The 57,671-nt window shown below is 44.0% G+C and carries 52 protein-coding genes and 1 other RNA gene (2 of these 53 running past the window's edge); 20 read left to right on the plus strand and 33 right to left on the minus strand.

Annotation, left to right across the window (positions count from 1 at the left end; genetic code table 11):
• Positions 1-505, plus strand: partial view of an NAD(P)H-dependent oxidoreductase gene (locus ACXAGV_RS08325; protein WP_474872844.1) — the 3' portion only. 467 nt of this gene lie to the left of the window's left edge; the window shows 505 of its 972 coding nt (coding positions 468-972); the start codon falls outside the window, past its left edge; the stop codon is at positions 503-505.
• 77 nt (positions 506-582) lie between these two features.
• Positions 583-1,743, plus strand: coding sequence for an ankyrin repeat domain-containing protein (locus tag ACXAGV_RS08330; protein ID WP_474872845.1), 1,161 nt, complete (start codon positions 583-585; stop codon positions 1,741-1,743).
• On the opposite strand, the gene ACXAGV_RS08335 is transcribed toward ACXAGV_RS08330, so the two are convergent.
• Positions 1,733-2,563: a DUF4437 domain-containing protein gene (locus ACXAGV_RS08335; protein WP_474872846.1), complete on the minus strand. Its 831-nt coding sequence runs from the start codon at positions 2,561-2,563 to the stop codon at positions 1,733-1,735. The genes ACXAGV_RS08330 and ACXAGV_RS08335 overlap by 11 nt on opposite strands.
• Positions 2,564-2,751: 188 nt before the next feature.
• Between ACXAGV_RS08335 and ACXAGV_RS08340 the strand changes: the two genes are divergently transcribed.
• The 3 genes from ACXAGV_RS08340 (at position 2,752) to ACXAGV_RS08350 (ending at position 5,039) form a co-directional block, all read left to right on the plus strand.
• Positions 2,752-3,711 carry a LysR family transcriptional regulator gene (locus ACXAGV_RS08340; protein WP_474872847.1) on the plus strand — a complete coding sequence of 320 codons (960 nt, stop codon included), beginning with the start codon at positions 2,752-2,754 and terminating at the stop codon, positions 3,709-3,711.
• A 246-nt stretch (positions 3,712-3,957) separates the two neighbouring features.
• The gene (locus ACXAGV_RS08345) at positions 3,958-4,248 is read left to right on the plus strand and encodes a hypothetical protein (protein WP_474872848.1); all 291 of its coding nucleotides are present in this window, start codon (positions 3,958-3,960) and stop codon (positions 4,246-4,248) included.
• 11 nt (positions 4,249-4,259) lie between these two features.
• Positions 4,260-5,039 carry a hypothetical protein gene (locus tag ACXAGV_RS08350; protein ID WP_474872849.1) on the plus strand — a complete coding sequence of 260 codons (780 nt, stop codon included), beginning with the start codon at positions 4,260-4,262 and terminating at the stop codon, positions 5,037-5,039.
• A gap of 82 nt (positions 5,040-5,121) precedes the next feature.
• Here ACXAGV_RS08350 and ACXAGV_RS08355 read toward each other — a convergent pair whose 3' ends face one another.
• From ACXAGV_RS08355 to ssrA, 5 genes are all read right to left on the minus strand, one after another.
• Positions 5,122-7,317, minus strand: a complete 2,196-nt coding sequence (locus tag ACXAGV_RS08355) for a TonB-dependent siderophore receptor (protein WP_474872850.1) — start codon at positions 7,315-7,317, stop codon at positions 5,122-5,124.
• Complete coding sequence (locus tag ACXAGV_RS08360) at positions 7,307-8,617, minus strand: DUF3526 domain-containing protein (RefSeq protein WP_474872851.1); 1,311 nt, start codon at positions 8,615-8,617, stop codon at positions 7,307-7,309. Before ACXAGV_RS08360 ends, ACXAGV_RS08355 begins: the two co-directional genes overlap by 11 nt.
• Positions 8,614-10,056 (minus strand): ABC transporter permease, encoded by a 1,443-nt coding sequence (locus ACXAGV_RS08365; protein WP_474872852.1) that lies wholly within the window; start codon positions 10,054-10,056, stop codon positions 8,614-8,616. Before ACXAGV_RS08365 ends, ACXAGV_RS08360 begins: the two co-directional genes overlap by 4 nt.
• The gene (locus tag ACXAGV_RS08370; RefSeq protein WP_474872853.1) at positions 10,053-10,775 is read right to left on the minus strand and encodes an ABC transporter ATP-binding protein; all 723 of its coding nucleotides are present in this window, start codon (positions 10,773-10,775) and stop codon (positions 10,053-10,055) included. The genes ACXAGV_RS08365 and ACXAGV_RS08370 overlap by 4 nt, the downstream gene beginning before the upstream one ends.
• A 167-nt stretch (positions 10,776-10,942) precedes the next feature.
• Positions 10,943-11,302, minus strand: a transfer-messenger RNA (tmRNA) gene (ssrA, locus tag ACXAGV_RS08375).
• A gap of 394 nt (positions 11,303-11,696) precedes the next feature.
• On the opposite strand from ssrA, the gene ACXAGV_RS08380 reads away from it, so the two are divergent.
• Complete coding sequence (locus ACXAGV_RS08380; RefSeq protein WP_474872854.1) at positions 11,697-12,920, plus strand: NADH:flavin oxidoreductase/NADH oxidase family protein; 1,224 nt, start codon at positions 11,697-11,699, stop codon at positions 12,918-12,920.
• Between the two features lie 97 nt (positions 12,921-13,017).
• Here the strand turns inward: ACXAGV_RS08380 and smpB are convergent, their stop codons facing one another.
• Positions 13,018-13,497, minus strand: a complete 480-nt coding sequence (gene smpB / locus ACXAGV_RS08385) for an SsrA-binding protein SmpB (RefSeq protein ID WP_014949307.1) — start codon at positions 13,495-13,497, stop codon at positions 13,018-13,020.
• Between the two features lie 145 nt (positions 13,498-13,642).
• Here smpB and ACXAGV_RS08390 point away from each other — a divergent pair, with 145 nt between their 5' ends.
• Positions 13,643-14,074, plus strand: coding sequence for a type II toxin-antitoxin system RatA family toxin (locus ACXAGV_RS08390; RefSeq protein WP_014949308.1), 432 nt, complete (start codon positions 13,643-13,645; stop codon positions 14,072-14,074).
• Positions 14,071-14,418, plus strand: coding sequence for an RnfH family protein (locus ACXAGV_RS08395; protein WP_474872855.1), 348 nt, complete (start codon positions 14,071-14,073; stop codon positions 14,416-14,418). The genes ACXAGV_RS08390 and ACXAGV_RS08395 overlap by 4 nt, the downstream gene beginning before the upstream one ends.
• Before the next feature lie 84 nt (positions 14,419-14,502).
• Here the strand turns inward: ACXAGV_RS08395 and ACXAGV_RS08400 are convergent, their stop codons facing one another.
• Together ACXAGV_RS08400 and ACXAGV_RS08405 are read right to left on the minus strand one after the other, a co-directional pair.
• Positions 14,503-14,979 (minus strand): MarR family winged helix-turn-helix transcriptional regulator, encoded by a 477-nt coding sequence (locus ACXAGV_RS08400; RefSeq protein WP_014998206.1) that lies wholly within the window; start codon positions 14,977-14,979, stop codon positions 14,503-14,505.
• 30 nt (positions 14,980-15,009) lie between these two features.
• Positions 15,010-16,980 (minus strand): BCCT family transporter, encoded by a 1,971-nt coding sequence (locus ACXAGV_RS08405; protein ID WP_474872856.1) that lies wholly within the window; start codon positions 16,978-16,980, stop codon positions 15,010-15,012.
• Between the two features lie 320 nt (positions 16,981-17,300).
• Between ACXAGV_RS08405 and ACXAGV_RS08410 the strand changes: the two genes are divergently transcribed.
• Together ACXAGV_RS08410 and ACXAGV_RS08415 are read left to right on the plus strand one after the other, a co-directional pair.
• Positions 17,301-20,003 (plus strand): TonB-dependent receptor, encoded by a 2,703-nt coding sequence (locus tag ACXAGV_RS08410; protein WP_474872857.1) that lies wholly within the window; start codon positions 17,301-17,303, stop codon positions 20,001-20,003.
• A 175-nt stretch (positions 20,004-20,178) separates the two neighbouring features.
• Positions 20,179-22,167, plus strand: coding sequence for a tetratricopeptide repeat-containing sulfotransferase family protein (locus tag ACXAGV_RS08415; protein WP_474872858.1), 1,989 nt, complete (start codon positions 20,179-20,181; stop codon positions 22,165-22,167).
• A gap of 80 nt (positions 22,168-22,247) precedes the next feature.
• Here the strand turns inward: ACXAGV_RS08415 and ACXAGV_RS08420 are convergent, their stop codons facing one another.
• Positions 22,248-22,712, minus strand: a complete 465-nt coding sequence (locus tag ACXAGV_RS08420; protein WP_474831852.1) for a hypothetical protein — start codon at positions 22,710-22,712, stop codon at positions 22,248-22,250.
• A gap of 279 nt (positions 22,713-22,991) precedes the next feature.
• Here ACXAGV_RS08420 and ACXAGV_RS08425 point away from each other — a divergent pair, with 279 nt between their 5' ends.
• On the plus strand, positions 22,992-23,903 hold the full coding sequence (locus tag ACXAGV_RS08425; RefSeq protein WP_474872859.1) for a hypothetical protein: 912 nt from the start codon (positions 22,992-22,994) through the stop codon (positions 23,901-23,903).
• A gap of 100 nt (positions 23,904-24,003) precedes the next feature.
• On the opposite strand, the gene ppsR is transcribed toward ACXAGV_RS08425, so the two are convergent.
• Positions 24,004-24,816, minus strand: coding sequence for a posphoenolpyruvate synthetase regulatory kinase/phosphorylase PpsR (gene ppsR, locus ACXAGV_RS08430; RefSeq protein ID WP_049586695.1), 813 nt, complete (start codon positions 24,814-24,816; stop codon positions 24,004-24,006).
• A gap of 271 nt (positions 24,817-25,087) precedes the next feature.
• On the opposite strand from ppsR, the gene ppsA reads away from it, so the two are divergent.
• Both ppsA and ACXAGV_RS08440 read left to right on the plus strand, forming a co-directional pair.
• Positions 25,088-27,460, plus strand: coding sequence for a phosphoenolpyruvate synthase (gene ppsA, locus ACXAGV_RS08435; RefSeq protein ID WP_474872860.1), 2,373 nt, complete (start codon positions 25,088-25,090; stop codon positions 27,458-27,460).
• A gap of 304 nt (positions 27,461-27,764) precedes the next feature.
• Positions 27,765-27,914 (plus strand): hypothetical protein, encoded by a 150-nt coding sequence (locus ACXAGV_RS08440; protein ID WP_156964778.1) that lies wholly within the window; start codon positions 27,765-27,767, stop codon positions 27,912-27,914.
• Between the two features lie 706 nt (positions 27,915-28,620).
• Here the strand turns inward: ACXAGV_RS08440 and ACXAGV_RS08445 are convergent.
• The 3 genes from ACXAGV_RS08445 to ACXAGV_RS08455 form a co-directional block, all read right to left on the minus strand.
• Positions 28,621-30,882, minus strand: coding sequence for a molybdopterin cofactor-binding domain-containing protein (locus ACXAGV_RS08445; protein ID WP_474872861.1), 2,262 nt, complete (start codon positions 30,880-30,882; stop codon positions 28,621-28,623).
• Positions 30,879-31,385, minus strand: coding sequence for a (2Fe-2S)-binding protein (locus ACXAGV_RS08450; protein WP_474872862.1), 507 nt, complete (start codon positions 31,383-31,385; stop codon positions 30,879-30,881). The genes ACXAGV_RS08445 and ACXAGV_RS08450 overlap by 4 nt, the downstream gene beginning before the upstream one ends.
• A 355-nt stretch (positions 31,386-31,740) precedes the next feature.
• Entirely contained in the window at positions 31,741-31,956 is a 216-nt protein-coding gene (locus ACXAGV_RS08455; RefSeq protein WP_179983293.1) for a PGPGW domain-containing protein, read from the minus strand.
• A 414-nt stretch (positions 31,957-32,370) separates the two neighbouring features.
• On the opposite strand from ACXAGV_RS08455, the gene ACXAGV_RS08460 reads away from it, so the two are divergent.
• Positions 32,371-32,790 (plus strand): DUF4826 family protein, encoded by a 420-nt coding sequence (locus ACXAGV_RS08460; RefSeq protein WP_474872863.1) that lies wholly within the window; start codon positions 32,371-32,373, stop codon positions 32,788-32,790.
• A gap of 44 nt (positions 32,791-32,834) precedes the next feature.
• On the opposite strand, the gene ACXAGV_RS08465 is transcribed toward ACXAGV_RS08460, so the two are convergent.
• The 7 genes from ACXAGV_RS08465 to ACXAGV_RS08495 all read right to left on the minus strand — a co-directional run bounded on the left by ACXAGV_RS08465 (position 32,835) and on the right by ACXAGV_RS08495 (position 39,732).
• Positions 32,835-33,293 carry a GNAT family N-acetyltransferase gene (locus tag ACXAGV_RS08465; protein WP_474807069.1) on the minus strand — a complete coding sequence of 153 codons (459 nt, stop codon included), beginning with the start codon at positions 33,291-33,293 and terminating at the stop codon, positions 32,835-32,837.
• Between the two features lie 9 nt (positions 33,294-33,302).
• Positions 33,303-34,469 carry a cupin domain-containing protein gene (locus ACXAGV_RS08470; RefSeq protein WP_474872864.1) on the minus strand — a complete coding sequence of 389 codons (1,167 nt, stop codon included), beginning with the start codon at positions 34,467-34,469 and terminating at the stop codon, positions 33,303-33,305.
• Positions 34,470-34,798: 329 nt separating this feature from the next.
• Positions 34,799-35,596 carry an adenylate/guanylate cyclase domain-containing protein gene (locus ACXAGV_RS08475; RefSeq protein WP_474872865.1) on the minus strand — a complete coding sequence of 266 codons (798 nt, stop codon included), beginning with the start codon at positions 35,594-35,596 and terminating at the stop codon, positions 34,799-34,801.
• A gap of 106 nt (positions 35,597-35,702) precedes the next feature.
• Positions 35,703-37,070, minus strand: a complete 1,368-nt coding sequence (gene purB / locus ACXAGV_RS08480; protein ID WP_474872866.1) for an adenylosuccinate lyase — start codon at positions 37,068-37,070, stop codon at positions 35,703-35,705.
• A gap of 13 nt (positions 37,071-37,083) precedes the next feature.
• Positions 37,084-37,710 carry a high frequency lysogenization protein HflD gene (hflD, locus tag ACXAGV_RS08485; RefSeq protein WP_014949326.1) on the minus strand — a complete coding sequence of 209 codons (627 nt, stop codon included), beginning with the start codon at positions 37,708-37,710 and terminating at the stop codon, positions 37,084-37,086.
• Positions 37,710-38,837 carry a tRNA 2-thiouridine(34) synthase MnmA gene (gene mnmA / locus ACXAGV_RS08490; protein ID WP_474872867.1) on the minus strand — a complete coding sequence of 376 codons (1,128 nt, stop codon included), beginning with the start codon at positions 38,835-38,837 and terminating at the stop codon, positions 37,710-37,712. The genes hflD and mnmA overlap by 1 nt, the downstream gene beginning before the upstream one ends.
• 352 nt (positions 38,838-39,189) lie before the next feature.
• Positions 39,190-39,732 (minus strand): rRNA large subunit pseudouridine synthase E, encoded by a 543-nt coding sequence (locus ACXAGV_RS08495; protein ID WP_474872868.1) that lies wholly within the window; start codon positions 39,730-39,732, stop codon positions 39,190-39,192.
• 511 nt (positions 39,733-40,243) lie between these two features.
• Between ACXAGV_RS08495 and ACXAGV_RS08500 the strand changes: the two genes are divergently transcribed.
• Positions 40,244-42,463, plus strand: a complete 2,220-nt coding sequence (locus tag ACXAGV_RS08500; RefSeq protein WP_474872869.1) for an NADP-dependent isocitrate dehydrogenase — start codon at positions 40,244-40,246, stop codon at positions 42,461-42,463.
• 431 nt (positions 42,464-42,894) lie between these two features.
• On the opposite strand, the gene cspD is transcribed toward ACXAGV_RS08500, so the two are convergent.
• The gene (gene cspD / locus ACXAGV_RS08505; RefSeq protein WP_014949330.1) at positions 42,895-43,113 is read right to left on the minus strand and encodes a cold shock domain-containing protein CspD; all 219 of its coding nucleotides are present in this window, start codon (positions 43,111-43,113) and stop codon (positions 42,895-42,897) included.
• A 243-nt stretch (positions 43,114-43,356) separates the two neighbouring features.
• Between cspD and clpS the strand changes: the two genes are divergently transcribed.
• Both clpS and clpA read left to right on the plus strand, forming a co-directional pair.
• Positions 43,357-43,677: an ATP-dependent Clp protease adapter ClpS gene (gene clpS, locus ACXAGV_RS08510; RefSeq protein WP_014949331.1), complete on the plus strand. Its 321-nt coding sequence runs from the start codon at positions 43,357-43,359 to the stop codon at positions 43,675-43,677.
• Positions 43,678-43,701: 24 nt separating this feature from the next.
• Positions 43,702-45,978: an ATP-dependent Clp protease ATP-binding subunit ClpA gene (clpA, locus tag ACXAGV_RS08515; RefSeq protein ID WP_474872870.1), complete on the plus strand. Its 2,277-nt coding sequence runs from the start codon at positions 43,702-43,704 to the stop codon at positions 45,976-45,978.
• Positions 45,979-46,146: 168 nt separating this feature from the next.
• Here the strand turns inward: clpA and infA are convergent, their stop codons facing one another.
• The 4 genes from infA to trxB form a co-directional block, all read right to left on the minus strand.
• The gene (gene infA / locus ACXAGV_RS08520) at positions 46,147-46,365 is read right to left on the minus strand and encodes a translation initiation factor IF-1 (RefSeq protein ID WP_014949333.1); all 219 of its coding nucleotides are present in this window, start codon (positions 46,363-46,365) and stop codon (positions 46,147-46,149) included.
• 75 nt (positions 46,366-46,440) lie between these two features.
• On the minus strand, positions 46,441-47,163 hold the full coding sequence (locus tag ACXAGV_RS08525) for an arginyltransferase (RefSeq protein ID WP_474872871.1): 723 nt from the start codon (positions 47,161-47,163) through the stop codon (positions 46,441-46,443).
• Positions 47,160-47,906, minus strand: coding sequence for a leucyl/phenylalanyl-tRNA--protein transferase (gene aat, locus ACXAGV_RS08530; RefSeq protein ID WP_474872872.1), 747 nt, complete (start codon positions 47,904-47,906; stop codon positions 47,160-47,162). The genes ACXAGV_RS08525 and aat overlap by 4 nt, the downstream gene beginning before the upstream one ends.
• A gap of 51 nt (positions 47,907-47,957) precedes the next feature.
• Positions 47,958-48,923, minus strand: coding sequence for a thioredoxin-disulfide reductase (gene trxB / locus ACXAGV_RS08535; RefSeq protein WP_239257594.1), 966 nt, complete (start codon positions 48,921-48,923; stop codon positions 47,958-47,960).
• Positions 48,924-49,497: 574 nt separating this feature from the next.
• On the opposite strand from trxB, the gene yfbV reads away from it, so the two are divergent.
• Entirely contained in the window at positions 49,498-49,947 is a 450-nt protein-coding gene (gene yfbV, locus ACXAGV_RS08540) for a terminus macrodomain insulation protein YfbV (RefSeq protein ID WP_474872873.1), read from the plus strand.
• A gap of 71 nt (positions 49,948-50,018) precedes the next feature.
• On the opposite strand, the gene ACXAGV_RS08545 is transcribed toward yfbV, so the two are convergent.
• From ACXAGV_RS08545 to ACXAGV_RS08555, 3 genes are all read right to left on the minus strand, one after another.
• Complete coding sequence (locus ACXAGV_RS08545; RefSeq protein WP_474872927.1) at positions 50,019-50,510, minus strand: SprT family zinc-dependent metalloprotease; 492 nt, start codon at positions 50,508-50,510, stop codon at positions 50,019-50,021.
• Positions 50,511-50,558: 48 nt separating this feature from the next.
• Positions 50,559-52,424, minus strand: coding sequence for a signal peptide peptidase SppA (gene sppA / locus ACXAGV_RS08550; RefSeq protein ID WP_474872874.1), 1,866 nt, complete (start codon positions 52,422-52,424; stop codon positions 50,559-50,561).
• 173 nt (positions 52,425-52,597) lie between these two features.
• Entirely contained in the window at positions 52,598-52,789 is a 192-nt protein-coding gene (locus ACXAGV_RS08555; protein WP_474872875.1) for a hypothetical protein, read from the minus strand.
• Between the two features lie 44 nt (positions 52,790-52,833).
• On the opposite strand from ACXAGV_RS08555, the gene ACXAGV_RS08560 reads away from it, so the two are divergent.
• Positions 52,834-53,445 carry an HvfX family Cu-binding RiPP maturation protein gene (locus tag ACXAGV_RS08560; RefSeq protein WP_474872876.1) on the plus strand — a complete coding sequence of 204 codons (612 nt, stop codon included), beginning with the start codon at positions 52,834-52,836 and terminating at the stop codon, positions 53,443-53,445.
• Between the two features lie 168 nt (positions 53,446-53,613).
• Positions 53,614-54,165 carry an NAD(P)H nitroreductase gene (locus ACXAGV_RS08565; RefSeq protein WP_014949342.1) on the plus strand — a complete coding sequence of 184 codons (552 nt, stop codon included), beginning with the start codon at positions 53,614-53,616 and terminating at the stop codon, positions 54,163-54,165.
• Positions 54,166-54,265: 100 nt separating this feature from the next.
• Here the strand turns inward: ACXAGV_RS08565 and ACXAGV_RS08570 are convergent, their stop codons facing one another.
• The 4 genes from ACXAGV_RS08570 to lipB form a co-directional block, all read right to left on the minus strand.
• On the minus strand, positions 54,266-55,105 hold the full coding sequence (locus ACXAGV_RS08570; protein ID WP_474872877.1) for a DUF2797 domain-containing protein: 840 nt from the start codon (positions 55,103-55,105) through the stop codon (positions 54,266-54,268).
• Between the two features lie 42 nt (positions 55,106-55,147).
• Entirely contained in the window at positions 55,148-56,155 is a 1,008-nt protein-coding gene (ansA, locus tag ACXAGV_RS08575) for an asparaginase (protein WP_474872878.1), read from the minus strand.
• Positions 56,156-56,344: 189 nt separating this feature from the next.
• Positions 56,345-57,307: a lipoyl synthase gene (gene lipA, locus ACXAGV_RS08580; protein ID WP_118495094.1), complete on the minus strand. Its 963-nt coding sequence runs from the start codon at positions 57,305-57,307 to the stop codon at positions 56,345-56,347.
• On the minus strand, positions 57,300-57,671 hold the 3' portion of the coding sequence (lipB, locus tag ACXAGV_RS08585; protein ID WP_474872928.1) for a lipoyl(octanoyl) transferase LipB. 282 nt of this gene lie beyond the right edge of the window; only the last 372 of its 654 coding nucleotides appear in the window; its start codon lies off the right edge, out of view; it ends in the stop codon at positions 57,300-57,302. The genes lipA and lipB overlap by 8 nt, the downstream gene beginning before the upstream one ends.

Here is a 57,671-nt window from a genome sequence, read left to right on the forward strand (position 1 = left end):
TGAAGGTGTTTACAACACGCTTTCTGACGTTCAGGCCCGTGGTGACCAACATGGAAAGCGGGTAGCCGATGCTATTGATGTTTTGATGAACTCACCAGAAGTGCGCATCAAACAGTTTGTAACGACGTGGTTTGGGCAGTTCGATCAATTACCGGCGTCAAGTGAAGCTTTTCTACTGAATCTCAGCGAGGAGGTTGTCTGGCAAGCGCCAGAGGGACGATTTCAAGGCCATGCTGGATTCAACGACTGGTACGCGTGGGCACGCAAGACGTTTAAACCTAACTGTGAGCACCGTGCAGAACAAATTGATATCAAACCCGATGCTGATTCAGCGAAGCCCAATGGATTTATAGTAGACCTTCGAATTAACCTTCGCGCTGACACATTTGAGTCGTCTGACTTTAAAGGGGAATCGGTTGAGCTACAGGTAAAAGAGCGCTGGCATGTGCATATTGATACCGAAGGTAGAGTAATCATCGACAGTTACGTTGTTAGTCCTTTGTAGGGATTAACAACGTGCTAAAAACTCAAAACCAGAATTTAAAACCAATACAAAAAGCATTTAAAAAGTTAGGCGAGACAATGAATAAACCTATCCCAAATACAAGAAAAGCGTGTCAGTCTTTGGCGTTAATTGTGCTCTCTGGCATGGGCATTACCGCTTCGTTTAGCGAAGCCGTGGCAAACGAGGCAATCGGGGCGCTCTATTCAAGTAAGTTTGAAAGCAACATAAATCAGAACCTAACACCGCTGCACAAAGCAGTGTGGGATAACGATATACAGCGTGTTAAGGCTCTTATAGACAGCGGCGCAGATGTTAACGGACTCGATAGATTAATGGGGGTAGCGCCGCTTCATCTGGCTGTTCAAGGAAGAAACTTAGACCTTGTTAAACTGCTTGTTAAAGAGGGAGCATTCGTAAACTTGCAGTCAGTACGCCTGGGGGGAACGCCACTGCTATTGGCCGTGTGGCACAGAAATATTCCCGCGGTGGAATATTTATTAAGTTTGCCCGACATCGATACCACCGTTATTTCAGCGGCAGGCGCTACAGCCCTTGGGTTTAATCGAAGCGGTGCAAAAGCAAACGATAAAGCGTTGAATGAAGACGTTACCACCATTAACGCGCTATTCGCGGCCCATGAAGCAAAAACGCTGCAGCAAGCGCAAGAAAAAGCAGCCATTTATATGATCGTTGCTAACCAAGCGCTGTCTGAAGAAGAAATGGCAGCTGACATAAAAGTGCTGCTAGAAAAGGGGTATGACGTTAATGCGGTTGCGCCCGTGTTGAAACAAGGCAGTGATTTTCATAGCGCGCTGCTGCTTGCAGCGATGAAAGGCTACCTGAAAGTAGCAAAGCTGTTGCTAGATAACGGCGCAGATCAAACGCTTACCGGCGCCTACATGGCCGCAATTGCTTTACACAAAGCCGCATATTTTGGGCGTGCAGACATGCTGACGTTACTTAGTCAATATCCTGGCTTTCAGGAAGTGCTTAACGCGCAAGGTCCTAACAACGGGTATACACCGCTTCATGACGCAGTGTGGCATGGGCATTTTGAGGCAGCGAAAGTATTGGTGGAAGCAGGAGCTAGGTTAGATTTGAAAGGTTATGATGGCAATACACCGGAGCAGCTTGCAAGGCAAAACGGTTATTCTATGATTGCTGAATACCTAGAAAATACGCGAAGCATGGGGGATATGCCCCGCGTACGTGAGCGGAAAAAACGTACTAATCTGTAACGCTAAATTTTGACGACGTTCTTACGTACACAATGGTTGCGCTCTGGTTTGCGCTTTCAACAGAATGGTATGCAGCAGTTGATGACTCGATATAACTTCCTGCGTTTAACTCGATCTGTCTGGAGGCGTTGTTTTGGCTGTAAATGAGGCTTCCTTTGATAACCACTGCCTTGAATTCATCACCATTAGATTTTATTGAACCTTTAAATCCTTTTGGAAGCTTGACAAGGGTGCCGTATACACTACTTGTCTCGCCCCACAAATAGGCAACGGAAACACCGTCGGCCGCTATATTTACAAGGTCGCTTTTTTGTAGCCACACCATATTATCTGCATGAATATTGATTGGTCGTTCACCGTTGTCGAAATGTTCTTTTGACGGTTTAACTAAATACGGACCTTCATCAATTTCCAAGTAAATCAGGTTGGTTTTGTCGTTTGCTGCAGTCGTGTGATCTTCGCCTGCAGGTTGTGTCCAAAACGAACCTGTTGGCATCCACATTTTAGCGGCATTTGGGTCGTCATTGTGCATTTCACCTTCAATCACAATACCTCTATAGGTTATGTTGTGAATGTGTGGTGGCGATTCAAAGCCTTTGTTAAATCGCACTAGCATACCGGTAGCTGTGTCTTTTGTTCTGTCTCCCCACAAGTCTGCTGCTCCTGGGCTTTTGTCGCCACGGGCTGGATTCAAGTAACCCCATTCGACATCCTTAGCCGCAATAACTTTGTCTTGTGCGTGTGCGCCAGGTACAAGAAGAAAACAGGTGCTCAATAATAGCGATGCTATTGTCAGTTTGTTTCGGTTCGTTGGTTTCATTCAAACCTCCTAATTGTTGGTCGTAGGCTTTATTTAACAGACAGGCACAGTCTATTATTTCGAATAAGTCTCATAAACGACCAAAATCAATAAAGACTTTCCTGAAAATATGGATAATAGAGGTGATCTATTTTGCTTTGTCTTTTTTGCCTTGAAATCAAAAGAGTGAAATAACCGTTGAGGGAAGTATGAAAACCGAAGACCTGTCTGTGTTCGTAAAGGTGGCTGAAGTGGGCTCGATAACCACTGCTGCGATAAAACTTGATATTAGCTCATCTGCTGCAAGTATGGCGGTTAAACGTTTAGAAGAGCAGCTTGGCGTAGCGCTATTTGTGCGAAGTACACGCAAAATTCGATTGTCACCTGAAGGAGAGCAGTATTTGCCTATGGCAAAGCAGGCACTCGACACCTTACAGCAGGGCCTTGCATTAGTAACAGAGCAGAAGCAGAGCATTCACGGTGAGCTTCGCATGGCGATGTCTTCGGAAATGGGTCGCAACCTAATGCGTGAACTGCTAAATAAAGTGCAGCGCGAAAATCCAGAACTTTCATTGCGATTACATGTGAGCGACAGTCGGGTGGACTTCTACCGCGATGGTGTAGATGTAGCACTTAGAGCCATGACAAAAGAAGCGGTTAAAAAATCGCAGATGTATGGTTTTAAAGTGTGCAATATTCCGCATGTGATTTGCGCGTCTCCCGATTATTTAGAAAGAAACGGTGAGCCTACAACTCTGACTGATTTAGCGCAGCACAACGCACTTCTTTATAAGCTCTACGACCAAACCCACAATATGTGGGAACTTATAAAGGGGGGCGAAAGAGTCAAAGTGAAAGTGAATAGTAATCGCGCTGTGAATGACGGTGATATTGTTCGGCGCTGGTGCGTAGATGGAGAGGGGATCGCTAAAAAGTCTTGTATAGACGTTGCGGGGGATTTACTAAGCGGAAAGCTGCAGCGTATTTTGAATGGTTACCACGTACCGCTAACTGAAATGTGGCTCATGCTGCCTAGCCGGCATCTTATTACGCCAGCGGTAAGATTAATTAGAGATGAATTAAAACAGGTTATTGAAAATAAGCGTCAACGTCTTATCAATACATATATTTTGACGGAGCGAGAGTGGCCTGTCTCCGATGAAATTTGAGCTCGTTTATGGATACTCATTTGTTTCTATACTAAGTGACTAAAAAACAAACTAAAAACAGAATCTTATAATTGAAAAATAGATTGGAATATCCTTTAATAGTGCTCGCAAGGGATTGCGACATTTCAATAGTACACTCGACTATGCAGGACTGCATGGTGAAGTCTCGTCATGTGCAATCCTTTGTTTTCATAAAAAAGCTTCAGTTCTAAATATTTTAGCTAAAGCGAAAAACAGAGAAAACACATGAATGCAAAACTATTAGTTCCATCTTTATTAGCAGTTTCACTTCTTACTGCGTGTGGTAGTACACCATCCTCGCCAGAAGAGCAAGCAATGGCGAACCAAATGAAGCAGACGTTTCTTGCTAAAATTCAAGGCATGTCCTTACCTGTTGCTGCCCAACAGCAACAGCAAGCTGCACCCCAGCCGGAAATCGTTATCAGTGCGACTGAACTTACAGCACAAAAACAGAAAATTTCGATGGCTCATTTACACTCAAATATCACAAAGCCAAATCAACTGAAGCACCTATAAAAATTGCAACGGTGTGGAAGCGTGGTGACCGGTATGAAGTAAAAACAGTTACCGGAAAAACTGCAACAAGTAGTAGTGTAATTCCTACTTCAGACGGTTTTATTATTGGCCGTCCGGGGTCTGCTTTTCGCTATTTTATAGACAATGATAGCGTAAAAAATATAACACTCTTAGATAACTACCACATCGCTAAACATCAGAAGGGCGATGCTGCATCTACAGGTTTTATTTTGTTAGAAAAAGATCCTCGAGACAAAGGCGACAGCGTGGGCGGATTGCTAGACTCCTTTAAAGAAATAGGTAATACATTTGGACTTAACAAGTTCGATGACTATGTATTAGTTAGCCTAGACGGAAAGACCATCGTTCCAATGGATGTTGGATTAGGAGGTAAGGATGTTGCAGAATACTCAAACTGCGAACGTCAAAATGCTGTGATGAATAAGTGCGAAAACGTGGACTTCAAAGAGTCGCTTTACACAAAACTTGGCTTACCTAATTACAGTCACTATTTCTGGTCAATCAATTGGGTACAAACGCAGTCAGGTCCACTGGCTATATACAGAACATCGACGAAAATTAAAATTGTCGATATCAACAATAATCAGGTTCACACTGCATTTTTGCGCACCTTAGGTGTAAACGAGTTTGATATCATTGAAAACGCTGACGGAACTACTGGTATAGAAGCAAGACTCGGATTTTCTAAAGAGAAAATTAACGATATAGAGTTATTTATCAAGAATAATACGTCTGACATCGAGCCAATCCAGACTTTACAAAACTCTTAATTTACACAAAAATTAAACATTCAAAAGTCGTAGTAAGGAAGCGGTAATAAGTCCCGCTTCCTTTTTCGTTAAATTCTAGACCTTAAAAGCGATAGGCGACGGTAAGCCTAAAGCGTTGAGGCGCGCCTGGTTCAACCCACACATCTGCGAAAGAGTTAGTATAAAACTCTTCATCAAACAGGTTATCTACTGCAACTTTAACTGACAAGTTTTCTACAGGCTCTATCTCAGCAAACGCACGAACCGTAGTGTAGCTTGGTAAGTAGAAGTCGGTAGCGGTTTGACCTAAACGCTCATCAACATACAACAGTCCTGAACCGATACGTACTGGCATATCAGCAAATGTAAGTCCCTTGCTCAACTGAATGCTCAATTGGTTTTCTGGAACGTTAATTAAAGGATCGCCAGATTCAATGGCTGCAACAAAGTTAGCATCCGCCGCATCGTTTGTACTTTCAGCATCTACGAAGGTGTACGACACCCAAAGCGAAATATCATTTTCAAATTCAGCGTTAATGTCTAACTCAACACCACGGCTACGCGCTTCGCCAGCAGGGGTTAAGAAGAAGCCGTCAGACGCCTCAGGGCTATCATCATAAACAAGGATGTTACTTTGTTCGATATTAAATACGGCGAAGGTGATATCACCCCGTATATTATCAAACATTGATGTGAGGTCGGCTTTAACGCCAATTTCCGCAGATTTAGATTCGTTAGGTTCAAACGGGTTTCCAGCGAAATCCGACCCCGTCAGCTGACGGAAACCTTCACCGTAGGTTGCGTACACACTTGTGGTGTCATCAAACAGATAAACAGCACCCACTTGTGGAGAAAAGCGTGTGTCGTCTTGTGATGTGGTACTTACAGGTGACGCCAGGCGATTATCAATTTCCTGCTCGAACTTATCGAAGCGGCCACCCAGCCTAACTTGGAAATTATCAGTGATGTTGATTTGGTCTTGGAAATAGATACCCCAAGCTTCCTGAACTTCAAAACGGTCCAAGTTATCAGACAATTCCACATCTGGAAGTGGTGAGTAATCCGGATTAAAAATATCGACCACTAAGTACTGTTCTAAGTCCAAGTCGTTAATGTCAGTATCGCTTGAAAAGAATGGCGGGCGATAGCGCAGAATAATCTGGTCATTTTCAAACTTATCGTAGTCAGCACCAATAATCACGCGATGTGATAGCGACCCAGTATCGAATTGTCCCGCTATTTCGCCGCGTAAAACGAAGTAATCGGTTTGGAAATTACGGTAGCGCTTGAAACGAGACAACAAGGCTTGATTAGGATCGATAAACAACGTTTGGCGACCACCAAAGTTATTTTCTAATGCGTTACCCTCGAAAGTGGTATCGCGCAAGCCAGCACCCAAAAGCAGGTTCCATTCGTCAGCAAGTTTATGAGAAATCTCAATTTGATGACCAACCACTTCAGTATCGATGGTGTTGCCATTAGAATCGCCGGTAAAGGTTTCAATTGGTTGGTGGCCCAATTCACCATCGATGGCCACTACGCCACGGTCGAAAGGAATTTTTTGCTCGGTGTATTCAAGTTCGTACGTAACCGTGGTGTCTGCTGATGCTTCCCACGTAACCGATGGATAAAAGCCAAAACGCTCAGTTTCTACTGTATCGCGGAAACTTTCAGCATCTTCATAAAAGCCTACTAAGCGTACACCTACATTTTCAGCACTGCCTGCAACCGATTGTACATCAGCCTCAATGCGCTTCTGTGACCAACTACCGTAAGTTGCTTTAATTTCACCACCTTGACGAAACTGGGGGCGCTTTGTAACAAGGTTTACCGCTCCACCTGGTTCACCGCGACCAAACAGAGCAGCTTTAGGACCTTTTAATACTTCAACATGATCAATGCCAGAAAGATCACGAGGTCCGCCAAATCCGCGTCCTGCGTTAAAACCGTTTACCAGAAACCCGCTAGGTAAGTTTTCGTCACCTGAAAAACCACGAATAGCAAAGCTGTTCCAAAGGCCACCAAAGTTATTTTGTCTGGCTACCGAAGCGGACAAGTCTAAAGCGTCGTTAAGGTTTATAGCGCCTGCATCATTGATGAGACCAAGGTCGATATCCTGCGCTGCTGCCGGCACTTCTTTATATTCAAATGCCCCTTGATACGCACGGTGCATGCCATGCACCGTAATTTTCTCTACATCCGCTTCCGGTTGAATATCAGTGTTTTGCGCATCTGCAGGCGCATTCAAAAGGGTTGCGATAGAAAGGGCGAGGCTAGATTTTACCCAACTAGTCTTCATTAGTGTTTTCCTGTGTCTTTCTTATTTTTGGTGAAAATTGAGGTAGCTGTTTAAAACTGGCCGATGAAAACTCCGGGGCTTCAAACAAGTGATGATAGTAGAATTTGCGCAACGCCGCATGAAACTCGCGAACATTATTTTCGTAGTTAACCATGGCTTTAACATCGGTATCAGCCGCACTCGTTAATAAGCGTTGCGTTAATAAAGACGGGGATAGCAGAGCAACATAGCTTGCAATTTTATCTTTGCGTAAGGTGGCGGCTTGATAAGCCTCTGAAAGTTCCTTTGCCGTTTGGTCGCCAACTTGTTGAAATGCGTAATACCACTTCCAATTAAATGAACTGTCTCGTTGTGGATCAAAGTCGGTTTTATCCGCCCACTGTGGGTGAGTTTCAATAAACGCTTCCCATGTTTGTTCAACAGGTTTGTCCCATGCACTGTTAACGGCTTCTCGCTGCGTGAGCACAATGTCGCCGCCCTCAGGTGTATCAACCGACGCATTAATTATGGTGTGCCCGGTAACTGGCACAATAACCGTTGTGACAAGCCATACGCCTAACATGATTGAAGCTAGGTGCGTGGCGCTGAAATTAGCAAAACGCTTAGCAGCACCTATAGCAAGCACAATAGCGCTCCAAACAATTATGCTGCCAATGACGATGGTACAAACCGTTACTGTTTGAAACACAGACGCACCATTCACTACACTAAAGGCAATAAACGGAATAAGTGTAACTAGTGCCAAGGGAACCAGGGTTACCAATACGCGTGATGACCAAATAGCATGTGAATTGCGTGCGGTTACATTGAGCAAGTCAAAACGGCGGGCTTCGCGTTCCTTCGCTTTTAAATCGTAAAGGAGCAAAATGATAAACAGAGGCAACAGCACACTGGTAACGAAAGCAAAGTCAAAACGCCCTAAGAAAGCAAGCTCCGGATTGTCTGTATCGCTTTCATAAATCTGACCTTCTAGCGCTAGCATTCTAATACGGTGCTTCCATGGAAACACATCGCGCTCTCCTACGGCAGCAAACGCCAACGGCGAGGGCGGGGCATAGGTCAAATGAAAGGCGTAATAGGCTACCATGCCATAATTAGATTGGTGAGTAAGGACAGCGTTGCGTTCTGTTTCATCTTTCTCTAACAAGCGCTCTATAGTGGCTTGCTGCTCTTGCATTTCCGAATAGCCAGACCACAACGACAGCGAGCTTAAAAGAAACACGACCAAAAGCGTTAGTTTTATCTGACGATGGCCAAATACGAAACCCGCTTCTCGTTTAATATCATTAAAACGGATCATGGATTTAATCTCCTAACTGCAGCTTGAAGAAGTAGTGCGGTAAGTCCCATCCAAAGCAACAGCTGAATAAAATAAATCAACGCGTTACTAATTCGTGTGCTTCCTGCTTCTGGTTTAAAATCAAACTCTGCTAAGATCGCCCAATTATCTGCGCCAACCACAGCTTTGTCTGCTGCTTCTTCACTGGCGTTGCGGTTCATATCTAACTTGTAATCGAGTTTTTCAGCGTGAACCTTGTTCAAAGCCTGAACAAACTCAAGTCTTAGCGTTTCCGCTTCTCTTAAAAAGCGGTGATGTGTTTCAAGGCTGGTTCCCGCAAGGATCGTGGAAATAGAGCGCACCGCAACTGTAGGCGAAAGCCAGCCAAACTGCCGTGCTATTTGGGCTTGTTCCAACTCTTCGGTCATGCGGGTTTCAGCAAACTCATTAAGCACTTTGGCTTGTCGACCTTCGGAGTACTGGGCAACGATGCCCCTGAAATTAACGGGTAAGTCGTCAACTGAATCTACATTGTATTTAGCTAGTAAATCTTCTTTTAGCTTTTTGAATGCAGGATCGTTAACGTCATGACCGTCACCTAAACTTCTAAGTTTTTCTTCCACTTTGAAATCGGCTTCAAGTTTTCCCATTGAAGGGGCAACGTTTGTGGCAACGCTGCTCCCTAAACGAGGAAGCAACACACAAGCGCTCATCCAAATGACAACAAGTACGGTGAAGCAAACGCTGCTTTTCTCAAATATGGCGGAGCACGCAGTGACTACCGTGGCCCACAGTAAAAAGTAAACCACATAGCTAAGGCAAAAGAGTATTACAACAAGTGCGCTTTCGTTTGAAAACGCGACATAAAGACAGGCAAGCAGAAGCGGGAGTAAAAATAGGCTGCTAGCGGTTACGAGAGCTAGAAGCTTCCCTAAGAGCAATTGCCAACGGGTGGTGCCTTGAGAAAGCAGTAAGGTTAGCGTGCCGGCTTCGCGTTCACGAGACACGCTGCCGTAGCCAATTAGAATAATAAATAAAGGTGCAAGAACCAAAGCTAAAAAGCTGGGTGTTAAACTACTAAAGCGTGTAAGCCCTGCGGATTGGCGCTGCTCGGCGAACATTGCACTATTTTGGCGGTGCCCTTCTAAAAATATAGCGTTCCCCGTGTAGGTATCGACACCCGGTTCAATTACGCTCAGTGGAGTGGGGGCACGAAATACATAATGACCATAATGCACCATGCGATGAGGGTGCTTATCGGGCTGTGCCTCAAAACGTTGTTCAGCTTCTGTTTGAAGGTGATCTCTGGTGTGGGCAGCCTCATCGATGTGAAAGGCGTTAACTACCAGTGCAGCTATGGTAAGCACAGCGCCTAGCAATAAAACGGTCGCTGCTACTTTTGTTCGCATCCAATAGCGCCACTGTTCTGCACAAATGATTTTAGCAACATTCAGTATCATACATTACGCCCTGCAAATGCTGCGTGAACGGCTTCAGTATCTATTGGCGTATCGCCAGCACGCTCGAAAGAACCGGTTAATTTGCCATTACTTAAAAGCACAATTCGATGGGCAACTTGGCAGGCACCATAAACGTCGTGGGTAACCATAAAAATAGTAGCGCCACCCGCTGCCAGCTCTGACACTAGCACATTAAATTCGTCGATGGCTGCTGGATCTAGCCCAGATGTAGGTTCGTCTAAGAACAGTACAGGCGCATTGCGCAGTAGCGCCAAGGCAATTGCGGTCTTCTGACGCATGCCTTTTGAATAATTAGATAGCGCCTTATTCCACGAATCTTCTTGAAGTGCGACCTTGCGAAGTGCGGCGAACATATCGTCGTCAGACTTATCGACTCCAGCCACTGACAAGAAATAACGAATGTTTTCTAAGCCAGAAAGATGGCCATATAAGGTGACAGATTCGGGTAAGTAGGCAACAGACTTTTGAACTTGGTTTGGCTGGGTAGAGGCATTATGCCCTAATACAGTAGCGCTACCGCTACTTGCCTTCATAAGCCCTAAAAAAGTTTTAAGGGTGGTGGATTTACCTGCACCATTTCCACCTAAAAGTGCAAATACTTCGCCTTTTCCTACATTAAAATTGAGATTGTCTAGAAGTGTGCGATCGTCAACACGCACGGTAAGCGCATCCGCGCATATCACTGAATTTGTTTGCATTGTTTGGAGAAGCTATACATTAGAATTGTGCTGCAATGTTATAATATAACCATGCAAATGGGAATAGCTTTTATTTAGGTAGTGTGTGTTTTGTCTTAATTAGAAACAATTTACAAATTTCGGAAGCTGAAACGAAAAAGGCTTGCCGAGTGGCAAGCCTTTGAAAGTGGTGGAGCTGGCGGGATTTGAACCCGCGTCCAGAAAATGTCTACCTTTGGTACTACATGCTTAGTTTGTCATTTATTTAACTGCTTGGAACTCCGACAAACAGGATTTCCTTGCAGCTGGCCTAATACTGTTTCGCGGTTCACCCTTAGACAAGGTTCCCTCGCTATCCTACTTGGATGACCTTCCGAATCCCCGCTAGCAGGAAGAGACTAGGGTGGAAGGGCCTATACCGGTTATTAAGCGGCTAGTGCGTAAGTTTCGTCGTTTGCGACTATTTAAATGCGGCTTTTTTAAGAGGCCAACCGCTCCTCTGCATGCACCTCCGGCTTCCTAGATCCTGTCGAATCCTAATCAGCCCCGAGTGTGGTTTTCAATAATAGCACAAATATTACGTCATTAAATGCTTTCTTTTAGAAAACGCTTTAATTTTTAAGGGGTTGGCTATAAAACAACCAAAAATAACACTTATGTTTTCAAAAGCTTAGTATACAAGCTTGAAAAATAAAGTAGCCTTAATAACTGCAAGTCTATTATCGATTAATCAATGATATGTGGTTAGCAACATAGGTTTTCAAGGGCCAGTGTTACCATAGAAGTAATAAAGCTTAAATATAGTTTTGTCTTTTAATAAAGCGGGCTATCTGATTAATAATGTTTTAGTTAATTTTTAAGAACTAAGTACCTAAGTAAAGATGCATTTAGCGGCAATAACCATTAAAGTACGTCAGCATAATTAAAAGGCTTGTAGTGTAAATGTCTTCAGATTCCATATTGTATTCTCCGTATACCTTGCCGTGTGGCGTAACAGCGCGTAATCGTATTGTTAAAGCTGCGATGGAAGAAAATATGTCGAGTATGGGAAATATTCCCGGTGAGTCTTTGTACTCACTCTATCGATATTGGGCCCATGGTAATTTAGGCATGGTAATAACGGGTAACGTTATGGTCGACAAAGGCGCCATGACAGGGCCCGGTGGTGTTGCTCTGGAAAAAGATACCGACATTGCCCCGTTTCAAAAGTGGGCAAAGATTATTAAGTCGAATGGGGCATTAGCCATAATGCAGATTAACCACCCAGGACGGCAGGTCTTCAAAGCCATGCAGGGCAAAGCTATAGCGCCTTCCGCTGTCCCGCTTGATATGGGTAAACATTCTAAGCTATTTGCTCAGCCCCGAGAAATGACCTGCCAAGACATTCATGATGTTTGCAAACGCTTTGTTGAAACGGCTAAACAAGCTGAGAATGCAGGCTTTGACGGCGTCGAGATCCACGCCGCTCACGGCTACTTGCTTACACAATTTTTATCTCCACTAACTAATCAGCGCCAAGACGAGTGGGGCGGTTCTATTATTAATCGCGCACGCTTGCTAATAAATATAGTTAGTCAGGTTAGAGCTGTCTGCGCTAAAGATTTCATTGTTATGGTAAAGCTTAACTCTGCAGACTTTCAAAAAAATGGTTTTTCTTTTGATGATGCCTGTGAGGTTGTGAACCGCTTAGAAGCTTTGGGTGTTGATGTTGTAGAGTTGTCTGGAGGCAGTTATGAAGCACCTGCTATGCAGGGGCAAACACGCGACGACACCACGCTTGCCCGGGAAGCTTACTTCTTGGAATTTGCCCAGGCATTGGTGAGTAAAACTGATATTCCGCTGATGACAACAGGTGGTATAAAAAGGGCCGAGGTAGCAGAAAAGGTTATTGAGCAAGGGTGTGCCCTCGTAGGATTAGCCAGTGCGCTTGCTATTACGCCAAATTTAGCTAAAAAATGGCAGCAAGAGTGGGTTTATTCGGGGATTATTCCACACTGCACTTGGAAAGATAAATCGCTGGCAAGTCTTGCTAATATGGCGATGGTGCGAAGACAACTTAGACGCCTTGGGAATAACCTAACCACGTTAAGAAACCCTTCACCGCTGTGGAGTCTTATTCTTGATATGCTGCACCGCAAGAAAATGACGAAACGAGACGTGGGTTAACGTTCACCCGCATAAGCACAATGGTACAGTAGGCTGCTTGATATATAAAACAGCCTACATGGTCGTTATTTACAATGGCTAATACAAAAACACAGCGTTAAACGCTGTGTTTCATCATTCTTTCTTTTTGGCGTTGCCAGTCTTTGTCTTTGATAGTGTCACGCTTGTCGTGAGCGTGCTTACCTTTAGCTAGATGAATTTCTAGTTTCACCCAGCACTTTTTCCAGTACATAGATGTGGCTACGATTGAATATCCTTGGCGGTCTCGTGCACCCATTAAGCGATCTATTTCACGTTTGTTAAGCAAGAGTTTACGCGCACGCTCAGGGGCTGCGATAACGTGTGTAGAGGCTTGGTTTAGCGGACTAATTCTACATCCTACTAAATACGCTTCGGCATTTTGGATAATAATATAAGCATCGGTAATGTTGACTTTACCGGCACGAATACTTTTAATTTCCCACCCTTGAAGCTCAAGTCCGGCTTCGAACTTGTCTTCTAGGAAATAGTCGTGACGCGCTTTTTTGTTCTGCGCGATATTTCCTGTGGTGTTTTTGTTGGCTTTATTCTTTTTCATGCTGGCTATTATACTGATTGTTCAAAGGAATGTCTTTAGTTGTCATTGTTATCTTATATTGGGGCATTTGGTTCAAAACCGAATACGAGCGAACCAAATTTTCTGTGATACAATGCCAACAAGAGTTTTAATTGTAGTGGAATCAATGCCAAGTATTCATAGAAGCGCGCTTGTAGCTCATAGCGCAGAAGCCATGTTTAACTTAGTCAACGATGTAGCTTCCTATCCTGAGTTTTTGCCAGGCTGTACCGATAGCAAAATCCTCGACACATCAGCGCAAAGCATGAAAGCGTCATTGTTAGTTGCAAAAGCAGGCATCAAGCAATGGTTCACAACGCATAATGTGTTAGAGCCAGGTAAAAGTATTCAAATGCAGCTGGTCGATGGCCCATTCCGGTCGCTTACCGGTGGCTGGACATTTTCAGCATTATCAGAAGAAGCCTGTAAAATTGAATTAAACCTAGAGTTTGAATTTAGCAATAAGTTAGCTGAAATGGCTTTTGGTAAAGTGTTCAACAGCTTAGCGAGCAGTATGGTTGCAGCGTTCACAGACCGAGCGCGGAGCGTGTACGCATGAGTAATAAGCTCATCAATATTGAGGTAGCCTATGCATTGCCCACTAAGCAAACAATCATTGATATTGCTATTCATGAAAATGCGACGGTAGAAGAGGCGATTAAAGCCTCTAATGTGCTTGAGCAGTTTCCCGAAATCGACTTGAAAGCAACAAAAGTGGGTATTTGGAGCCGCGTTGTTAAGCTACGCGATACACTTAACGATGGCGATCGTATTGAAATTTATCGTCCGCTTATTGCTGACCCTAAAGAAATTCGAAAACGTCGTGCTGAAAAAGCTAAAGAAGAAGGTAGAGCAGACAAAATTACCGGTGGAAAAGTAAACCCACTTAAAGCGAAGTCGTAGTTTCGTACAGTGCAATTTACCTTTGTTACAGATACAAAAATGGCCTTCAAGTGAAGGCCATTTTTTTAAGAAAAATAAAGTCTATTAGCTTTTATCTGAAATGCTGCCTAGTTCCAAGAAAGGTGAGGCATCAATATCTTCAGCGTCCATCATGCTAGCTATACGCTGAACGGTAGCTACCATTTGGCTTTGCTCCCATTCTTTAAGCTGTGAAAAGCGCTCCACAAAGTGTTCTTGAAGCGGGCGAGGTGCGTCAACAACTGCCTCTTTACCACGTTCGGTTAAGAATACGCCCACTTTTCGCTTATCTTGGGTACTTCTTATACGTGTAGCTAAGTCTCGTGATTCGAGTCTGTCTAAAATATTGGTGATGGTTGCAGGGCTTAAGTTAATATTCTCTGCAATTTCGCGCACCATTATACCCGGGCGCTCTTCAATATTTTGCATTACCAGTAACTGTGGGCCTGTTAAACCTACGTGTTTACTTAGCTGCTTGCTGCGTAGGTCTACAGCGCGTATTACGCGCCGCAGTGCCACTAATAGTTCTTCTTCTTTTCGCATGTTACTTCCAACAAATGCGTAACCTATCGGTTACTTAAGCAAATGAATAAAATGTTGGTGCTTATGATAGTGATCGATGACGTCATTAATGACCGAAATCTTCGACCAGCCCATAATATCATAGTTCTGACCACCTTCACTAAGGTGCACTTCGGCGCGATAGTACGTGGCCTTTTTGTTTTCGTCCAGTGCTTGTGTGTCACTTGGACCAAATTCAGGCTGTTCTGTCGATACAGGATGCACAGCATATATAAATTCAGGGTCATTACCCATATCAACAGTCAAAATGAGCGCTTCGTCCGTATCTTCAATCTTTATTTCAAACTGTTGCGCTTTAAACTCTTCGCTTACTTCTGTTAGCGCAGGCTTCACCACTTTGTTGATGTAACGACGAACGGCAGTTTCATCTGGAAAGGTCACAATATTTTCAAGGCGCTCTTTCCAGTTTTTGTCAGAGTCATTATGCTGCGGTGTACCCGTTAGTACTTGTAAACTTTCACGTTTGTACGCCTCGATACGAAGGGCTTTCAATAGTCCCGATATAGCGATAAGCAGCACAATAGCAAATGGCAGTGCGGCGGCAATCGTCATAGTTTGCAGCGCGCCAAGCCCACCAGCGTAAAGCAGCACAGAACTCACCACACCAACGCCAACGGCCCAGTATACTCGTTGCCACAACGGTGTATTGTTTTCACCGTGTGAACACAGCATATCGACAACCATGGCACCAGAATCACATGAGGTTACAAAGAATACAATGACCATCAATACTGCTATAAGACTTAGTACTGAAGCAAAAGGGAACTGCTCTAAAAATACAAACAGTGCCACTGAAGTATCTTCATTTACCATTTGTGCAAGTACGTCTTTACCTTGTACTAACACCTGATCAATAGCAGCGTTGCCGAATACTGTCATCCAAAATAGTGTAAATGCTGATGGAATAAGCAGTACGCCCATTACAAATTCACGAATGGTTCTACCGTAAGAGATACGCGCGATAAACAGGCCAACAAACGGTGCCCATGCTAACCACCAACCCCAGTAAAAGATAGTCCAACCGCCAATCCAGTCTGTTTTCTCATAGGCGAATAAATTAAATGTGTTTCGCACCAAATCAGACAGGTAAGCGCCCGTGTTTTGCATGAAAGCTTGTAGCAAAAATACCGTTGGGCCTAAAACAAGAACGATTAACAGTAGTAGCAGGGCTAAAACCATATTGGTTTCTGAAAGGCGGCGGATGCCTTTTTCCAAGCCAGTGGTGACGGAAATGACGGCTAGACCAACAACACCTGCCATAATGGCAATTTGAACGCCAGTATTTGACGGTAGGCCGAACAAATAATTAAAACCAGCATTTACTTGCGAAGCGCCGAAGCCAAGCGACGTTGATACACCAAAAACTGTTGATGTTACCGCGAATATATCAACGATGTGCCCAGGCCAACCGTAAATTCGGTCACCAATTAACGGATACAACGCAGAGCGTAGCGTAAGCGGTAAGTTTTGACGGTACGCAAAATAGCCCAAAATTAGCGCCACTACAGCATAAATTGCCCAAGCATGGACACCCCAATGGAAAAATGTGGTTTTCATTGCTTCGCGAACGGCGTCAATGCTTTCAGCCTGCGCCGTAGGGGGCGCTAAAAAGTGCATTAAGGGCTCGGCAACGCCAAAGAACATGAGACCAATTCCCATTCCTGCTGCAAATAGCATACTTAGCCATGTCCCAAAACTAAATTCGGGGCTTGCGTGATCTGGTCCTAATTTAATTTCTCCATAGCGCGACATGCCTAAGAAGACGACAAATATTACGATTACGGCGACAGTAAAAACGTAAAACCAGCTGCCGTTAGTAACAATTGCGCTCTGTAGTTTTTGGAAGATAGCATCCGCGGCTTCAGGCGCGCCTGCGGCGAAGATAAGTAAGCATAGAATCAATGCTGAGGATGTAACAAACACCGGCTTATTGAGTGGAGACTTCTTTTCGTTTTCAATCACGCAGTAATTTCCTTTCACCTTTTATTTGAACTTAGGTTATTACGGCGAAATATACAGCATGGAGCACTTTTAATAAATATCAGATGAAATAATTCGATTTCCATCTATTGTTGGGTTTGGTAACAGAGTTGAATAAAATTTTCATGAAAATACCTCAGGAAAATAGACTTTGTGCTAAGTTTTTTAATTTTAGCTTAATATTTAATCGTTAGAGTAGAAATAAATGAGGGATGGTGTATCGTAATACATGGTCTTTTTGATATGTGTTAGAAGTAAACACAGTCCGAAGAATAAAAAACAATTGAAGGAAACACACACAAATGCGAAAAACTCAGCTTAGCTGTGCCATCATCGCTGCACTGGCATCCTCCTCTCTGGCTGCGCAAGAATCAGAAGCGCCTGCTAAACTTGAAACAATAGAAGTAACCGCCACCAAACGAAGCGAATCTATACAAGACGTTCCTGTTGCGGTGACTGCACTTAACGGAAAAGCACTGGAAAATCTTGGGATAGACAATTTCCAAGATTATGTTGAATTCTTACCTAACGTGGTATTTCAGGGCACAGGTCCGGGACAGAATGAAATCTACATTCGCGGTGCTGCAACAACCCAATCTAATATCATGTTGTCTTCGGTACAGGCGCTGCAGCCATCCGTTGCCTTCTATCTTGATGAAATGCCTGTATCAATGGCTGGGCGTAATTTAGATGTTTACGCTACAGACGTTCAACGTGTAGAGGTACTTCCTGGGCCGCAGGGCACATTGTTTGGCGCTAGTTCACAGGCGGGCACTATTCGTTTAATCACCAATAAACCCGAGCACACGAGTTTCGCTGCAGGTTTCGATACCAACATCGGTTTCACTAAAGGCGGTGAAATGAGCAACTCGGTACAAGCGTATTTCAATATGCCGCTTACCGACGACCTTGCTGTTCGTGTAGCCGCGTATAACGACAAACAAGGCGGTTGGATAGACAATGTCATGAATGTGCCGGGCGAGGGGGGCTACATCGGCAGTGCTGTGGTTATTGACCGCATCTCAGGTGGTCCATTAGCAGATCCGGTAGGCATGGACGCAAACAGAATTACTAATCCGAATATCAATTCTAATACCGAAGCGGCAGTTGTTTCTCCACAAAACGATGCTCTTGTCGAAGAAGACTTCAATGATGCGATGTACACAGGTGCACGTTTTGGATTGTCTTATCATTTTAATGACGACTGGGACTTACTAGTACAGCACACCCAACAGACATTAGACACAGAAGGTGTATTTGCCTACGACCCTACGCTTGAAGGTGAAAGCTCTGCGCTGCGTTTCCAGCAAGAAGAGAACAAAGACGAATTCGGTTTAACTACGTGGACGCTTGAAGGGCGTTTAGAAAAACTAAACGTGGTATATACCGGTGGTTATTTAGACCGCGAAATTGATACACTAGCGGACTATACAGGCTATACAAACGGTGGATTATTCTCTGCATATTACGTGTGTAACCACTACGATACGCCTGATAACACCGCAGACGAGCGCTGCTTAGACCCCACCAAATATTACAAAGAAGACACATCTTCTACCCGTAATACTCACGAGATTCGTTTCAATACCACCATGGATACGCCATGGCGCGTCACTGCTGGATTGTTCTATGACGAACAAGAAGTTGCAACTGTTGGGCAGTTCAAGATTGCCAACACAGAAATGACGACATTTGGGTTTGATAACCTTCAACGCACCCTAGTAGGAAATGAAGGCATTAATAGTGATGGTGGCCCTTTCCCTTCTGAAGTGAGCTTTATCAACGATATCACACATACCATTGAACAAATCGCTGTATTTGGTCAGTTGGAGTATGATATTACCGACACGATTACAGCAAGTATTGGTGCACGTTGGTATGAAATCGATGATATCTACGTGGGCTCAACGTCAACCGTTGACGTAACGCGACGTATTCGTGCATTCGGTACACAAGACCCAGACGAGCTTGCGGCCGTTGGACTAGACCCTGATGCAGTAGCAGCGGCTATTCAAAGCGGGCAGTTAGAGGTAGACCTGTTAGACGACAACGGCGTGCTAACCGTTGACGACACTATTTTTAAGTTCTCGCTAGACTGGAAGGTTAACGAAGATGTATTACTATTCGCTAACTACTCAGAAGGCTTCCGACCTCCGGTTACTAACCGTGTTGGTGGTGGCCTTGCAACGAATCAGTCTGGTAAATTTGAAAACTTCCGTATTCCAGTATACTCAACAACGGATACGCTAGATAACTACGAATTGGGTCTTAAAGGTGACTTCTTTGATGGTCAATTCCGAGTAAATGCTACGGCCTATTATTCTGAAATTGAAGAACTGCAAACGTCGCGCTTCGACCCCACTAACATCTCGTTCTTGGTATTCACCGACAATGTAGGCGATGCAGAGATCAAAGGTATTGATGCTGACATGACGTGGCTTGCTACTGATGACCTTATCATTAATGCTGCTTTCAGCGTATTAGATACCGAATTAACTCGCGTAAACTCAGAACTTGAAGGTATAGCGGCTGGTGTTGGCTCAGAGCTTCCATACTCAGCGAAATTCTCTGGAAACATTAATGCACGTTATTTCTTCGAGCTTGAGGGTGATAAGCGTGGGTATGTAAACGGCTCTGTAAGTTATACCGGCGATCGCTTGGCAGGTATGGTGATGGATGCCTATGTAATGGAAGATGCAACGTCGCTTATTTACGGCACAGGTTCAGGTCTTAAGATTGAACAAGAAGCTGACGTGTTTGAAGGGGTCACATATACCGATTCAAATGGTGAAACATTCCGTGGTGGCCGCTACGTACAGGAGTCGTATATTCTGACGAACCTTGCTGTTGGTGTAACAAACGACGTATGGAAAGCCGAACTTTACATTGATAACGTGTTTGATGAGCGTGCAATTTTAAACATTGATACGCAGCAATTCACGCCTAAGGTAGTAACAAATAGGCCGCGTACTATTGGCCTTCGTTTCTCATACGATTACTATTAAGGTTAAGTTAGTAAGGCTAAATTGGCGATTTACGATTAGCACACACGGTGCCGGGGCAACACGCCTTCATAAGTTTTAAGTAAATGAAGGTGTGTTTGTCCCCAATTTTGAAACGGCTAGCTCTATGAGTTCGCCGTTTTTTGTTTTTACGCTAATTTAAAAACAGGCGTTTTTAATGACACAAGAAGAACAAAAAGAAATACAGCAGTTAAAGCAAGGGCTTATGCAATCACAGCATCAGGCCGTCATTTCTGGATGCAACGACATACTTCGACGGGCTAAAGACCCGTTGGGGGTAAGCCAAAACACCCTTAAAGAGGTGCTATATTTAAAAGCGGTAGCATACCGTCTATTGGCTGATGTAAGCAGCGCCATCGAAACGTCAGATGAACTCATTGCATACTTCCCAAATTACGCCCGGGCTTACCAAGAACAGGGCTATTGTTACTTGGCTTCTGATCGCAAAAAGGCAGCGCATAGTTTTTATCAGGCTACACGATTTAACCCTGCGTTATTAACGGCATGGCTTCAGCTTGAAAAAGTGTATAAAGCAGATGATCAAACACAAGCACTAGCGCTTTGTCAGCAGCAAATTGCATTTCTAACATCTTTGCCCAAGCCGTTATTAGGTGCGACAGATCTAATGCACGAAGGGCAATTGCACAAAGCTGAACAAGTATGTCGACAATTTCTAGCTAGTCATGAGCACCACCCTGAAGCAATGATGTTACTTGCCGAAATTGGGATTCAATTGAAAGTATATAGCGACGCTGAATTTCTATTAGAAAGCTGTGTAACGCTATACCCAGAAAATGACAGAGCAGCCGCTGCCTACCAGAACTTATTGTCTAAACTGGGTAAATTTCCTGATGCCGCGGCTGTTGCGAACAAGCGACTAAGGCAATCACCAGACAACTTCACTGTAAAAGTAGGCTTGGCGCACGCGCTGGTTGGTGTTGGTGAGTTAGAGCAAGCCATTGACCTTTATAAAGAGTTATTAAAAGATAGCGAGGATAGGCCTGCAGTTTGGGTAGCACTTGGGCATGCCCTAAAAGCTAAAGGTTATATTGACGAAGCAATACAGGCGTATGAGAAAGCCATTGTATTTGAAAAGGACTTTGGCGATGCATACTGGAGCTTAGCGAACACAAAAACCTATCGGTTTAGTGATGACCTGCTTAGGCAAATGGTCGCGCTGGTAGATGCTGATGCGACAAAATTGGATGATGAAATTCATATTTGCTTTGCATTAGGAAAGGGATTTGAAGACAAAGCGAATGCCTCCCGCGCGTTTGAGTACTACGCACGAGGCAATAGTCTTAAAAAGCGTACGCTACAGTTTGATATTGCTAAAACTGAGAAGGCATTACAGGCTCAGCAGCAGGCTTTTACGAGGGAGAGCTTTAACAAAGCGCAAGGCTGCCAAGCGTGCGATCCTATTTTTATTGTTGGCCTTCCACGCGCTGGTTCAACACTACTTGAGCAAATATTAGCGTCGCACTCTCAAGTGGACGGTACGATGGAACTGCATGACATATTAGGGATAGCGTCGTCACTTAGTCATCAGACTACGCCTTACCCATTAAATGTATCAGCATTAGATGAAGAAACACTGTCAAAACTAGGTGAGCAATATATTCAGCAGACGAAAGCGTACAGACAGGGCGCGGCATTCTTCATTGATAAAATGCCCAATAACTTCATTCACATAGGCTTAATTAAAAGAATACTGCCTAACGCCAAAATTATTGATGCACGCAGAAACCCTATGGACTGCTGCTTTAGCGGCTTTAAACAACTCTTTGGCGAAGGACAGGAATTTAGCTATTCACTTGATGACATTGGCCGTTACTACAATGCGTATGAGCAGCTTATGGACCATTGGCATCGCGTGCTGCCAGGCGGCATTCTCACGGTGCAACACGAAGATGTGCTGGACGATTTAGAAGGGCAGGTTAAACGCATTCTAGATTTTTGTGGGTTAGGCTTTGAAGAGTCATGCTTGGCGTTTCACCAAACTAAAAGGGTTATTAAAACGCCAAGTTCTGAGCAAGTTCGTCAACCTATTTATAAAACAGGTATGGGGCAGTGGAGACCCTTCGAAAACTATTTAGGTGAGCTTAAACAAGCGCTAGGTAGAGATACGTCGAAGACAAATAATTAAGTGATAGTCAAAAACAAAAAGTCATGGCTGTCTCGAAGCCATGACTTTTTATGAATTAGTTAAAGCGTATCAACAGCCTTTTAAGGCTGATAGGGTAGCGAAGATTGGTGAAGAATAATGCGTATTTTTCCGTCTTCACATTGTTTGAAAACAAAGCTCTTGTTTACAAAAATATGGCTGTCGTCTTCGCCGATAAAGTGTACGTTACACTGAACAATGGCAAGCTCACCGTTCAAGATAAAGTCTTCTTTGCTATACCAAACTTTCACCCATGGCTTTAGTTTAAAGCCATTATCGTTCGGATAGTCGCTATTACCGCCTACGAAATAAGACAAAGCGCCTTCTTTAGTCGGGCGAAATGTCTGCGAACCAAACGTAAGTGTAGGTTTAAACAGTACTTTTCCATTGTCATAGTCATAGTTTTCTGACAGCACTTGTGAAGCGAATGCTTTTACATCGCCACCTTCGGCGTGTACTTTACCTACCGCTACCACATTGTCGCACCACGTCTGTAATGCTGTATGAACCATCTCTTCTGTAAACATGACGTTAACTCCTTAAATGACTGGTTATGTTATATTGTATCGCTAGTGTCCTAACAATAACGTTAAATCAATGAGATGTAACTGTTTACCCGTGATAGATAATTGCTATCAGCGAAAGGTCACGAAGCATTCGATAGGGAAGAAGTATTGATTAAATAATTATAGTAGACGTCTTCAGTTTGAGCTGCCTAACTTAGAAATTAGGCGCATTCACTAACTATTATAAGAACTGCTTTTAACCTATAATTCGCGAAAAATAAATGTATTACCGTAGTAATAATGAAATTTCCATTAGCCACCATTCTATTATTCCTGGCGTTTTTTATATTTCCCGCAAACTCCGCGATAAAAGATATTCAGCCTCTTTGCCAGGAAAGTGTCGACGAATGTTTATCGAAAATCAGAGCACAGCAATCTCTAATTGATAAGAACACACCGCCATGGTGGGACCTTCAAGTAAGAAGGTTTGATATCTTATTTAACTTTCAACGTTATGATGAGCTTTATGCCCTTCTAAGACCTTGGCTTGAAGCTACAAATTTGAACGGTATACCAGAGTACAAGCCATTAGTTTCTCTGTTTTTCGGTAAGTGGCTACGGGCTAGTGGCAGAGAGCAGGAAGCAAGAATAGCGTTAACTAAATCTTTGACGGGCTTGAGAGCACAATATGAAAAGATGCCGTCTCCACAAGTGGGTATAAGGGTTCTAAATCTTCTAGCCGTACTAGGTAAAACGAAAGAAGCACAGGACTTTGCCAATCAACTTGAGGGGGAAAACTACGATGCCCCTGTTTTCTACCAAGAAATATTTGCTGAACTGGGGCACGTAGCATTGAAAGAAGGCGATAATGCAAAGCATATTGAATATCGAATTAAATCGTTGAATTGGGCGTTGAAACTACACGATTATCAACAGCAAGCTATCGCCTACAATAATTATGCTGTAGCACTTCGCAACAATAGGAATTATCAGGAGGCAGAGGATGCTTTCCTGAATGGTTTAGCATGTGCGGAGCAAGCGCAGGATATCGCTCAAATTAACAGTATTAAGTTGCGCATAGCGGAAAACGCTACGCTGGGCAACGACACTGAAAAAGCGAGGCGTTGGCTCAAGCAAATATCTGTTGATGGGCTTCCATCTTTACAGCTTTCGCGCTATAGAAAATTGGTTAAAGAAAACGCACCACGTTAATCGTTAATCTTTATCGACTGGATGCAGACAACGTAAACATGGAAAAACATGTTTCTAGTTACCTGCATCGATACCTACATCGTTACCTTCACTCTGAACTTTAGTATTTTCTACGCTTGAGCCCAGTCTCGGCTAAAATCTTAGCCGAGATTTCTTCAATAGAATATTTAGTACTATTTAAAAAAGGTATCTTTTCTTTCCTATACAAGTTCTCTACTTCACGAAGCTCCATTCGACACTGTGGCAGCGATGCATATTTGCTGTTTGCACGGCGCTCTGAACGTATTTGATGGAGTCTATCTGCTGCGATCGTTAGCCCAAAAAGCTTATGTTTAAATCTACGCAAAGCAGGAGGGAGCTTTAGCATGTCGCCCATATCTTCCTCTGTAAAGGGGTAGTTTGCTGCTTTTATTCCGTATTGAAGGGCTAAATAGAGGCTTGTTGGCGTTTTGCCTGAACGCGACACACCGGTAAGTATGATATCGGCTTCGTCGTAGTCTTTTAGGTTAGAACCATCATCATTGGCCAACGCGTAGTTCACGGCTTCAATTCTTATATCGTAAGTAGTTTCGTGGATACTGTGTGTACGATGTTTTTCTGGTTTAGAGGGAACCCCAAGTACTTTTTCTAATGGTGCGACGAATTGATCGAGAAAGTTATAGTTAATGCCCACGGATTTAGAGATTATTTTGCGAATATCTACATTCACAATTGTATAAAAAACGAGCGGCCTCTCTCCGGTGTCTTGAAAACTTTCAGAAATTTGCTGTAAAACTTTGTGAGCTTGTTCCTCAGTTTCAACGAAAGGAATAGTGTTGTGATTGAAAGAAACGGGAAACAATGAAAGCAGGGCGTGGCCAAAGACCTCTGCAGTGATGGCTGTACCATCTGAAATATAAAAAGCTGTGCGCACAACATATCCTTAACATTGGTGTAATTTTATTACAAAAGTAATAAAGGGTTTACTTTCTGAATTTCCCCATTCTAAGATGATTTCGTCGAAAAGCTACACGGTTCTTGTGAATGACGGCAAATTTCAAAGGTTTGCTGTCAAACGTAATGGACAGCGTTAACAGTGGTTCTCACCACATATCGGCAACAATTTGATGAGTTTCAGGTGATAAAAAGCACATACCTGAAATTAACCTCATACCCTACACATAAAAAAGCTGGAGGCTTGGGCTGTGCAAGAATACGTACTTTGGTATCAAGAACTGGGCATGCATGATGTGGGTCGCGTAGGCGGCAAAAATGCATCATTAGGCGAGATGATTTCAAACCTGGCGAACGCCGGTGTGCAGGTGCCAGGTGGTTTTGCTACCACCGCCGAAGCATTTAATGAGTTTCTAGAGCAAAGCGGTCTAGAAGCGCGTATCCACGAAGTTTTAGATTCATTAGACGTGGATGACGTAAATGCCCTTACCGAAGCAGGTAAGAACATTCGCCAGTGGATCATCGACACGCCATTCCAGGGCAAATTAGAAGAAGAAATTAAAACTGCGTTTGTTACGCTACAGGGCGATGCAGGTGAAGAAGCGTCATTTGCTGTGCGTTCTTCGGCTACCGCAGAAGATATGCCTGACGCGTCATTCGCAGGACAACAAGAGACTTTCCTGAACGTTAAAGGCTATGAAGCCGTGCTTGTAGCTATTAAGCACGTGTTCGCATCGCTATTTAACGACCGCGCTATTTCTTATCGTGTTCACCAAGGCTACGACCATAAAGGTGTGGCGTTATCCGCTGGTATTCAGCGTATGGTGCGTAGTGACATTGCTTCATCAGGCGTTATGTTTACTATCGATACAGAATCTGGTTTTGAAGACGTTGTATTTATCACCAGTTCATTTGGTTTAGGTGAAATGGTGGTACAGGGTGCCGTTAACCCTGATGAATTCTACGTTCACAAACCAACGCTAGATAAAGGCTTGCCTGCTATCGTTCGTCGTAACCTTGGCAGCAAGCTTACTAAGATGGTGTATTCAGACGATGAAGCTCACGGTAAGCAAGTGTCTATCGTTGACATTGATGCAGCTGACAGCAAAACCTTTTCACTAACAGACGATGAAGTAATGGAGCTTGCTAAGCAGGCACAAATTATTGAACAGCACTACAAGCGTCCTATGGACATTGAATGGGCCAAAGACGGCGCAGACGGCAAGCTTTACATTGTACAGGCTCGCCCAGAAACGGTACGTAGCCGTGAAGACTCACAAAGCATTGAGCGCTTCCAATTAAAAGGTCAAAGCAACATCGTTGTTGAAGGCCGCGCAATTGGTCACAAAATTGGTGCTGGTGTAGCGAAAGTACTTGATTCAATTGAAGAGATGGACAAAATCCAAGCGGGTGATGTTCTGGTAACTGATATGACAGACCCTGACTGGGAGCCTATCATGAAGAAGGCTTCTGCTATTGTTACCAACCGTGGTGGCCGAACGTGTCACGCGGCTATCATCGCACGTGAGTTAGGCATTCCAGCGGTGGTTGGTTGTGGTAACGCCACTGACAGCATCAAAAACGGCGATAAAATCACTGTGTCTTGTGCTGAAGGTGACACAGGCTTCATTTACGGTGACGAACTTGAGTTTGACGTAGTGACATCACGTATTGATGCAATGCCTGACCTACCGCTAAAAGTGATGATGAACGTAGGTAACCCAGACCGCGCATTTGACTTTGCTCGCTTGCCAAATGCGGGTGTTGGTCTTGCTCGCCTTGAGTTTATTATCAACCGCATGATTGGTGTGCACCCTAAAGCACTGCTTAATTTCGACAGTCAGCCAGAAGAGCTGAAAGAAGAAATTAGCGACATGATTGCAGGCTACGAATCGCCAACGGAATACTACATCGAGAAATTGGTAGAAGGTATATCAACTATTGGTGCAGCGTTCTCGCCAGAAAAAGTAATCGTTCGTATGTCAGATTTCAAATCGAACGAATACTTCAACTTGGTTGGCGGCTATCAATACGAGCCAGACGAAGAAAACCCAATGTTGGGCTTCCGTGGTGCAAGCCGCTACATCTCTGAAGACTTCCGCGATTGTTTTGCTCTTGAATGTGAAGCAATTAAACGGGTTCGCAACAAAATGGGCTTAACCAATGTCGAGATCATGATCCCGTTTGTGCGCACGCTAGAAGAAGGTCGTAAAGTTATCGAACTTCTTGAAGAGCAGGGACTTAAGAAAGGTGAAAATGGGCTTCGCGTTATCATGATGTGTGAACTGCCATCAAACGCACTGCTTGCAGATAAGTTCCTAGACATTTTCGACGGTTTCTCTATTGGGTCTAACGACTTAACGCAGTTAACCTTAGGTCTAGACCGTGATAGCGGCCTTATTGCGCACTTGTTTGACGAGCGCGACGAAGCTGTGAAAGCATTGCTTTCAATGGCAATTCAGGCAGCGAAGAAGCGTGGAAAATACGTAGGTATTTGTGGTCAAGGCCCATCAGACCACGAAGATTTTGCCGCCTGGTTGGTGGAAGAGGGGATCGATTCTGTATCACTGAACCCAGATACAGTTGTAGAAACTTGGCTATACCTTGCAGAAAAGCACGGTTAATGGCGCAACGTGATGGTTCTTAATTAGATAAACGTTTGGCTCATAGTTAGTCTTAATTTAGAACCAGCTGTAACGACTTTTAAAAGAGACTTTCGGGTCTCTTTTTTATTGCTTGTTACTGAAATTACGCGAAGATTTAGGTTATTGAAGTAGCGTATTACATTCCTCAAAAAAACTATGGTTATTTAGCAAAAGTATGCATTTTTGTGTGCTTAAAACATGACTTTGTGTAATTAAGAATGTAATATTACAGGGTTACTTTCACTTTGAATCTTTCATTAATATACAACTTGGTTGAATTCTCATGGCACATAATGACAGCGCAGTTTCAGTAAACACTTCCGAAGAAAATGTTATGCAATCAGGCTCTGTGGTAGAGCAGTTGGCGCAAGCACAAAAAGAAATTAATGAACTTAAAATGCAGCTGATGTGGATGGAACGTAACTACGAGTAATTTCCTAGTCGCTAAACTCGGGCTTTAATAGTCCGAGTTTTTTTGTTTTGTTGAAATGAAATTTTGAAAGTATACATTTCGACTTTCATTTTTGGTTGGTCTTACCGGGTAAAGCTTTTTTCCTTCATGTTCAATTTATGTGCTAGTGTGGTTGAATAACGTTAGCAATATTTTAGATGCAGGGAAGGGAAGAAAAGTGGCTTATCGGTTCAAGTTTTTTGCTCAACCAGTAATCACTAATATAAGAACCCTTTGTGAAGCAGCACTCGTAGAATTCACCATTAGTTTGATTTGTGCAGTATTTGCTTACGCAAGCTATGGTATTTTCATCCATCTTTTCGTTGCGTGCATCGTTATCTCTCTCGCTTGCTTTTGCTTAAGTATCTACAACCTTTACTGTCTTTACTCTCACCCTTGAAGTGTTTTAAAAAATCCTGAGCTTTTTCACTAAAATTTGATCCTAGATAAACGAAACAACGAGTCTATGTCTAGCGTCCAAAGTGAATCTTGTACTATTTTGAATAGATAATTTCCCACTTAGAAGGCGTGGGTAAGCTTCCTAGCAAAACGTGTATAGGCAGCAAACGGAAAGGGGTATAAAAGTACATCGATAAAAAAGGGTAAACAAATTATTTGTTTACCCTTTTTAAATGCTTTAAGCACGGCTTTAAGATTAAACTCGTGGCGGTGCGGGTTATTTAAGTGCTTATGCTTTTAGCTGGTTACCGATAGGTAACTGTCGAATACGCTTACCGCAAGCAGCGAAAATGGCATTACAAAGCGCCGGAGCATAAACCGGTGTAGCTGGCTCACCCACACCGGCTGGCGGCGCATCGCTTTCAATTATTTCTACTTCTACCTCTAGCGGTGAATCGCTCATACGCGGTACACGGTAGTTGTGGAAGTTACTTTGCTGTACACGACCTTTATCAAAGGTAATACCGTCACTAATGGCTGTAGTAATACCGTAAACCGAGCCACCTTGAGTTTGGTTCTTAACCGTGTCTGTATTAACCACTGTACCTGCATCAATGGCTACCCATGATTTAATCACGTTAAGATCGCCAGCGTCAGACACCTCAACTTCGACCACCGTGGCTACATATGTTAGGAAGCTGCGGTGCGCTGCTATACCGAGGCCGTGGCCTTTTGGCATCTCTCGACCCCAACCAGCCATGTCTGCCACTTTCTCAATAACATTGCGCAGGCGGCCTGTATCCAGTGGATAAACAGATTTATCACCCCAATAGTTGTTGTATTCGGCTTTTTGCTCGGTAACATCAAGAACTCTGTCAGGACCGATAACCTCTAACAGGTAATCTTTAGCGTCTTTACCTGCCTTGTGCGCCGCTTCATTGATAAACGACTGAACGGCAAACGCGTGGAAGATATTTGATACAGAACGCATCCATCCAATACGTGCTTTTGCTGGTGCTTCACCGCGCTCTAGCTTCATATTGGGCGTTAGAATAGGGTTGTCAGTAAAGCCCAAATCTAGCTCAAAGCTAAACGGTGCGTTTGCACCTTCTTGGAAGGTTGAAGCAATAGGAGAAAACGCGGTTCTGTGAAGGTATGCGTCAATCTTCCCGTTTTCATCTAACGCCGCTTCGACATGCTGGGCCGACACTGCATGATAGAAACCGTGCTGAATGTCGTCTTCGCGTGTCCATTGAACGCGGATTGCTTTGCCCGTTTTCATTGAAAGGTATGCTGCTTCAGCAGAAAAATCCGGCTTAGACTTACGCCCAAATGCGCCACCTAACATGGTAACGTGAACGTTGATCTTTTCTTTGTCCATACCAACCATAGCGCCCACAGTTTCCATGTCGGCCTGTGGATTTTGTGTTGCAGCCCATACGTCAACGCGATCTTTATAGTACATGGCTGTCGCGCATGGCGGCTCCATGGGGGCTTGTGCTAAATGTGGCACGTAGTAGTCGGCAATTAGCTTGTCGCTGGCCTTTTCTAAAGCGCTCACCGCATCACCTTTTTCTCTAACAAGCGCTTGAGGTGTATTTACGGTGTTAAGTAGCTGCTCTTTAAAGTTCGCTGAGTTATAGTCGCCGTTGGAACCATCGTCCCAAGTCACTTCTAGCGCCTTACGGCCTTGCCACGCAGCCCATGTGTTGTTAGCAATAATTGCAATACCACCTTTAGGCTGGAACTGAGGCGCACCTTTTGGCGCTGGAATTTCAATTACATCAACAACGCCATTAACCGCTTTTGCTTTATCTGCATTAAAGCCTTTTACCTTTCCGCCCACTACAGGGGGGCGTTCGATAATGGCAACGAGCGCATTAGGCTCACGAACATCTGCTGCAAAGGTTGCTTTACCGGTAACGATATCTTGAAGGTCGATATGGGCCATACCCGTATTGATGTAACGCCACTCTTTTCTATCTTTAAGGGTAAGTTTACCTGCTTCTGGCGGCGTAATAGACAGTGCGTCTTCAATTAAGTCTTTATAGGCAATGGTTTTACCAGAAGAGTGTGTTACCACATGCTGTTCGGCAATACAGGTGCTAGGCTCAACATCCCAACGCTTGGCAGCTGCGTGTTGCATCATGTAGCGCACACTCGCCCCCATTTCACGAAGGCGCTGCATATTGAAGCGTATACTGCGCGAGCCATCGGTGTTCTGATCGCCGTATTTAGGGTCGCCTTTGCCCTGAATAACGATGACCTTTTCCCAAGCTGCTTCCATCTCGTCCGCTACGATTTGTGCAATAGCGGTACGGATCTGTTGGCCCATTTCGCTTCGGTGACACGTTACTTCAACCATGCCGTCGGGGCGAAGTGCAATAAAAAGGTTTGCGCGCTTTGCGTTTTCTGCTGGTTTTGCCAAAACCCCAGCCATAGCACGTGGCGCACCGCCCATAAAGTAGGTGCCAAGGACTAACGCGCCTGCGGCTGCTGAGGATTTCAGAAAGCTGCGGCGATTCATGTCAAAATAGGTATTTTCACTCATGCTTCTTCCCCCGCTTGGGTTGGGTCAAAATAGCTAACGCCTGCATTGCCGGTCATTGATTTCGATGCTGACTTAATGGCTTTATGAATGCGAGGGTAGGTGCCGCATCGGCAGATATTGCCAGACATGTTCTGAACAATCTCTTCGTCGCTTGGTGTTGGGTTGGTCGATAACAGACTGGCAGCTTGCATGATTTGTCCACATTGACAGAAACCACATTGTGGTACCTTATGTTCTACCCATGCTTTTTGAACGGGGTGGTCGCCGTTTTCACTTAACCCTTCAATAGTCGTGATTTTTTTGCCTTGAACGGCAGAAACAGGCAGCACGCAAGAGCGTTGTGCCATACCGTCAATGTGAACAGTACAAGCGCCACATTGCGCCATACCGCAGCCAAACTTAGGTCCTGTAAGGTTTAATTCGTCACGAAGGTACCACAGCACTGGTGTTGATGGATCACCAGAAAATTCGTGTTTGTTACCATTAACGGTAAACGTGATCATGGTCTTGTCTCCATTGGTAAGCGATAAACATGAACTACCCAAGCAGTACTGTGTTATCTGAACACAATACAGAATTCATACTTATACGGTTACATTGCCTGATGATACGAACTATCTAAGATGCTGAACATGCAGAGATATATGCCACTATTATTATTTTTAAAGGCTTCGCAATTGTTATTTTAAATTACGTTAACACGCATTGCAGCGTTACGCATTTACATAAGATTAAATGCTAGGTGTCTGCGACAAAATAACGAAGGAATCGCGCCAGACACTCTTTTGAAGCAAGAGGTATGTAGAGATGAATGAGCGAAGCGAGTATGCGAATGGGGTAGAAATACTTCGGTAAACGCTATCGAAGCTTTCGCATAAGAAGAAAACGGTCTATTTTGCGTGCGCTCATTGTCATTGTTCGCTGACTATACTTAAGCCAGCCACGTGCTCTAGGCCAGTCGTAACTCAACAGTACTAAACCTGCTACGACAAAAAGGATAGAGCCAGGAAGTAGTGTTAAAACAATTCCGCCAACAAATAAAATTGCTCCCAGAGTAAGTCTTAGTATACGCATTTGCCTGAAGTCGCTTTAAAACATTTAATGTCTTTGAGTCTCGCTCAACTCTAACGGTTTGCCAATAATAAAAATGTAAATGTTTGTGCCCGTTTAGTATGGGTGGACGCCTATTTCAATATTAGAAAATAATATTGAAGGGCTTTTATTAAAGGGCATACACAAAGTAACCCTCGCATTGTTGAATAAATAATCGTTTAAAAGCCCAAGTCTAATGATCAAGCCGAATGCGGTGGAAAGCGTGCTAGAAATACAGTACAAAGGGGTACAGACAAAGTAGTAATTAGCGCTATACCTTAGGGTTCTTTGAAAAAAGAACGGTTTAAAACCTCAAACTATAGCGCGTGTATTGCTTGGGAATTCACGCAACAAAGTTTTGCGCAATAAAAACAAATATAAAAAAAGAGATAAATCATGGCTGAACAACAAGAAAGACAACCTATCAGTGAAGAAGAGCGCGCAGATTGGGTAAGAGAGCAGTTTCAGAAAGCTAACAAGTTTCTAGCAGAAAATGGTGTATTGTTTGACACCGTTATTACTGAAGAGAGCCGTTATTTAATGCCGTATCTAGCCGTGTGGAAGATTAGAGCAATGGACGGAAAACTTTACTGGGTAATAAGTGGCGATTTACCTACTGATTATACTTCTATAGACAACGCGAAAGATGCAAAAGAAGTTTTACGTCATTTTGCTATGCATTGGCAGCTCAAGGCAGAAAACTTAATTAATGCTGAAGGTGCAGATGAAAGCCAAAAAGCGTTTGGGGAGCTTTTAATAAATCGAGCTGAAGGTCTATTCGCTATGCAGAGTAACCAAGAATTTTGGATGCAATAAACAACAAAATCTAATCAGGTTGTATTTTGCTAGGTAGAAATGAACTAGTGAAGCTGGGTAACGTCTGGCAGAGGAAATCGTTCTGCCGGACATTGAAGCCTTTGTCTAGGAACGCCCGCGTCCATAAACACGTTTCCGTCAGGTTTAAACCCAATAGATTGGTGATACGACACGCTTTCCAAATTGCATATAACTTTAATTATGGGGAGGTTATTTTGTTTAGCGGCTGCAACTAAAGCGCCAAACAAAGCGCGGTAAACAGGAAGTGTTCTGTGACAGCGCTTAACGGCAATACGGCCAAGTTCACCTTTTTTCGTTAAGCGCCCTGTGGCAATGGGTTCGTTTTGGTCGTTGACTATCAGCACATGGCACGCCGAGCTATCGTGTTCGTCGAACTCGCTAGCCTCCGGTACTTGCCACTCTAAAACAAATACGTGTTCCCTAAGTGCTTTAAGTCGATGTTTATCCTTTTCCCAATCGACGTTTTGTATAGTAAACGCCATATTTTCCTGTTAATCCTCGGCCCATTCCCAATATCCATTATTAATAAGTGTAGTTAAGGTTTCTAAAAATGCAAAAGAAGGCGCATCTTGGCAACATGTTGCGTTCAAAACGGCACCTGATGCTAGCACTTCAAACCATTCTTGGTCACTTTTGGCAAAAGGGAATTGGCTTCCGTTTACATAAAGTGCACGGGGTAAGCCACGTTTGCCATCGCAAATTAACGCGCGAATGCCAGGCGCTGGAGCAAAGCTAATGCCTGCCGCAAATTCATTTGAAATTTGCTCTAAGGTGGCTTCATCTTCCAGAGGGAATTCCGGAACCCCTTGTTCGCTCATGGCTTCTAGTAGGGAAAGAGTGAAATCTTCACTATTAATAGCGTCTATCAGTTGTTGTTTTAGTGCTGCAACATCGCTAGCATTAACTAACGCGCTGTTTGATTGTATTGCTCTGCCAGTATCGGAAAAGCGGTAATTTCCGGCACCTTTATCCAGCATCATTGCCAAGCTTTCTGCCAATTGCAGGTTGTCTGGTGCGCGATAGCCCACCGAGTAGGTCAAGCTGTCTTCAATCGTAGCGCCATCATGAGGCCAACCCGGCGGCACATATACTACATCGCCAGCTTCACAAATAACGTCAATAACGGGTTCAAAATCTTCAATTTGTCTTAGTTTCGGGTGTGGACACACTTCTTTGTAGTCGGCAGGTTTACCTACACGCCAGCGCCTTTTTCCTTTACCTTGAGCAAGGAAAACATCGTACTGGTCGATGTGAGCCCCAACTCCTGCTCCATTGGTAGCGAAGCTTACCATCAGGTCGTCTAGTCGCCAGTTTGGAACAAAAGAAAAAGGAGCAAGGATTGGCGCAACGTCCGGTACATACTTATCTACGCCCTGAACAAGTAGTGTCCATTTGCCCTTGCATGCCTCTTCGAAGTCGGAAATTGGCCCTTGCTCAACGTGCCAGTTTCCTTGGTGATTGCTTATTATCCGCGCATCGACATCAGACTCTTGTGCGAGTCCTGCTAGGTCGTTTTCATCTATAGGATCTGCAAAGTTTGGAAAAAAATTCTTAATTACCACCGGCTTTTGCTGCCAGTAATGCTTTAAGAAAGTCTCGGCATTAAAACCTGCACCTGTTTGTGCATTAATAAAATACGTATTGTCGTTGGTGCTCATAGCATCTCTTTTTTGTAAGCCATTTCAGTGGTGTTCCCTCGCAAAGCTTAGTGAAAGTAATTACACAAAGCGGGGTCTTCATAATAAGTAAAGCACAAGTTAGCGCAATACATAGACGAAAGCGTAAACATAGAACTAAAGCGAGGTGGTAGCGTAAAGGCGGCATTATCAATTATTGAAAAGGGGAATGCTACCTTAGTAACTGAAAAGATTAGGGAGAAAATTGGAAGGGGTTAATGATGAGCGAAGAGATAGATTGAAAACATGAAAAATATAAAAAGCAAAGGCAAATACTTGTTACTCGATTGGTGTTTTGCCGTTGTGGCCATCTAGCAAATGTAGGCATTTAATACTGCCGTTTTCACTTCAATCTTTGTGTTGTAAAGTGCTAGTGGGCCCACTCGATTTGTTAAAATCCGAATTGAGCTTTGATTGCCGTTATTAGACCCACAGTTATTAGATTTATAATGTTTAACTGAACCTTCGGACGCTGGGAGGTCACTTGTTACACTACCTGTGTTTAGCGCGTGATAAGTTTTTTCACATATCGCAATAGTGTTAGGCGCGGTGAACTGCTCTAACATTGCTGCTTTGTTCACGGTTGCTCCCCAAATATCAAAGCCTGACGATATGCGAGAAGAATAACCTGCCAGTAGAGCACCGGCGGCAATACCTGAACGTAGCTGGCAAGACGAAGACATCAATAAAGTGTGGCTACTAACAAGATTGCGAGCCGTGATGGCAAAGTCCATCGCACATTGTGCTACATCTTGAAGTACCTGAAAAGGTTCACTGCAAAACCCCACGGTAATATATTGATCGCCGTTGGTTTTTAGGGGGACGAGCGCTAAGTCGTAAGCTGTTTCATCAAACTGGCTAAATAGCGTTTCTACAATACCCGTGCACATTGTGTCACCGTATTGCTTTGCTAAACCTTGATAATTCGACAGGTCACAGAAAATGACAACGGCGCATTGCACTTCGTGTTTTACGCTTACAGCCTTATTGTCACCGCTTTGTACTTGTTTAGCATTTTGTAAGGGGTTCGGGTAAGGGGGCTTTGAAGTCCGATTGCCTTGCTCACAAGGTGTGAGACGTCCTCTATTATCATTATTGCGCAAGTCCATCTACATGCTCCTAATTAATAGCCGTTTAACGGGAAAATAAAAAGTAGGTATAAAAAAACGCGGTACTTTTGACCGCGTTTTTTAGTGTAGTGGAAAGCGTAGGGGCTTATAACTGATCTACAAGCCTGATTGCATCACCAATGTATGTAGCAGGCGTTAATGCCTTAAGCTCTGCTTTGGCCGCTTCTGGCATTTCTAGGTTATCAATAAACTCAGCAATGACCTCAGCGTTTACTTTCTTACCACGGGTCAGCTCCTTTAGCTTCTCGTATGGCTTTTCAATACCGTAACGACGCATTACCGTCTGAATAGGCTCTGCAAGCAGTTCCCAATTGTTGTTTAGCTCGTTAAGTAAGCTTTGCTCATTAACTTCTAACTTGCTGATACCTTTCAAAGTAGCCTGATACGCAATAACCCCATAACCTACACCTACGCCAAGGTTACGTAGTACGGTTGAGTCGGTAAGGTCACGTTGCCAGCGAGAGATAGGAAGCTTAGCTGCTAAATGGTCAAAAATAGCGTTCGCCAGACCTAAGTTACCTTCCGAGTTTTCAAAATCAATAGGGTTAACTTTGTGTGGCATAGTAGAAGAGCCAATTTCGCCAGCTACCGTTTTTTGCTTAAAGTGACCGAGTGCAATATAACCCCAAACGTCACGATCGAAATCGATAAGAATGGTGTTAAAGCGCGCAATGGCATCAAACATTTCTGCAATATAGTCGTGCGGCTCTATTTGTGTGGTGAACGGGTTCCAGGTTAGCCCTAGTGAGGTAACAAACTTTTCTGAAACGTCGTGCCAATCTACATCTTTATACGCTGACAAGTGCGCGTTGTAGTTGCCCACAGCACCATTAATCTTACCAAGTAACTCAACACCTGCAATTTGGCTACGCTGACGCTTTAGGCGAATAGCCACGTTTGCCATTTCTTTACCCATGGTGGTAGGTGAAGCAGGCTGACCGTGAGTACGTGCCATCATAGGCACGTTCTGGTAGCGCTTAGCAAGCTCTACTAGCGCTTCGATTAATTTGTCACAGTAAGGAAGAATTACGGTCTCGCGGGCTTCGCGAAGCATTAAGCCATGTGAAAGGTTGTTGATGTCTTCAGACGTACATGCAAAATGGATAAACTCATTTACTGCTGAAAGCTCACTATTGTCGGCAACCTTCTCTTTAAGAAAGTATTCAACCGCTTTCACATCGTGGTTTGTTGTACGCTCGATTTCTTTGATACGCATGGCATCTTCAACACTAAATTCAGCTACTATTTTATCTAGTAGTTCATTTGATGTGTCAGTAAAGGCAGGAACTTCTTCAATTTGTGGGTTAGTAGACAGCATTTGTAACCAACGTACCTCTACTTCTACACGGTATTTTAATAAGCCGTACTCACTGAAAATACTGCGTAATTCTACGCTTTTGCCAGCATATCGACCATCGACAGGGGAAATTGCAGTTAACTGACTCAGTTCCACCTTGAGCTCCTCACTAGTTTATTAATCGTAGTGCTTTAACAGCACTGTTAAGAATGTGTTTGCGTTTAAATAAAATGTTTCTTCGCTTTCCACCCATTTGACGCCACATTACAGCCGCTCTCACACCTGCAAGCAAAAGCGCACGCACTTTATGCTGAGTGGCAGGTTGGCTTAAATAATCTGGGTTCCCAGCTACCTGAATACGCGGTGCCAATGGACTGATGATATCACTGTAAATACTCGCTAAGGAGGAGACTATTTGTGGGTTTTGGAAATCGATGTGAGCAAGCTGGCGCTGAACATGCGAAATGCGCTCGCCCAGTTCCTGCATTGCTTTAGGCTTTCTCGCTAGCTTTCTTTCAAGACCTAGAATACTAGCAATATAGCGGGTTAATTCCGTATCTTTTGTTGCTTGTTTGTCAGATAGCTGCGCTGCGAGTGTGGTGTAGCCGGTTTTTAAGTTGGCAAGCTGGCCGAAGACCTGTTGAGGTGTTTCTGGGTCAGTAACCAGTATGCTCGATAAGCTGGCCTCTATAGCCTCGTTATCGGCAGAACCTCGTCTGGCAAGCTGCTGAACCAGCGCAGCAGCTTGACATACACCAGCAAGAGCTAGGTTATTTTCTATGTCGGTATCTAACATCAGCGAATATAACTCTCAATAATACCGCCGCCAAGGCAAACTTCGTCACTGTAGAACACCGCTGACTGCCCCGGCGTTACCGCCTTCTGCGGCTCATCGAACATCACTTCAATGGTGTCGTCTAGAGTTGGCGTTATTGTACATGGGATATCGGCCTGACGATAACGGGTTTTAACTACCGCACGCATAGGCTCTGTAATCGTTTTTCTATCCACCCAGTGTAGCTGCTTTGCCACCAAGCCTTTAGAGTAAAGGCGAGGGTGGTCGGCGCCTTGGCCCACAATAAGCACGTTGCGAGCAACATCTTTATCTACCACGTACCAAGGGTCGTCACCGTATTTGGCTAAACCACCAATGTGTAGGCCTTTACGTTGACCTAGCGTGTGATACATCAAGCCTTCGTGCTGGCCAATTTCTTCGCCTTCTGCTGTTTCAATAACGCCAGGCTGAGCTGGAAGGTAACGAGCCAGGAAGTCTTTAAATTTGCGTTCACCAATAAAGCAAATCCCAGTAGAGTCTTTCTTATCATGAGTGATAAGACCTTGCTCCTCGGCAATTTTGCGAACTAACGGCTTTTCAATGTCACCCACAGGGAAGAGCGTTTTTGCAACATGCTCTTCGCCTAATGTGTAAAGAAAGTAGCTTTGGTCTTTGTTGTTATCAAGACCGCGTAGCATTTGCCATTTACCGTCGACTTCTCGGCGACGAACATAGTGGCCGGTAGCAATGTAATCAGCGCCAAGGTCTTCTGCTGCAAATTCAAGAAACGCTTTAAACTTAATTTCTTTGTTGCACATAATATCTGGGTTTGGCGTACGGCCCGCTTTGTATTCCTCTAAGAAATACTCAAACACGTTATCCCAGTACTCTGCTGCAAAGTTAATGGTGTGCAGTTCAATGCCAAGTTTGTCAGCAACCGCTTGTGCATCTTTTAAATCTTCTGCAGCGGCACAGTATTCATCGTTGTCATCTTCTTCCCAGTTTTTCATGAAAAGACCTTCAACCTGATAACCCTGTTGTTGGAGTAGGTAGGCAGAAACAGACGAATCGACACCGCCGGACATTCCGACGATCACTTTTTTGCTGGCGTTAGATTCAATATCACTCACTATGGATTGCACACTCATTTGATTAATAAAAAAGAAACCGTATTTGTTAAATCAGTCACCAATTAACATGTTGATAAATATGCTAAGGCGCTTACCCACTCAGTGGGCTATACCACTAATCAGCCACTTACAAATCGGCCCGTTTTCGAGGTCGCGGATTTTATCAGATTCCGATAGCTAATTCACATTTAATCCTTATCTGATTAAGTAATTAAATATGTGCCAAGGGGCCGTTGTCCTTTGCTGTAAAAAATTGTCTATATGCAAAAATGAACAGCAACCTTTAACAGCGCTAAAAATCCGTAACGTTTCGGTGCCTCTTTAGTGTGGTCAAGGCAACTGATTTCAAGGATTTGATTTTGGATTACCTTTAAAAGTAAACGAAGCTGCCATTCTCAATACCATCAATGGTCCAATTTCCCACGCGATATCTGATAAGCCGAAGAGTGGGGAAGCCGACGTGCGCCGTCATACGTCGCACTTGTCTGTTTCTTCCTTCCGTAATGGTAATTTCAACCCAGCTAGTAGGGATCGACTGTCTAAAGCGTACCGGCGGATTCCGCGGCCACACGCTAGGTGCTTCCATGGCCTTTACTTTTGCGGGGCGAGTCATTCCATCTTTTAGTTCTACGCCGTCACGCAGCGCCTGCATCGCTTTTTCGTCCATAATACCTTCAACTTGCACCCAATAAGTCTTGCTGGTTTTTGCTTTTGGGTTAGCAAGTTTGTGCTGAAGCTTTCCATCATTAGTAAGTACAAGTAGACCTTCCGAGTCTCTGTCTAGTCGTCCTGCTGCATAAACATCGGGAATATCTATGTAATCTTTTAGCGTTTCTCTGCCGTCGGCGTCCGTGAATTGGGAAAGCACTTGAAACGGTTTGTTAAAAAGCACCACTTTAGCGTTTGAAGACATGTTACTTCCGCTTATTTAATTTCAAAATTTCGAGGGGATTTTACGACAAATGATGATGCTTCGCATGGGAAAATCAACCGCAAATAGTGGTTTGCTCAACGAAGTTTGTCGATAAATTCAGTGATCTTATAAGTTAAGACAATGGTATGACTTGTAACTCAAACTTTCGACCCTATACTAATGGTCGCTCCCATTTTTATAAGAGAGCGCATCTGCATAATTATTAGACAGTTTTAGCAGTGATAAGCGGGCTTGCTTATACACCGTATCTCGAAATTGCGTACGACTAGGCAGTCAAGGGCAAAGCCATGAGATGCATATTGCTAACATAAGGAATTGAATAATATGCGGGGAAGAATACAACAAGTGACCTTTTGCAGCTAAGAGCAGAAGGTGGAAAACATCAAATACGTTTCGCAATGACTGTGGGCGCGACATCTTAACGTTGCGGGTCATTGCGACCTAATGGACTAAAAACGACAGTACCCTGTCGAAAAAATTGAGGTATATAATGACCAAGTCTAAGATCATCTATACGAAGACTGATGAAGCGCCAATGTTGGCGACATATTCACTTCTTCCAATTATCCAGAAGTTTGCTGCAGCCGCAGATATCGATGTAGAACTAAGCGATATCTCACTTGCTGCGCGTGTATTGGCAAATTTCCCAGAGTATCTTTCTGAAGAGCAAAGAGTGCCAGACGCATTAGCAGAACTGGGTGAGATGACCCAAGACCCGAATGCTAACATCATCAAGCTTCCAAACATCAGTGCCTCAATTCCACAGCTGCGTGCAACTATCAAAGAATTAAACGCAAAAGGCTTTAACGTACCTGTGTTTCCTGATTCACCGAAAACAGCTGAAGACGAAGAAATTCGCGAGCGTTACGGTAAAGTACTAGGCAGTGCGGTAAACCCTGTTCTACGTGAAGGTAACTCAGACCGTCGTGCACCGACAGCGGTTAAAAACTATGCCCGCAAGCACCCGCATTCGATGGGTGAGTGGTCTCAAGCCTCTCGTTCACACGTTGCACATATGCGCGGTGGCGACTTCTACTCTGGCGAGAAGTCAGTAACCGTAGAAAAAGACGGCTACGTGAGCATTGAATTCACTAGCAAAGATGGAAGCAAGAAAACGCTTAAGCCTCGCGTAGATCTCCTTGCTGGCGAAGTTATCGACGGCATGTTCATGAGTAAGAAGGCGCTTTGCGAGTTCTTCGAAGAGCAAATTGAAGATGCGAAGAACACTGGCGTTCTTTTCTCATTACACGTGAAAGCGACTATGATGAAGGTGTCTCACCCAATCGTGTTCGGTCACTGTGTAAAAGTGTTCTACAAAGATCTATTCAACAAATGGGGCGACCTGTTTGAAGAACTAGGTGTTAACCCTAACAATGGTCTTGGTAGCGTTTACGACAAGATTGCGAGCTTACCTGAAAGCCAGCGTTCAGAAATTCAAAAAGACATCAATGCATGTTATGCCGACCGCCCACCAATGGCGATGGTGAACTCTGACAAGGGTATCTCGAACCTTCACGTACCAAGTGATGTAATTGTTGATGCTTCTATGCCAGCCATGATCCGTAACTCAGGTCAAATGTGGGGACCAGATGGAAAGGCGCACGACACCAAAGCAGTAATCCCTGAAAGTACTTATGCAACTATTTACCAGGAAGCTATCAATTTCTGTAAAACGCATGGTGCATTCGACCCTACAACGATGGGTACGGTACCTAACGTTGGCTTAATGGCACAAAAAGCAGAAGAGTACGGTTCACATGACAAAACGTTTGAGCTAGAAGCAGACGGTACAGTGTCGATTGTTGACCAAGACGGAAATGTTCTTATCTCTCACGATGTTGAAGAAGGTGACATCTGGCGTATGTGTCAGGTGAAAGACGCACCTATTCAAGACTGGGTTAAGCTAGCGGTAACCCGTTCTCGTCAATCTGGCATGCCTGCGGTATTCTGGTTAGATGACGAACGTGCTCACGATGCACAACTTATCAAGAAAGTTGAAACGTACCTTCAGGATCACGATACAAACGGTCTAGACATTCAAATTATGTCTCCTGTACGCGCTATTCGTTACAGCATGGAACGCGCAATTCGTGGTTTAGATACCATCTCAGTAACAGGTAACGTACTTCGTGACTACCTGACTGATTTGTTCCCAATCCTAGAGCTTGGTACCAGTGCTAAAATGCTATCAATCGTTCCATTGATGGCTGGTGGTGGTCTTTATGAAACGGGCGCGGGCGGAAGTGCACCTAAACATGTTCAACAGTTTGTTGAAGAAGGTCACTTGCGTTGGGACTCACTCGGTGAGTTCCTTGCACTTGCTGTATCGCTAGAAGATGTTGCTATTAAGCACAGCAACACCAAAGCAAAAGTTATTGCTGAAGCACTGGATAAAGCAACGGAAAAACTGCTTAACAACGGTAAGTCTCCGCTTCGTAAAGCAGGTCAGTTGGACAACCGTGGTAGTCACGTTTACTTAGGTCTATACTGGGCTGAAGAAGTAGCGAACCAAACGGAAGACGCAGATTTAGCTGCGCAATTTAAGCCAGTGTATGAAGAGTTGACTGCGAAAATTGACGACATCTTGGCTGAGATTGATGCAACACAGGGTAGCGCGCAAGAAATTGGTGGTTACTACTACCCTGACGAAGACAAGCTTTTCGCAACCATGTCTCCAAGTAAGACACTAAAAGCTATCCTAGGCGCATAGTGAGTTGCTTACATGCGTTAGGCTTTTAGGTCTAGCGCATAGAATGGTATTCCAGCACAAACTGAGAAGCTATTCCAAAATAACGTTAAAAAGCCCTCTCTTTAAACGAGAGGGTTTTTTTTATCCAGAACCTCTCGCCCTTTAAAAATCGAAATGAGCGTGTGTAAAGTGCGCTTATCGCTAATGATGAGTATGGAGTAATATTTTATGTTCTTAGAAAGATATGCATTAAATGAAGATAAAGAAACGGGAGCGAAGCTTATTGATTATCTGCTCTGCATTAGCATTTAACGTTACGATAACGTAATGTTTATTTTTGTAGGGAAAATTAGAACGCACTCATCCGCACAGGCGCTTTACTGCACCTATATTTTTTGAATGGCAAAAAAAGCAAAAGCCTGACACAGGGTCAGGCTTTATAAATTCTTTTCTTAACGCTCTGGTTCTTCTTTAAAGCCAATGTTCTCAGCATGCAGACCTTTAGGGCCTTGCTGTACTTCGAACGTCACTTCTTGACCTGCTTTTAGCGAACGATAGCCTTCCATTTGAATCGTAGAGTAATGCGCGAAAATATCTTCACCACCGTCCTCAGGTACGATAAATCCAAAACCCTTTGCGTTGTTAAACCATTTAACTTTGCCAACCGCCATACTTCGACTTCCTCTTAATCCTTGAACTCACGAGTATATGCCCCCATTATAGATCCGGAGACACGGGGGTAAGAGTATTGATAACAGTCCCTTTAAAGTCCTGCTTTAAAGTGGTAAACGTGTAATACTCAAACCACCATACAAAATGTAGATTTTTTAACCATATTATGTCAAGGGTAAATGTGAATAAATTTATACAAAAGTTTGTACACATATATGCCGGTAAACCACTATTATTAAGTTATGAGTAAAGACAACGCTATTAGTATCGAAAAGGAAAAACAGAAAGACGCGCAGCGACAGAAGCCGCAGCCGCCTCCCATGTATAAAGTGTTGTTGAACAATGACGACTATACACCGATGGATTTTGTCATTGAGGTACTCATGCAGTTTTTCAATATGGACGCTGAGAAAGCCAACCAACTTATGCTGACCGTTCATTATCAAGGAAAAGCCGTGTGTGGCATTTTCACTGCTGAGATAGCAGAGACAAAAGTTATGCAGGTAAATCAGTACGCACGCAAACATCAGCACCCGTTGATGTGCACGATGGAGCAGGCATAAGGTTTTTTGTAGAGGGCGAGCAATATGTTAAATAAAGAATTAGAACAAACGTTGAATGATGCGTTTGTATTTGCCAGAGAGCACCGTCACGAGTTTATGACGGTTGAGCACTTGTTGTTGGCATTGCTTGATAACTCAGCTGCTCGTGATGCGCTAAAAGCGTGTGGTGCCGATATCGAGGCGATTAAGAGTGAACTGCTATCATTTGTTAAAGATACGACGCCACTTATTCTGGATGACCAATTAAACGAACGTGAAACTCAGCCTACGCTGGGTTTTCAGCGAGTGCTTCAGCGGGCAGTTTTTCATGTACAATCGTCGGGTAAAGACGAAGTTACGGGTGCCAATGTGCTCGTCGCTATTTTCAGTGAGCAAGAGTCGCAGGCGGTTTACATTCTTAAGAAAGCCGATGTAACGCGCTTAGACGTTGTGAATTTTATCAGTCATGGTGTTAGTAAAGCCGATGATGACGAGCCTGTTAACCCTGAAGCATCGGAAGAAGCTGAAGCAGGAGAAGAGGGTGGTTCTGCGTTAAGTAAATACGCTACCGACCTTAATCGCCACGCAAAAGACGGCAAAATTGACCCGCTTATTGGTCGCGATTCTGAAGTAGAGCGCACGATCCAAATTCTGTGTCGTCGTCGTAAAAATAACCCATTACTCGTGGGTGAAGCAGGCGTGGGTAAAACTGCTATTGCAGAAGGTTTAGCGTATCGAATAGTAAACGAAGACGTGCCTGATGTTATTGCTGAAAGCACAGTGTATTCACTTGATTTAGGCGGCCTTCTTGCTGGTACCAAATATCGCGGCGACTTCGAGAAGCGTTTAAAAGCGATTTTGAAAGAGCTAGGCAAAGACAAAAACGCTATTTTGTTTATTGATGAAATCCATACCATTATTGGCGCGGGGGCAGCATCAGGCGGTGTTATGGATGCTTCCAACTTACTTAAGCCTAAGCTGTCAAGCGGTGAACTACGCTGTATTGGCTCAACCACATATCAAGAGTATCAAGGTATTTTTGAGAAAGACCGCGCCCTTGCACGTCGTTTCCAAAAAGTTGACGTAACTGAACCTAGCGTCAGCGATACCACGAAGATACTGCTTGGCCTTAAGAGTCGCTACGAAGAGCATCACAATGTACGTTTCACACAAAAAGCGATTCAAGCTGCGGCGGAATTGTCGGCTAAATACATCAACGAGCGTCACCTTCCAGATAAAGCCATTGATGTAATGGATGAGGCGGGTGCAAGCCAACGTCTGTTGCCGCCTTCTAAGCGCAAAAAAACGATAGGTGTGGGCGACATTGAGCAAATTATTGCAAAAATGGCGCGTATACCAGAGAAGTCTGTCTCAGCCTCTGACAAAGAAGTGCTTAAGAACCTTGGTCGAAACCTTAAGATGGTTGTATTTGGTCAAGACAAGGCCATAGAGACGCTAAATGACGCTATCTTGTTATCACGTTCGGGGCTTGGCAATGAAGCAAAACCTATCGGTAGTTTCTTATTTGCGGGTCCGACTGGTGTAGGTAAAACAGAAGTAACCCAACAGCTGGCCAAAATTATGGGTGTGGAGCTTGTTCGCTTTGACATGTCTGAGTACATGGAGCGTCATGCTGTGAGCCGACTTATTGGTGCGCCTCCTGGTTACGTAGGCTTCGACCAAGGTGGTCTGTTAACAGATGCGGTGATTAAAAATCCGTACTCAGTAGTCTTGTTAGATGAAATTGAGAAAGCGCATAGCGATATCTACAATATTCTTCTTCAAGTAATGGATCACGGTACGCTAACTGATAATAACGGCCGCAAAGTAGACTTTAGAAACGTGGTATTAGTGATGACCACTAATGCTGGTGTTCAGGAAACCGTGCGCAAGTCTATTGGCTTTAAGCAACAAGATCATAGCCACGATGCGATGTCTGAAATCAATAAGGTATTTACGCCAGAATTCAGAAATCGTCTAGACGGTATAATTTGGTTCAATCACCTTGATCCGGAAATTATTCTACAAGTGGTCGATAAGTTCATCATTGAGCTTCAAGCACAGCTTGACGTGAAGGGTGTGTCGCTTGAGGTTACCAGTGCAGCTCGTGCTTACATGGCCGAGAAAGGCTATGACAAAGCAATGGGAGCACGTCCTATGGCACGCGTTATTAAAGATGATCTTAAGAAAGAGTTGGCGAACGAGTTATTGTTTGGTGAACTGTCTAAGGGCGGAAACGTTAAAGTGGATTGCGTTGACGATAAACTTACCTTTGAGTACTCAGGGGTAGGCGCGACGTCTGAAGAAGCAGAGCCAAGCTGATATAGCATTTAGCGTTAGGTAGTCGATGTAGTGTTGTCTACCGAGCGCTATTTCCTCGTTTTTAGCTTTGTAATGAAATGTTGTCGACGATGAAGCGAGTAAATCTTAGATACGAAAAAGCCCGATCTTGATCGGGCTTTTTTTATGCGTTACCGCTTAAATGGCTCATTATCTTGCGCGATAAACGATACGACCTTTGGTCAAATCGTAGGGAGTCATCTCAACGGTGACCTTATCGCCAGTAAGAATACGGATATAGTTCTTGCGCATTTTACCAGAGATGTGTGCAGTCACCACGTGACCGTTTTCTAGTTCAACGCGGAACATAGTGTTAGGTAGCGTGTCCAACACAGTACCTTCCATTTCAATACAATCTTCTTTTGCCATGTAAAGCAGTTACCTCAGTAATTCAAAATTTTTGCCGCGCAGACCTTACCCAATCTTGGGTTCGGTGTAAAGCAATTAAGTGGGTATTTTACTATTTTTAGTAAATAGATGCCATTCATTGTCACTAAACTGCTCAAATGGCAAAAATTTATGTTTGTAAGACATTTTTTGGCAGCCCTCTACGTAATAGCCTAGATATACGTATTGAAGCCCTAAATTCCTTGCTTGCTCAATTTGCATGAGTATCATCCAAGTACCTAGCGACACTGAGCTATAGTCGGGGTCAAAAAAAGTATACAGAGCAGAGAGTGCTCCCATGTCTTCGTTGGCATCGACCACATCAGTTACGGCTACTGCAATCAACCTGTCACCGTCGTATGCCTCAAGGTAGTGGGTAGGCATCCAATCACATCGTATAAAGTTATCGAATTGTGTTTTTGATGGCGGGTACATACTTCCGTCAGCATGTCGCTCTGTAATGTAGCGCTCGTACAACGGGTAGTAGGTGTCTTTGGTTTGATCTACCAACTCAACGCGAAACCCTTTATTTCTTTTTAGTAGCCTTTTTTGACTGCGAGAAGGCGTAAAAGCATCAACGGGTATCCGTACCGATTTACAGGCCTTACACGCTGAACAGTGTGGACGGTAAATTTGTTCACCGCTTCGTCGAAATCCCACTTGAATAAGTTGCGAGTATCGCCACGCCTGAAAATCATTATTTTCGGCGTATACTAATAATTGCTCTTGCTCATCGGGCAAATAGCTACATGAAAATGATTGGGTTATACCAAACTTCACGGAGTAATCACTCTTGGCTTCCAACGATTAAGGTAGTCTTCTGACAGCCTACCGTCTTCAGTTAAAGTGTGGTTGTTGTTTTCCAGTTTTTCAATAAAGTTTTCACGTGGTAACGTATTTGCACCAAGGGATGCCAAATGATCAGTAGGAAGCTGGCAATCAATAAAGGCCATATCTTGAGACTTCATGTGCTCAACTAACGCCAACATAGCAAGCTTTGACGTATTACTTTCCTTATGAAACATCGATTCACCGCAATAGACTTTACCAATTCCAACGCCATATAGGCCACCCACTAGTGTATCGCCATCCCATACTTCCACTGAGTGCGCTAAACCCAAACCGTTAAGCTGCCGATAGGCTGCAATCATGTCATCAGTTATCCATGTTTCGCTGTTTAATTCCCCTGTATCAGGATTTTTGCGAGGGGTTGATGAACAAGCTTCAATGACGCGGTCAAACGCATGATTTAACGTTACTGTGTATTTTCGCTTTCGAGCAAGTTTCTTGAGGCTTTTTGATGCAACAAAGTTGTCGAGTTCGATGATAGCTCTTGGGTTAGGAGACCACCATAGTAAGGGTTCGTCATCACTAAACCAGGGAAATATGCCTTGAGAGTAAGCTGAAAATAAACGGGCAGGACCAAGATCACCACCGAATGCTAATAGGCCGTTAGGGTCGTCTAAGGCGGTCTCTACAGAAGGGAAGGGAGCGCCTTCTTCAATGTAATGTAACGCTATCATAAATAGGCCGGAAAAAAGCCCTGCAGAAATACAGGGCTTAGGAAGACAATATTAGCCTTGTTCAGGCATAGTACCATCTAAGTATTTTTCAGCGTCTAATGCAGCCATGCAGCCCGTGCCTGCAGAAGTAATAGCCTGACGATAAATGTGATCGCTCACGTCTCCGGCAGCAAATACACCTTCAACGCTAGTTTGCGTTGCGTTTCCGTTAGTGCCACTGTTCACCACGATATAGCCGTCTTTCATTTCTAGCTGGCCATCAAAGATATCAGTGTTTGGCTTGTGACCTATAGCAACAAAAAGGCCCATTACATCAATCTCTTCTGTTGCATCACTGTTGGTATCTTTAATGCGAACTTTAGTTACGCCCATTTCATCACCAAGCACTTCGTCAAGCGTACGGTTTAGGTGAAGTACAACGTTACCATTTTCCGCCTTGTCACGAAGACGCTGTTCTAAAATCTTTTCGCTTCTAAAGCTATCTCTTCTATGAATAACGTGAACTTCTGACGCAATATTCGATAAATATAGTGCTTCTTCAACTGCAGTATTACCGCCGCCGATAACCGCTACTTTTTGGTTGCGATAGAAAAAACCATCACAGGTTGCACAGGCAGATACGCCTTTACCCATAAAGGCTTGCTCTGACTCCAGGCCAAGGTATTTAGCAGAGGCACCTGTGGCAATGATCAGTGCGTCACACGTATAAGTGCCGCTGTCGCCATAAAGCGTGAAAGGACGCTTTGAAAAATCAGTTTTGTTGATATGGTCGAAAATGATTTCGGTGTCGAACTTCTCTGCATGCTTTTGCATACGTACCATTAGATCTGGGCCAGTTAGGCCTTCAGGATCGCCCGGCCAGTTTTCTACTTCTGTTGTGGTAGTAAGCTGTCCGCCTTGTTGAATACCAGTTAACAGTACAGGTTTAAGGTTTGCACGTGCAGCATAAACCGCTGCTGAATAACCTGCTGGGCCTGAACCCAAGATAAGTAGACGGACGTGTCTGCTTTCTGCCATTTTCCTCTCCAAATAATTCACCCGCCGTGGGTTACTTATAAAATTCTCTTAGAAAGCTAGGTAGGGGCGAAAATTCGTAAATCAAGCACAACACCTAGTTACTTTTATTATAGTAGTATGCCAGTGCAGCATCGTCAGGTTCATCATTAACTCGTTTAAATAAAAGTAACAACAAAGCCATGCCGCACATTGTTTGGGCTTAAGCGCTATATGATGCCTTTAAGAGAGAAAAATGTCACTTAAAGATAAGTTCAATTTATACCATTTAATTATTAAGCTCGTTTTAACTTTGTAGTACCTTTACGAGCAAGAGTGCGTAATGCTGTTTAAGCCTTAGTAACTGCATCGAATCGCAGAACAAATATCTATAAATAATATTCGGCTTTTCATGAAAGCGCACCAAGATTGCAATGAAACTTAATGATCCATTACGCGATCTTATTTGATAAAATTAAATCACAGTGATTAGTGTGTATAGCACTGCCAATATGTGTGAAAAAAGCGCAATAAAATTGTAATGCCAAAAAAGCCGTTTACAATTTAGATGTACGTACCAAAAAAGAAGAGGTGAGCCATGTCTCAATCAGTAATGACAATGTTGAAAAACGGTCAGCAGTACATGAAGACATGGCCTGTTAGAAAAGAGCTCTACGCCTTTTTTCCAGAGTGCCGGGTTGTGGCTGCGACCAAATTTGCGATAAAAACAATGCCGCCTGTCGCTATGGTGTCGTGCGCACTTTTGTATCAAAACCTTGGCACAGATTATATCCCTCAAACTATTACCATTGGCGCTTTTTTCTTAAGTCTGCCCGTGCAGGGCTTGTTATGGCTAGGGCACCGATCAGACCAATACCTTCCGCCACAACTCAAAAGCTGGTACCAAGAAATCCATTCAAAAATGCGTACGCAAGGCGTTAGTGTGAGTAAAGCAAAGTCCAAACCCAAGTACAAAGAACTCGCGCAGCTTCTTAAAACAGCGTTTAACGATTTAGACAATGCTTTTACCAAGCATTGGTTTAACTAAAAAAAGCTAAGTTTCACCTAGTCGAGAGCTAGACAGGGTAAAGAGGGGGGATTTGGTGAACTGCAAAGCGATTAAGATGCTTTAAGTAGGCTTTGGCATTTCCTGCACCTGTATTGAGCTCCTTTTAATATATTATTGTGTCTTCGCGTGCTCAACGCATAAGTATCGCAGTTACATACATATAGAAAGGTTTTGACTACCTGCTTTACATCAAATTGATGCGTAGCTGATGGCGAGCGCTTAAAAATACTCTGCATAATCGACTGCCATTCTTTTCCATGGGGTTGGACCCTGCCAAACAAAGTCCATACCAAAAGATGACTGACCTCATGCGGGATCACGTCTTCAAGAAACGCATCGACATTATCTTTGAAAAGAAGAGGGTGAAAGTTAACGCGATTTTGTTGCAAAAATGCAGTGCCTGCATTTTTACCAGAGCGTCTAAAGGTGATGGTTGGGCGCTCAAAACTACGTTTAAAATATTGCTCAGCCTGCTCATAGCAATAAAAAACAGCGTCGGTTATAACGCGACGCTGTTCATTAGTTAGGTCATTTGAAGCGATCTTGCTGCCTCTATACGTGTCATTATGTTTACTTGTTTTTAATGCATATTACTCGACATCACAAGGTAAACACAAAACATAAGTACCTTTAGGATCGTTAAGCTTATTTATCAGACTAAACTCTTGGAGCACACGTTTGAACTCGTTAACTAGTGCAGAGTCGGCGTGAGCAAACTGCCACTTGCCTACAAACGTCATAGCCTGGCCGAAAAACTCTTTCCAGAAAATTTCTTGTGCACTCAAGGTACGTTGAACATAGAAAGTGTCGTATTTTTCGAGCTCTGCAAATTCTGCCGCGGCAGTAACAGCGTCTTCAAGAGTGCCTAATTGATCAACAAGGCCCAATTCAATTGCGTCTTCACCTATCCAAACGCGACCTTGCGCAACGCTATCGACGTCTTCAACAGACATGTCACGTGCATTAGATACGAGCGACAAGAAATTGCCGTAAGTGTTTTCTACATTGCGCTGTAAAATTTGGCCAAATTCAGGTGCAAGGGGGCGAACAGCTGAGAACCCGGCAAGCTCTGTTGAACCCACGCCGTCACTATGGATACCAAGGTAGTCGAGTGAATTTTCGTATGTCATGAACATGCCGAACACGCCAATAGAGCCTGTAATAGTACTTGGGCTGGCAACAATTTTGTCGGTACTTGCTGCAATCCAGTAGCCACCAGACGCCGCGTAAGTACTCATAGAGGCAACAACCGGCTTGCCGGCTTGTTGAAGCTGCAATACTTCTTGACGAATCACTTCGGAAGCAAATGCACTGCCTCCCGGTGAATCAATTTGAAGAACAACAGCTTTTACATTGTCATCTAAGCGTGCCTTTCTGAGTAAGCGTGCAGTGCTATCTCCACCAATGGTACCCGCTTTTTGATTGCCATTTAAAATAGTTCCTTTTGCAACAACAATGGCTATCTTATCCATGTCTGACTCGATAACAGGCATGGGTGGGTTCACTACTTTGAGATAAGTATTGAAGGTAGTGAGGTTTACGCCGTGTTCGTTATCACTTTCACCCACTAACTCGGTCAATTCTAATCTCACTTCCTCGCGCGTTTTCAATGCATCAACCCAGTTGTTTTCTAGCGCATACTGAGCAAAGTCACCGCCTGCTGCTTCAAACTTAGCTAATAGACCTTCCAAGGTTTCATCGAAGTTAGACTCGTCAATACCGCGAGCTGACGCAACGTCAGACTTGTATTGCGCCCAGTAGCCATCTAACCATTGCTTTTCAGCTTCTTTTGCTTCATCAGACATGTCGTTGCGCATGATAGGCTCAACGGCAGATTTATAAGTTCCTACGCGGAATATGTGCGTGGTGACTTTAAGCTTCTCAAGCATGTCTTTGAAGTACATGCCGTAACGTCCGTAACCTTCGAACATCAATCCACCCATGGGATTGAGGTATATATTGTCAGCATGAGCGGCTAGGTAATATTGATCTTGTGAAAAATAATCGCCAATCGCGTAAACGGGTTTTCCTGATTCTTTGAATGTGTCGATAGCGTTGGCCACATTGCGCAATTTATCTAAACCGCCGCCTGTTAACCCGTGAAGGTCTAGAACAAGGGCTTTTATACGTCGGTCTTTTTTGGCATTCTCAAGCACTTTAACTACGTCGCGAACAAGCACTTCTGGGTTTTCGGGCTCGCTACCTAGTGACTCCTGCAAAAATTGCTCAAAAGGGTCAATGCTTTCTTTTTCAATAACGAGTTTGCCGTTCAAAGTAAGGAAAAGCGCGCTGTCCTTATTGACCGTTAGCGGGTCATCATCCTGACCAGCAATGGCGATAATTAATCCAACAAAAATAACAATGAATATCAAATTAAAGAAAAGTTTGCGGGTGAAGTTAAGTACCGTCCACAAGCCAATAAATAAGGATTTAGTCCAATTTCCTTTGGCTGCCATTTTAGTCACTACCTTTTTTGAATTAACTAACCAGAGTAAGGTAGATCAGGCATACCTTACTCACGTACTGCGTTCTATTATGTTACCTAAATCGAGTAAGATCGCGAACTTAATTGTAATTTTTTGTGAGTGTCTTTGTTTTCGGCGTTGTTTTCGGCAACTTACGATGACTTTTATCCTGCATTCTTTTTTTCGTCTTGTTCCAGCCACTTTCGTATAAGGGAGGCAATACGTTTGTGATTATCCTCGCTCATCGTCATAAGAAATTTTCCATTCTTTGCTTTATAGCCGGTCTTTCCATGGCCCTTTTTCATTAGTCGTAAAAACGGTGAGGGATTATTTTCGCGTGATGAAATTTTTTTCATAAAGTGCCGTTCTTATTTCTTAATCATACAAAGTAGGCAAAACAATGACACACATTTACCAACAAATCGTAGCCCGACTGCAAGCGGCAGATGGCATTCCTTTACTTTTATTGCGCTTGTATTTAGCACCAGTGATGATACAGGCTGGCTGGAATAAAGCATCCAGTTTCGACAGTATTGTAGATTGGTTTGGTAACGATGATTATGGGCTTGGTTTACCAGTGCCTTTGGTAATGGCGTTCTTAGCTACAGCCGCAGAACTCGTGGGCGGTGTTCTATTGTTATTGGGTGCATTGACGCGCTTAGTGAGTATTCCATTAATGGTAACCATGATAGTCGCTATGGTGAGTGTTCACGCTAAGAATGGATGGCTCGCTATTGCTGATGCGTCTTCATGGCTAGCCGACGGTGCAATCTTACTGAATGAAAACATTATGGCTGCGCCAGAAAAGCTTGCGGCAGCTAAATCATTGTTACAAGAGCATGGCCATTATGAGTGGCTTACTTCCAGCGGTAACTTTGTGGTACTTAACAACGGCATCGAATTCGCTGCTACCTATTTTATTATGCTTTTAGTTTTGTTTATCTATGGTGGTGGACGCTTCTTTAGCGTCGATTACTATGTGAATAAAGCCATGCGCTCTAAAAGTAATTAGGGACGCTCATTTGCTGTACAAAAGGCCGGAATTTTCTGGTCTTTTTCGTTTATGGACCGTAGGATCTAGCATTCAAGTTAGGTAAATCATTGTTGTTGGCACGCTTTTATCGATTATGAAAATCGAAGCGTGATAACAGCAACGCGAAAAAATAAAGTAGGGACGTAAATGGACGCATTAACATTGTTACTCAACAGAAGTTCTCAGCCTCGATTAGAAGCGCCAGCACCTAGTGGTGATGCCTTAGAGAATATTATGCAGGCTGCACTACGTGCCCCAGACCATGCTTGTCTTACTCCGTGGCGTTTTATTGTGTGCACAGGAAAAGGGCTGGATAAGCTAGGTGCACTCTATGAGCAATCCGCTATTGAAAACGAAAAGTCGCAGAAAGAAATTGAACGTGCCGTGCAGCTTCCTCACCGCGCACCTATGGTTATCGTAGCCATCGCAAAGCATGTGGAACATGAAAAGGTACCGCGTGTTGAGCAGATAGCGTCGGCAAGCTGTGGCGTGATGGCGATGCAAATGGCAGCAGTAGCACAAGGGTTTAACGGCATGTGGCGCACCGGTGGCTATGCACACTGTGAGACGGTAAGAAACGGATTAGGTTTAAGTGAAGAAGACGAGCTGGTAGGTTTCTTATATTTAGGAACACCAGCGTTTGAGCCTGCACCTAAACCGCAAAGAAATAGTAACGACTACTTTGAATTCTGGCAGTAGCTGATACCTATTCGAATAACCAGCCGCATTAGATAGCTAGCGGCGGGTAATAAGGGTCTTATTTTTATAAGTAAGCTAAAATAAGACCCTAACATTTTACCTAGAAAGATAGGTCTACATTATAACCAGCGAACTTCCTGATATTAATAACGCGATCGCCATCTAGCATCCAGTATTGCCCCTTGATACCTTGCAATACACCAGTAAATGACGGTGTCTTATCTAAGTTTAAAGATTTTATCTTTACCGGATAATCTTCAACAGGGTAATGAATATCATGGATAGGCGTAGTCACTTCTGATACTGCTTGAAGCCCTTTTTCTTGCTTCAGCGCTTCTAGCTTACTTTTAATTTTACCCATTAATTCGGTTTTGACCTGTTCTAAATCAACCTCGTCAGGTTTGCCCTTTAACATTGTTCGCCAATTGGTTTTATCTGCAATGTGATCCTTGCATAACGTTTCAACCAAACCACTGGTAAGTCTGTCAGGAACTCGCAGCATTACGGTAGCTTGCGTAGCTCCTTGATCCATCCATCGTGTAGACACGCCTTCGGTGACTTGACGAGTGATGCCCACTTTTACCGTACCTGTGTTAGCCAAATAAACAAAATGCTCGCTAAAGCAATGTTCTTCACCCCACTGCGGTTCTCTGCACGTCCCTTCGTGGTAATGGCACTTTTCTGGCTTAATAATGCAGCTATCGCATTGTGCCAGCGATATCAAACACGGGTAGCAGTATCCTTGGTTGAAGCTTTTTTTGGTTTTGCGGTTGCAGTGAACACAGTTGATTTCACCAGAGTAGGTTACCGTTACTTCCTTGCCGATAAGAGAATTGATATCTACCAACTCATCACCAATTGGAAGCGAGTAGTGCACGGTATTGTTTTCATCGGCGGAGGTACGCATTTTTTTAAGCATACCCGAATATGTTGTTGTCACTTGTTGAAACCTTTTTTTTAAAAACTTTATTTGTAACGACTGTTAGTCGCTTAATTCGCCACGCAAGTTTTGCGTTAATAGATGGCTTATTTCTTTAAAAGGAAGCCCTTTACTTAATAAGTAGTGCAGTTTCGCGAGGGCAGCCTCGGGCGTCATATCGCTACCAGATAAAACTCCTACTTCTTGTAGGCCATGGCCAGTGGCATAGCCACCCATGTTTACGCGACCGCGCATACACTGGGTACAATTCAAAACAGGAATTTCTCTGGCTTTTGCGTATTTTAACTGTGCAATAAGCTCAGGGTTCTGAGGTGCATTGCCCACACCATAGCTCAGTAAAATCAGTGCATTTACCGGCTGCTGCAGCGTGTTTTTAATGACCTCTGGCGCAATACCGGGATACAAACTAACCATGCCGATCGGTTGGGCTTTGACGTTCGATACCGTTAAGATGTTATTTGGTGTCTTCGCTAATTCACCGGCTTTCAGACGAATGTTAATGCCAGCTTCTAACAGTGGCGGAAAGTTAGGGGAGTCAAAGGCACTGAACCCATCTGCATCTACTTTGCGGCTGCGGTTGCCACGAAGTAGTCTGTTGTTGAAGAACAGTCCGACTTCGGCAATGGGGAAGTTCGCGGCAACGTATAACGCGTTTAGAAGGTTGACTTGACCATCTGAGCGAAGCTCTGCCAGTGGAATTTGAGAACCGGTAACAATGACAGGTTTTGACAAGTCCTCAAGCATGAAACTCAACGCCGAGGCGGTGTATGCCATGGTGTCTGTACCGTGCAAAATAATGAAGCCATCATACTTGCCGTAGTTGTCGGCGATATCATCGGCAATACGCTGCCAGTCAGACGGATCCATGTCTGATGAATCGATAAGGTTATCGTATTCATGCAGGGTAAAAAGGGGCATTTCAGAACGGTGAAACTCCGGCATCTTTTTCAGTGTGTCTGACAAGAAGCCTGCAGCGGGTACGTAGCCTTGCTTAGACGGCTTCATACCAATAGTTCCACCGGTATAGGCAATATATATATGTTTGCGCATGAAATGACCTTACCCTTAATTTGGGAATACTTTTCAAAAGGGATAGCGTAATTTGTCGGGCATTCTAACAATACCCACGGGTTTGTCACCCTGAAATACGAAGGCACAAAAAAGCGGTGAAGATCACCGCTCTTATTCTGTATCAACTTTTTAGCAACGCTAGGCTGAGCCCTATGCTGAAGTTCGGTACTACTTAACTTCTTTACCCGCTGCTTGTTGGTCTGCATGGTAGCTAGAGCGCACCATAGGGCCACATGCTGCATGCGTGAAGCCAATTTCTTTTGCGTAGTCACCAAGGGCGTCGAATTCCTTAGGGTGTACGTAGCGCTTAACCGGGTAGTGGTGACGGCTTGGCTGAAGGTATTGACCCAGCGTAAGCATGTCCACATTGTGAGCGCGCAGATCATCAAGTACGCCTTGAATTTCTTCGTTCTCTTCGCCCATACCCATCATCAGACCAGATTTGGTCATCACGTCAGGGTGTTGCGCTTTAAACTTCTTAAGCAAATCCAACGACCATTGGTAATTCGCGCCAGGGCGACATTCACGGTATAAACGCGGGATCGTCTCTAAGTTGTGGTTGAACACATCAGGCACGCCATTTTTGAAAATCTCAAGCGCACGGTCCATACGTCCACGGAAATCAGGGACTAACACTTCAATGGTTGTTGAAGGGCTGTGTTCGCGAATTGCGTTAATGCAGTCTACGAAATGTTGAGCTCCGCCATCGCGAAGGTCATCGCGGTCAACTGAAGTGATAACTACATAACGCAGGTTCATTTCAGCGATGGTTTTAGCCAGCTTTTCAGGTTCTTCAGCGCTAGGCGGAAGCGGCTTACCATGGGCTACATCGCAGAAAGGGCATCGACGGGTACAAATGTCACCTAAAATCATGAAGGTGGCGGTACCGTGATTAAAACATTCTGCTAGGTTAGGGCAGCTTGCTTCTTCACACACAGAGTGAAGATTGTTTTTGCGCAGGGTTTTCTTGATATGGTCAATCTTCTCGGTGGTACGAGGAAGTTTGATTTTGATCCACTCGGGCTTGCGCAGCATTTCTTCCTTTTCTGTAGGAATAATGGTGACGGGTATGTGTTTTACTTTTTCATCATCGCGAAGTTTTACCCCCGCTTGAGGTCGTGCGTTACTCATCAAAACCTTCTTTGTATGTTGGCTGTGCAAGGGAAAGCGCTTCTAGCAACAACTGCGTTAATTCCTTACCAGCGGTTTCAAGTGTCGTTGGACCATTAAGGCGCGCGGTATCGATCATTTCCATACCGGCGTAACCACATGGGTTGATACGCTGAAACGGTGATAGGTCCATATTAACATTTAAAGCCAAACCGTGAAACGAGCAGCCATTACGTATTCTTAAACCTAGCGAACAGACCTTCTTCTCGTCAACGTACACCCCAGGCGCATCGGGCTTTGGGTAGGCCTTTACGTCATACTTGGCAAGTAGTCCGACCACTGCTTCTTCCATAGCAGTGACCAAATGACGTACGCCTAGTTTACG

Source organism: Alteromonas sp. ABH4_453 (assembly GCF_056160665.1).

Excerpts from the sequence above, each read along its gene's own strand:
- ACXAGV_RS08330 (WP_474872845.1), top strand. The coding sequence starts at position 583 with ATGAATAAACCTATCCCAAATACAAGAAAAGCGTGTCAGTCTTTGGCG.
- ACXAGV_RS08335 (WP_474872846.1), bottom strand. The coding sequence starts at position 2,563 with ATGAAACCAACGAACCGAAACAAACTGACAATAGCATCGCTATTATTG.
- ACXAGV_RS08340 (WP_474872847.1), top strand. The coding sequence starts at position 2,752 with ATGAAAACCGAAGACCTGTCTGTGTTCGTAAAGGTGGCTGAAGTGGGC.
- ACXAGV_RS08345 (WP_474872848.1), top strand. The coding sequence starts at position 3,958 with ATGAATGCAAAACTATTAGTTCCATCTTTATTAGCAGTTTCACTTCTT.
- ACXAGV_RS08355 (WP_474872850.1), bottom strand. The coding sequence starts at position 7,317 with ATGAAGACTAGTTGGGTAAAATCTAGCCTCGCCCTTTCTATCGCAACC.
- ACXAGV_RS08360 (WP_474872851.1), bottom strand. The coding sequence starts at position 8,617 with ATGATCCGTTTTAATGATATTAAACGAGAAGCGGGTTTCGTATTTGGC.
- ACXAGV_RS08365 (WP_474872852.1), bottom strand. The coding sequence starts at position 10,056 with ATGATACTGAATGTTGCTAAAATCATTTGTGCAGAACAGTGGCGCTAT.
- ACXAGV_RS08370 (WP_474872853.1), bottom strand. The coding sequence starts at position 10,775 with ATGCAAACAAATTCAGTGATATGCGCGGATGCGCTTACCGTGCGTGTT.
- ACXAGV_RS08380 (WP_474872854.1), top strand. The coding sequence starts at position 11,697 with ATGTCTTCAGATTCCATATTGTATTCTCCGTATACCTTGCCGTGTGGC.
- smpB (WP_014949307.1), bottom strand. The coding sequence starts at position 13,497 with ATGAAAAAGAATAAAGCCAACAAAAACACCACAGGAAATATCGCGCAG.
- ACXAGV_RS08390 (WP_014949308.1), top strand. The coding sequence starts at position 13,643 with ATGCCAAGTATTCATAGAAGCGCGCTTGTAGCTCATAGCGCAGAAGCC.
- ACXAGV_RS08395 (WP_474872855.1), top strand. The coding sequence starts at position 14,071 with ATGAGTAATAAGCTCATCAATATTGAGGTAGCCTATGCATTGCCCACT.
- ACXAGV_RS08400 (WP_014998206.1), bottom strand. The coding sequence starts at position 14,979 with ATGCGAAAAGAAGAAGAACTATTAGTGGCACTGCGGCGCGTAATACGC.
- ACXAGV_RS08410 (WP_474872857.1), top strand. The coding sequence starts at position 17,301 with ATGCGAAAAACTCAGCTTAGCTGTGCCATCATCGCTGCACTGGCATCC.
- ACXAGV_RS08415 (WP_474872858.1), top strand. The coding sequence starts at position 20,179 with ATGACACAAGAAGAACAAAAAGAAATACAGCAGTTAAAGCAAGGGCTT.
- ACXAGV_RS08420 (WP_474831852.1), bottom strand. The coding sequence starts at position 22,712 with ATGTTTACAGAAGAGATGGTTCATACAGCATTACAGACGTGGTGCGAC.
- ACXAGV_RS08425 (WP_474872859.1), top strand. The coding sequence starts at position 22,992 with ATGAAATTTCCATTAGCCACCATTCTATTATTCCTGGCGTTTTTTATA.
- ACXAGV_RS08440 (WP_156964778.1), top strand. The coding sequence starts at position 27,765 with ATGGCACATAATGACAGCGCAGTTTCAGTAAACACTTCCGAAGAAAAT.
- ACXAGV_RS08445 (WP_474872861.1), bottom strand. The coding sequence starts at position 30,882 with ATGAGTGAAAATACCTATTTTGACATGAATCGCCGCAGCTTTCTGAAA.
- ACXAGV_RS08450 (WP_474872862.1), bottom strand. The coding sequence starts at position 31,385 with ATGATCACGTTTACCGTTAATGGTAACAAACACGAATTTTCTGGTGAT.
- ACXAGV_RS08455 (WP_179983293.1), bottom strand. The coding sequence starts at position 31,956 with ATGCGTATACTAAGACTTACTCTGGGAGCAATTTTATTTGTTGGCGGA.
- ACXAGV_RS08460 (WP_474872863.1), top strand. The coding sequence starts at position 32,371 with ATGGCTGAACAACAAGAAAGACAACCTATCAGTGAAGAAGAGCGCGCA.
- ACXAGV_RS08465 (WP_474807069.1), bottom strand. The coding sequence starts at position 33,293 with ATGGCGTTTACTATACAAAACGTCGATTGGGAAAAGGATAAACATCGA.
- ACXAGV_RS08470 (WP_474872864.1), bottom strand. The coding sequence starts at position 34,469 with ATGAGCACCAACGACAATACGTATTTTATTAATGCACAAACAGGTGCA.
- ACXAGV_RS08475 (WP_474872865.1), bottom strand. The coding sequence starts at position 35,596 with ATGGACTTGCGCAATAATGATAATAGAGGACGTCTCACACCTTGTGAG.
- hflD (WP_014949326.1), bottom strand. The coding sequence starts at position 37,710 with ATGTTAGATACCGACATAGAAAATAACCTAGCTCTTGCTGGTGTATGT.
- mnmA (WP_474872867.1), bottom strand. The coding sequence starts at position 38,837 with ATGAGTGTGCAATCCATAGTGAGTGATATTGAATCTAACGCCAGCAAA.
- ACXAGV_RS08495 (WP_474872868.1), bottom strand. The coding sequence starts at position 39,732 with ATGTCTTCAAACGCTAAAGTGGTGCTTTTTAACAAACCGTTTCAAGTG.
- ACXAGV_RS08500 (WP_474872869.1), top strand. The coding sequence starts at position 40,244 with ATGACCAAGTCTAAGATCATCTATACGAAGACTGATGAAGCGCCAATG.
- cspD (WP_014949330.1), bottom strand. The coding sequence starts at position 43,113 with ATGGCGGTTGGCAAAGTTAAATGGTTTAACAACGCAAAGGGTTTTGGA.
- clpS (WP_014949331.1), top strand. The coding sequence starts at position 43,357 with ATGAGTAAAGACAACGCTATTAGTATCGAAAAGGAAAAACAGAAAGAC.
- clpA (WP_474872870.1), top strand. The coding sequence starts at position 43,702 with ATGTTAAATAAAGAATTAGAACAAACGTTGAATGATGCGTTTGTATTT.
- infA (WP_014949333.1), bottom strand. The coding sequence starts at position 46,365 with ATGGCAAAAGAAGATTGTATTGAAATGGAAGGTACTGTGTTGGACACG.
- aat (WP_474872872.1), bottom strand. The coding sequence starts at position 47,906 with ATGATAGCGTTACATTACATTGAAGAAGGCGCTCCCTTCCCTTCTGTA.
- trxB (WP_239257594.1), bottom strand. The coding sequence starts at position 48,923 with ATGGCAGAAAGCAGACACGTCCGTCTACTTATCTTGGGTTCAGGCCCA.
- yfbV (WP_474872873.1), top strand. The coding sequence starts at position 49,498 with ATGTCTCAATCAGTAATGACAATGTTGAAAAACGGTCAGCAGTACATG.
- sppA (WP_474872874.1), bottom strand. The coding sequence starts at position 52,424 with ATGGCAGCCAAAGGAAATTGGACTAAATCCTTATTTATTGGCTTGTGG.
- ACXAGV_RS08555 (WP_474872875.1), bottom strand. The coding sequence starts at position 52,789 with ATGAAAAAAATTTCATCACGCGAAAATAATCCCTCACCGTTTTTACGA.
- ACXAGV_RS08560 (WP_474872876.1), top strand. The coding sequence starts at position 52,834 with ATGACACACATTTACCAACAAATCGTAGCCCGACTGCAAGCGGCAGAT.
- ACXAGV_RS08565 (WP_014949342.1), top strand. The coding sequence starts at position 53,614 with ATGGACGCATTAACATTGTTACTCAACAGAAGTTCTCAGCCTCGATTA.
- ansA (WP_474872878.1), bottom strand. The coding sequence starts at position 56,155 with ATGCGCAAACATATATATATTGCCTATACCGGTGGAACTATTGGTATG.
- lipA (WP_118495094.1), bottom strand. The coding sequence starts at position 57,307 with ATGAGTAACGCACGACCTCAAGCGGGGGTAAAACTTCGCGATGATGAA.